This window comes from Egibacteraceae bacterium (assembly GCA_035540635.1).
Lineage (GTDB): Bacteria > Actinomycetota > Nitriliruptoria > Euzebyales > Egibacteraceae > DATLGH01.
In genome coordinates, this window is sequence record DATLGH010000073.1 from 1 (window position 1) to 57531 (window position 57531).

Annotated in this window: 54 protein-coding genes (1 of these 54 only partly in view); 25 read left to right on the forward strand and 29 right to left on the reverse strand. The window is 71.5% G+C overall.

Features of this window, described 5'->3' with window-relative positions:
• Positions 1 to 2 precede the first annotated feature (2 nt).
• A complete protein-coding gene (locus VM324_12040) occupies positions 3 to 878 on the reverse strand; it encodes a histidine phosphatase family protein (protein ID HVM00013.1) in 876 nt (291 codons plus the stop codon).
• A 92-nt stretch (positions 879 to 970) separates the two neighbouring features.
• On the opposite strand from VM324_12040, the gene VM324_12045 reads away from it, so the two are divergent.
• The 5 genes from VM324_12045 (at position 971) to VM324_12065 (ending at position 5557) form a co-directional block, all read left to right on the forward strand.
• Positions 971 to 2425, forward strand: coding sequence for a hypothetical protein (locus tag VM324_12045; protein ID HVM00014.1), 1455 nt, complete (start codon positions 971 to 973; stop codon positions 2423 to 2425).
• Entirely contained in the window at positions 2410 to 2802 is a 393-nt protein-coding gene (locus VM324_12050) for a hypothetical protein (protein HVM00015.1), read from the forward strand. Before VM324_12045 ends, VM324_12050 begins: the two co-directional genes overlap by 16 nt.
• A 45-nt stretch (positions 2803 to 2847) precedes the next feature.
• On the forward strand, positions 2848 to 3465 hold the full coding sequence (locus tag VM324_12055) for a TIGR00730 family Rossman fold protein (GenBank protein ID HVM00016.1): 618 nt from the start codon (positions 2848 to 2850) through the stop codon (positions 3463 to 3465).
• A gap of 231 nt (positions 3466 to 3696) precedes the next feature.
• The gene (locus VM324_12060) at positions 3697 to 4335 is read left to right on the forward strand and encodes a sigma-70 family RNA polymerase sigma factor (protein HVM00017.1); all 639 of its coding nucleotides are present in this window, start codon (positions 3697 to 3699) and stop codon (positions 4333 to 4335) included.
• A gap of 79 nt (positions 4336 to 4414) precedes the next feature.
• Positions 4415 to 5557, forward strand: coding sequence for a DUF5667 domain-containing protein (locus VM324_12065; protein ID HVM00018.1), 1143 nt, complete (start codon positions 4415 to 4417; stop codon positions 5555 to 5557).
• On the opposite strand, the gene VM324_12070 is transcribed toward VM324_12065, so the two are convergent.
• Genes VM324_12070 through VM324_12085 form a run of 4 tightly spaced genes read right to left on the reverse strand, consistent with a single transcriptional unit; the run spans position 5554 to position 9426 of the window.
• Complete coding sequence (locus tag VM324_12070) at positions 5554 to 6510, reverse strand: alpha/beta hydrolase (GenBank protein ID HVM00019.1); 957 nt, start codon at positions 6508 to 6510, stop codon at positions 5554 to 5556. The two genes, VM324_12065 and VM324_12070, sit on opposite strands and share 4 nt — an antisense overlap.
• Positions 6507 to 7487: a lysophospholipid acyltransferase family protein gene (locus VM324_12075; protein HVM00020.1), complete on the reverse strand. Its 981-nt coding sequence runs from the start codon at positions 7485 to 7487 to the stop codon at positions 6507 to 6509. Before VM324_12075 ends, VM324_12070 begins: the two co-directional genes overlap by 4 nt.
• 31 nt (positions 7488 to 7518) lie before the next feature.
• Positions 7519 to 8565, reverse strand: a complete 1047-nt coding sequence (locus VM324_12080) for an NAD-dependent epimerase/dehydratase family protein (GenBank protein ID HVM00021.1) — start codon at positions 8563 to 8565, stop codon at positions 7519 to 7521.
• Positions 8566 to 8613: 48 nt separating this feature from the next.
• Positions 8614 to 9426 (reverse strand): SAM-dependent chlorinase/fluorinase, encoded by an 813-nt coding sequence (locus tag VM324_12085; protein HVM00022.1) that lies wholly within the window; start codon positions 9424 to 9426, stop codon positions 8614 to 8616.
• A 43-nt stretch (positions 9427 to 9469) separates the two neighbouring features.
• Between VM324_12085 and VM324_12090 the strand changes: the two genes are divergently transcribed.
• Positions 9470 to 9691, forward strand: coding sequence for a DUF2905 domain-containing protein (locus VM324_12090; GenBank protein HVM00023.1), 222 nt, complete (start codon positions 9470 to 9472; stop codon positions 9689 to 9691).
• Between the two features lie 431 nt (positions 9692 to 10122).
• Complete coding sequence (locus VM324_12095; GenBank protein ID HVM00024.1) at positions 10123 to 10884, forward strand: polyprenol monophosphomannose synthase; 762 nt, start codon at positions 10123 to 10125, stop codon at positions 10882 to 10884.
• A gap of 17 nt (positions 10885 to 10901) precedes the next feature.
• Here the strand turns inward: VM324_12095 and VM324_12100 are convergent, their stop codons facing one another.
• From VM324_12100 to VM324_12120, 5 genes are all read right to left on the reverse strand, one after another.
• Positions 10902 to 12737, reverse strand: a complete 1836-nt coding sequence (locus VM324_12100) for an ABC transporter ATP-binding protein (protein ID HVM00025.1) — start codon at positions 12735 to 12737, stop codon at positions 10902 to 10904.
• A 45-nt stretch (positions 12738 to 12782) separates the two neighbouring features.
• Positions 12783 to 13193 (reverse strand): lasso peptide biosynthesis B2 protein, encoded by a 411-nt coding sequence (locus VM324_12105; GenBank protein HVM00026.1) that lies wholly within the window; start codon positions 13191 to 13193, stop codon positions 12783 to 12785.
• Positions 13194 to 13235: 42 nt separating this feature from the next.
• Positions 13236 to 13493 carry a lasso peptide biosynthesis PqqD family chaperone gene (locus VM324_12110; protein ID HVM00027.1) on the reverse strand — a complete coding sequence of 86 codons (258 nt, stop codon included), beginning with the start codon at positions 13491 to 13493 and terminating at the stop codon, positions 13236 to 13238.
• A complete protein-coding gene (locus tag VM324_12115) occupies positions 13474 to 15258 on the reverse strand; it encodes a lasso peptide isopeptide bond-forming cyclase (GenBank protein ID HVM00028.1) in 1785 nt (594 codons plus the stop codon). Before VM324_12115 ends, VM324_12110 begins: the two co-directional genes overlap by 20 nt.
• 754 nt (positions 15259 to 16012) lie before the next feature.
• Positions 16013 to 17395 (reverse strand): hypothetical protein, encoded by a 1383-nt coding sequence (locus tag VM324_12120; GenBank protein HVM00029.1) that lies wholly within the window; start codon positions 17393 to 17395, stop codon positions 16013 to 16015.
• 108 nt (positions 17396 to 17503) lie between these two features.
• Between VM324_12120 and VM324_12125 the strand changes: the two genes are divergently transcribed.
• The 5 genes from VM324_12125 to VM324_12145 all read left to right on the forward strand — a co-directional run bounded on the left by VM324_12125 (position 17504) and on the right by VM324_12145 (position 23006).
• Positions 17504 to 18229, forward strand: coding sequence for a protein phosphatase 2C domain-containing protein (locus tag VM324_12125; protein HVM00030.1), 726 nt, complete (start codon positions 17504 to 17506; stop codon positions 18227 to 18229).
• 134 nt (positions 18230 to 18363) lie between these two features.
• Positions 18364 to 20289, forward strand: a complete 1926-nt coding sequence (locus VM324_12130) for a MoaD/ThiS family protein (GenBank protein ID HVM00031.1) — start codon at positions 18364 to 18366, stop codon at positions 20287 to 20289.
• A gap of 46 nt (positions 20290 to 20335) precedes the next feature.
• The gene (locus VM324_12135; GenBank protein ID HVM00032.1) at positions 20336 to 21148 is read left to right on the forward strand and encodes a phosphoadenylyl-sulfate reductase; all 813 of its coding nucleotides are present in this window, start codon (positions 20336 to 20338) and stop codon (positions 21146 to 21148) included.
• Positions 21126 to 21620, forward strand: coding sequence for a hypothetical protein (locus tag VM324_12140; protein HVM00033.1), 495 nt, complete (start codon positions 21126 to 21128; stop codon positions 21618 to 21620). Before VM324_12135 ends, VM324_12140 begins: the two co-directional genes overlap by 23 nt.
• A gap of 654 nt (positions 21621 to 22274) precedes the next feature.
• Positions 22275 to 23006: a DUF3152 domain-containing protein gene (locus VM324_12145; protein ID HVM00034.1), complete on the forward strand. Its 732-nt coding sequence runs from the start codon at positions 22275 to 22277 to the stop codon at positions 23004 to 23006.
• 13 nt (positions 23007 to 23019) lie between these two features.
• Here the strand turns inward: VM324_12145 and VM324_12150 are convergent, their stop codons facing one another.
• A complete protein-coding gene (locus tag VM324_12150; GenBank protein ID HVM00035.1) occupies positions 23020 to 23430 on the reverse strand; it encodes a hypothetical protein in 411 nt (136 codons plus the stop codon).
• Complete coding sequence (locus VM324_12155) at positions 23415 to 24671, reverse strand: hypothetical protein (protein ID HVM00036.1); 1257 nt, start codon at positions 24669 to 24671, stop codon at positions 23415 to 23417. The genes VM324_12150 and VM324_12155 overlap by 16 nt, the downstream gene beginning before the upstream one ends.
• 875 nt (positions 24672 to 25546) lie before the next feature.
• Here VM324_12155 and VM324_12160 point away from each other — a divergent pair.
• Positions 25547 to 25906, forward strand: coding sequence for a hypothetical protein (locus tag VM324_12160; GenBank protein ID HVM00037.1), 360 nt, complete (start codon positions 25547 to 25549; stop codon positions 25904 to 25906).
• A 124-nt stretch (positions 25907 to 26030) separates the two neighbouring features.
• Here the strand turns inward: VM324_12160 and VM324_12165 are convergent, their stop codons facing one another.
• Both VM324_12165 and VM324_12170 read right to left on the reverse strand, forming a co-directional pair.
• Positions 26031 to 26582, reverse strand: coding sequence for an RNA polymerase sigma factor (locus tag VM324_12165; GenBank protein ID HVM00038.1), 552 nt, complete (start codon positions 26580 to 26582; stop codon positions 26031 to 26033).
• A 97-nt stretch (positions 26583 to 26679) separates the two neighbouring features.
• Positions 26680 to 27336 carry an S-layer homology domain-containing protein gene (locus VM324_12170; GenBank protein HVM00039.1) on the reverse strand — a complete coding sequence of 219 codons (657 nt, stop codon included), beginning with the start codon at positions 27334 to 27336 and terminating at the stop codon, positions 26680 to 26682.
• Between the two features lie 108 nt (positions 27337 to 27444).
• Between VM324_12170 and cysC the strand changes: the two genes are divergently transcribed.
• The 9 genes from cysC (at position 27445) to VM324_12215 (ending at position 35838) form a co-directional block, all read left to right on the forward strand.
• Positions 27445 to 28098 (forward strand): adenylyl-sulfate kinase, encoded by a 654-nt coding sequence (gene cysC / locus VM324_12175; protein ID HVM00040.1) that lies wholly within the window; start codon positions 27445 to 27447, stop codon positions 28096 to 28098.
• Positions 28099 to 28120: 22 nt separating this feature from the next.
• A complete protein-coding gene (locus VM324_12180; protein ID HVM00041.1) occupies positions 28121 to 29926 on the forward strand; it encodes an SLC13 family permease in 1806 nt (601 codons plus the stop codon).
• A gap of 41 nt (positions 29927 to 29967) precedes the next feature.
• Positions 29968 to 30873 carry a sulfate adenylyltransferase subunit CysD gene (gene cysD / locus VM324_12185; protein ID HVM00042.1) on the forward strand — a complete coding sequence of 302 codons (906 nt, stop codon included), beginning with the start codon at positions 29968 to 29970 and terminating at the stop codon, positions 30871 to 30873.
• A 2-nt stretch (positions 30874 to 30875) separates the two neighbouring features.
• On the forward strand, positions 30876 to 32183 hold the full coding sequence (locus VM324_12190; GenBank protein ID HVM00043.1) for a GTP-binding protein: 1308 nt from the start codon (positions 30876 to 30878) through the stop codon (positions 32181 to 32183).
• Positions 32184 to 32212: 29 nt separating this feature from the next.
• Positions 32213 to 32971 carry a class I SAM-dependent methyltransferase gene (locus VM324_12195; GenBank protein HVM00044.1) on the forward strand — a complete coding sequence of 253 codons (759 nt, stop codon included), beginning with the start codon at positions 32213 to 32215 and terminating at the stop codon, positions 32969 to 32971.
• A gap of 36 nt (positions 32972 to 33007) precedes the next feature.
• Positions 33008 to 33211 (forward strand): hypothetical protein, encoded by a 204-nt coding sequence (locus VM324_12200; protein ID HVM00045.1) that lies wholly within the window; start codon positions 33008 to 33010, stop codon positions 33209 to 33211.
• Positions 33208 to 33846: a nucleotidyl transferase AbiEii/AbiGii toxin family protein gene (locus VM324_12205; protein ID HVM00046.1), complete on the forward strand. Its 639-nt coding sequence runs from the start codon at positions 33208 to 33210 to the stop codon at positions 33844 to 33846. The genes VM324_12200 and VM324_12205 overlap by 4 nt, the downstream gene beginning before the upstream one ends.
• Entirely contained in the window at positions 33818 to 34018 is a 201-nt protein-coding gene (locus tag VM324_12210) for a hypothetical protein (GenBank protein ID HVM00047.1), read from the forward strand. Before VM324_12205 ends, VM324_12210 begins: the two co-directional genes overlap by 29 nt.
• Before the next feature lie 344 nt (positions 34019 to 34362).
• Positions 34363 to 35838: an exopolysaccharide biosynthesis polyprenyl glycosylphosphotransferase gene (locus tag VM324_12215; protein ID HVM00048.1), complete on the forward strand. Its 1476-nt coding sequence runs from the start codon at positions 34363 to 34365 to the stop codon at positions 35836 to 35838.
• On the opposite strand, the gene VM324_12220 is transcribed toward VM324_12215, so the two are convergent.
• The 5 genes from VM324_12220 to VM324_12240 all read right to left on the reverse strand — a co-directional run bounded on the left by VM324_12220 (position 35825) and on the right by VM324_12240 (position 40973).
• Positions 35825 to 36610 (reverse strand): WecB/TagA/CpsF family glycosyltransferase, encoded by a 786-nt coding sequence (locus VM324_12220; GenBank protein ID HVM00049.1) that lies wholly within the window; start codon positions 36608 to 36610, stop codon positions 35825 to 35827. The two genes, VM324_12215 and VM324_12220, sit on opposite strands and share 14 nt — an antisense overlap.
• Positions 36601 to 37668, reverse strand: a complete 1068-nt coding sequence (locus tag VM324_12225; protein ID HVM00050.1) for an NAD-dependent epimerase/dehydratase family protein — start codon at positions 37666 to 37668, stop codon at positions 36601 to 36603. Before VM324_12225 ends, VM324_12220 begins: the two co-directional genes overlap by 10 nt.
• A gap of 116 nt (positions 37669 to 37784) precedes the next feature.
• Positions 37785 to 38771 (reverse strand): glycosyltransferase, encoded by a 987-nt coding sequence (locus tag VM324_12230; protein ID HVM00051.1) that lies wholly within the window; start codon positions 38769 to 38771, stop codon positions 37785 to 37787.
• 4 nt (positions 38772 to 38775) lie between these two features.
• Positions 38776 to 39741 carry a glycosyltransferase family A protein gene (locus VM324_12235; GenBank protein HVM00052.1) on the reverse strand — a complete coding sequence of 322 codons (966 nt, stop codon included), beginning with the start codon at positions 39739 to 39741 and terminating at the stop codon, positions 38776 to 38778.
• Entirely contained in the window at positions 39738 to 40973 is a 1236-nt protein-coding gene (locus VM324_12240; protein HVM00053.1) for an oligosaccharide flippase family protein, read from the reverse strand. Before VM324_12240 ends, VM324_12235 begins: the two co-directional genes overlap by 4 nt.
• A gap of 488 nt (positions 40974 to 41461) precedes the next feature.
• On the opposite strand from VM324_12240, the gene VM324_12245 reads away from it, so the two are divergent.
• Entirely contained in the window at positions 41462 to 43975 is a 2514-nt protein-coding gene (locus VM324_12245) for a cell wall-binding repeat-containing protein (protein HVM00054.1), read from the forward strand.
• A gap of 253 nt (positions 43976 to 44228) precedes the next feature.
• Here the strand turns inward: VM324_12245 and VM324_12250 are convergent, their stop codons facing one another.
• Both VM324_12250 and VM324_12255 read right to left on the reverse strand, forming a co-directional pair.
• On the reverse strand, positions 44229 to 45443 hold the full coding sequence (locus tag VM324_12250; GenBank protein HVM00055.1) for a glycosyltransferase: 1215 nt from the start codon (positions 45441 to 45443) through the stop codon (positions 44229 to 44231).
• Complete coding sequence (locus VM324_12255; GenBank protein HVM00056.1) at positions 45440 to 46777, reverse strand: O-antigen ligase family protein; 1338 nt, start codon at positions 46775 to 46777, stop codon at positions 45440 to 45442. The genes VM324_12250 and VM324_12255 overlap by 4 nt, the downstream gene beginning before the upstream one ends.
• Positions 46778 to 47345: 568 nt before the next feature.
• On the opposite strand from VM324_12255, the gene VM324_12260 reads away from it, so the two are divergent.
• Positions 47346 to 47747, forward strand: coding sequence for a hypothetical protein (locus tag VM324_12260; GenBank protein HVM00057.1), 402 nt, complete (start codon positions 47346 to 47348; stop codon positions 47745 to 47747).
• Here VM324_12260 and VM324_12265 read toward each other — a convergent pair.
• From VM324_12265 to VM324_12290, 6 genes are all read right to left on the reverse strand, one after another.
• Positions 47734 to 49005, reverse strand: coding sequence for a glycosyltransferase family 1 protein (locus tag VM324_12265; protein HVM00058.1), 1272 nt, complete (start codon positions 49003 to 49005; stop codon positions 47734 to 47736). The genes VM324_12260 and VM324_12265 overlap by 14 nt on opposite strands.
• Before the next feature lie 40 nt (positions 49006 to 49045).
• Positions 49046 to 50788 (reverse strand): AAA family ATPase, encoded by a 1743-nt coding sequence (locus VM324_12270; GenBank protein ID HVM00059.1) that lies wholly within the window; start codon positions 50786 to 50788, stop codon positions 49046 to 49048.
• A gap of 67 nt (positions 50789 to 50855) precedes the next feature.
• A complete protein-coding gene (locus tag VM324_12275; GenBank protein HVM00060.1) occupies positions 50856 to 51239 on the reverse strand; it encodes an LPXTG cell wall anchor domain-containing protein in 384 nt (127 codons plus the stop codon).
• 67 nt (positions 51240 to 51306) lie between these two features.
• Positions 51307 to 53340, reverse strand: coding sequence for a DUF4012 domain-containing protein (locus VM324_12280; protein HVM00061.1), 2034 nt, complete (start codon positions 53338 to 53340; stop codon positions 51307 to 51309).
• Positions 53341 to 53532: 192 nt separating this feature from the next.
• Positions 53533 to 54327 (reverse strand): phosphatase, encoded by a 795-nt coding sequence (locus tag VM324_12285; GenBank protein HVM00062.1) that lies wholly within the window; start codon positions 54325 to 54327, stop codon positions 53533 to 53535.
• Positions 54324 to 55484, reverse strand: a complete 1161-nt coding sequence (locus VM324_12290) for an acetoin utilization protein AcuC (protein HVM00063.1) — start codon at positions 55482 to 55484, stop codon at positions 54324 to 54326. Before VM324_12290 ends, VM324_12285 begins: the two co-directional genes overlap by 4 nt.
• Before the next feature lie 134 nt (positions 55485 to 55618).
• Here VM324_12290 and VM324_12295 point away from each other — a divergent pair, with 134 nt between their 5' ends.
• Positions 55619 to 56158, forward strand: coding sequence for a hypothetical protein (locus tag VM324_12295; GenBank protein HVM00064.1), 540 nt, complete (start codon positions 55619 to 55621; stop codon positions 56156 to 56158).
• A 16-nt stretch (positions 56159 to 56174) separates the two neighbouring features.
• On the opposite strand, the gene VM324_12300 is transcribed toward VM324_12295, so the two are convergent.
• Both VM324_12300 and VM324_12305 read right to left on the reverse strand, forming a co-directional pair.
• The gene (locus tag VM324_12300; GenBank protein ID HVM00065.1) at positions 56175 to 57359 is read right to left on the reverse strand and encodes an ABC transporter permease; all 1185 of its coding nucleotides are present in this window, start codon (positions 57357 to 57359) and stop codon (positions 56175 to 56177) included.
• On the reverse strand, positions 57356 to 57531 hold the 3' end of the coding sequence (locus VM324_12305; GenBank protein ID HVM00066.1) for an ABC transporter ATP-binding protein. The gene runs 571 nt beyond the window's last position; 176 of the gene's 747 nt are visible here — the last part of the coding sequence; its start codon lies off the right edge, out of view; its stop codon occupies positions 57356 to 57358. Before VM324_12305 ends, VM324_12300 begins: the two co-directional genes overlap by 4 nt.

Consider the following 57531-nt stretch of genomic DNA (forward strand, 5'->3'; position numbering starts at 1 on the left):
GGTCAGGTGAGGGGCTCGGGCGACCGGTCGAGGTCGGTGGCGAGGTGGCCGGTGTCGTTGAACCGGCGGACGATCCAAGCACCCTGCCCGTCGCCGGCACGCGGATCGGCGCGCTCCCCCGAGCCGCGGCAGACGACGAGGTGGGTGATCGAGCCGTTGTCGGCCCCGATGAACGCGAAGGGCCGCCCGCCCGTTGCGAGGGCGACGACCATGCCGATCACCCCGCCGTGGGTGAACACCGCCACCCGCTCGTCGGGGTGGGCGGCGGCGATGCGGCCGATGCCGGCGCGGAGCCGGGCGGCCAGGGCCTCCATCGTCTCCGCGCCGGGGATGACGTCCCAGCGCTCCTCGGTGAACACCCGGCGGGCGATGGGGTGACCTTCGCGCACCCGTGCGCGGAACGTCGCGCCCTCCCACTCGCCGAGGTGCACCTCACGCAGGTCCGGCTCCACCCGTGGTTCCAACCCGAGGCGCGCCGCGAGCGGCGCCGCGGTCTGCGCCGTGCGGCGCAGCGGCGTCACGTAGATCGCTGCAAGCCGCTGGCCGGCGAGCCGCGCCGCGACCCGCTCGGCCTCGGTGTGCCCGCGCGGGTCGAGGGCCGGGTCGGCCTGACCGTCGACGAGGGGGAAGGGCGCGTCGAACGTCGCCGGCTGCGACTCGCCGTGGCGCACGAGCAGGATGTCGGCACCGCCGGGCGGCAGCGAGAACCGGTACTGGCGGTACTTCCGCGGGGCGGAGTCGGGTGGGGACTGCTGTGCCTGACGACCGTCGGCCGGCGAGGGGCGCTGCGGCCTCGGATCGGGCGAAGGCTCCCGCTCCTGGACGCGGTCGTCCGGCGACGGGCGGTGCGGGCTCGGGGCGCGGTCGGCGGCGGGCATGGGTGCACCGTACCCGCCCCCGCCCCGCCCGCCGCCGACGACAGCGCCTCCCCGGGCGGACCCCGTCGGGCTGGTAGGGTGCCCGCGCCTGCATGACCGCCCACACGCGACCGGACCCGCCCCGCCGCATCCTGGACGGGGTGTCGAGCCCGTCACCCACGAGCGTCGGCCCAGGACCGGCGCCGGCGGACGACGCCGCCCCTGAGGGGTGGCGCGCAGCGGTCGATCGGGAGCTCGCGGCGCTGTTCCCCTCGGAGGGGGTCGGGCGGTGGCGTCCCCTCGGGCTCGTCCTCGCTGCCGTGGCGACCGCCGCCGCCGCGCTCCTGCAGCTCGGCCGGCAGGCGGTCGTCGCCCCGTGGGAGGTCATGTGGGCCGAGGACGCCGCGCCCTACCTCACCGACGCGCGGGCGCTGCCCCTGCTCGAGTCGGTGCCGCGCACGTTCCACGACTACTTCCACGTCTACCCGCGGGTGGTCGCGGAGCTGTCGACGCTCTTCCATCCCGTGCGGGCCGCCGAGATCTTCGTGCTCGCCGCCGCCGCCACCGCGGGCGCCGTCGCCGTGACCGTGTACCGCGCCTCGTCCGGCCACGTCCGCGAGCCGCTGCTGCGCGCGCTGCTCGGCGCGCTCGTCGTGCTCTCGCCGGTCGCCGGCAACGAGCTCATGAACAACCTCGCCAACCTCCAGTGGTACTTCTGCCTCGCGGCGTTCTGGGTGCTGCTGTGGCGGCCGTCCACGGTGCTCGCGCGGGTGTGGCAGGTGTTCCTCCTCGCCGTGGCGGCGCTCAGCGCGCCGCTGACCGTCGTGTTCGTGCCGCTCGCGCTCCTGCGGGTGGTGGCGCGCAGGCGCCACCCCGCCGAGCTCGTCGCGCCGGTCGTGTTCCTCGCCGGCACGGCGCTGCAGCTGGTGAGCATGCTGCGGGCCACGCTCCCGGCCGGCCCGGCGTTCGACGCGGGGCTGGCCGTGCAGACCTACGCGCAGCGCGTCGCGCTCACCGCCCTCGTCGGCGACCGGCACGCCGGGCGTCTGTGGGAGGCGCACGGCTGGCTGTGGCCGGTCGTGGCCGTCCTCGTGCTCGGCGCGTTCGTGGCCTACGCCGCCGGGCGGTCCAAAGCCCGCACGCGCTGGCCCGCGCTCGCGGCCACGGTCACCTCGGTGGGGTTCCTCGTCGTCGCGGTGAGCGGGCGCGCCGGGTGGGACACCATCGTCTGGGATGCGGGGAGCCAGCACTTCCTCATGGGGCGCTACCTGCTCGTGCCGGTGGCGCTCGCGCAGGCGGTCGTCGTCCTCGCGCTCGACGACGCGCCGGAGCGTGTGGCGGACGGCACGTGGCGGCGGCTCGCGGCGGTCGTGGCGGGCCTGCTCGTCTTCGGCGCCGGGGCCGACTACACCGCGGTCAACCAGCGCAGCGACGGGCCCGAATGGCGCGCCGGGATCGCCGAGGCCGCCGAGGAGTGCCGGACGACCCCGGGGCTCGAGGCGGCGGAGGTCAAGGCCGCGCCCGTGCTCCTCGACTTCGCCGCGGCCATCCCGTGCGAGGACATCTGAGGGCAGGTGCGGGTTACGGCGCGCTGCGGCAGACACTGCGCGCCCGCTACCCCTGGCTGGCCGACACCGACCGGGGCCCGCAGGCGGTCGACGCGGGTGAGTGCGACCGCTGCGGCGCGGAGGCGCGGCTCGTGGCGACGTGCGGCCCGGTCGCGTGGGCGGCGCTCGGCCGCCGGTGCGCCCGCCGGCTCGCCGCCGGCGCCTGGTGCGACGGCCACGCCGACGAGGCCGCCGGCGCGCTCGCGTGGCTCGCGGCGCTGCCCGACGAGGCCGACGACGTCGCCCGGCTGTGGTGGGTCGCCACGGGGGAAGTCCGGCTCAGCCCCGCCCTCGCGGCCGCTGCGCGCCGCCTGTGTCTGCCCGCCGGGGACGGCTGAGGCACGCGCGGGCGGGCGAGCGGCCCGCGGCTACCATCGGGCGTCATGGTCGAGCCCATCCGGTCCGTGTGCGTCTTCTGCGCCTCGAGCGAGGCGGTGGCTCCCGGCTACCGCGCCGTGGCGGCCGAGCTCGGGCGGGCCATCGCCGCCGAGGGCTGGGAGCTCGTGTACGGCGGCGGCAGCATCGGGCTCATGGGCGAGGTGGCCCGCGCCGCGCTCACCGCCGGCGCGCACGTCACCGGCGTCATCCCTCACCGCCTCGCCGACCGGGAGATCGCCCTGCACGAGGTGAGCGAGCTCGTGCGCACCGACACCATGCGGGAGCGCAAGGCGGTGATGGACGAGCGCAGCGACGCGTTCGTGGTCCTGCCCGGGGGCATCGGCACCCTCGAGGAGCTCGTGGAGATGCTCACGTTGAAGCAGCTCGGGTACCACAACCGGGCGATCGTGGTGCTCGACACCCAGGGGTACTGGGACCCCCTCCTCGCGCAGATCGCGCGGATGGTCGCCGAGCGCTTCGTCTCACCCCACCTCGTCGACCTCTGGCAGGTACGCAGCACCGTCGCGGAGACCGTCGCCGCGCTCCGCGCCTACACGCCGCCGCCCTACCACCCGGGCGCGCCGGCCGAGCTCGAGGCCATCGAAGGTCCCCGCACCTGGTAGGGGGCCGTCCCGTGTCCCTTTCGCCGGAATGCCATTCGGGGGCCATCCGGCCGGGTAGCGTAAAGGCTTTGTGGGCTGTATCGCCAGGACAAGTACACCTGACCCTGAGGAGCGCCGACACTACCGTGAGGACTGGCACCACGATCGTCATCGCCGCGCTGCTCGTGGCGATCGTCGCGGCCCTCGTCGCCCAGCTGGCCCTGGCGACGTAGCCCGGACGAGCGAAGAGAGGTGAGGACGTCGAGCGAGCCGGCCGGCACGGTCGCGGCCTCCGCGGCGTCCCTGCCGTCCCCCGCGCCCGCCTCGGCGGCTGATCCCGACGTCGTCGAGCAGGTGCAGGCGGCCCAGGAAGGGTCCGCCCAGGCCTTCGCGCTGCTCTACGACCGCTACGTCGACCAGGTCTTCTCCTACGTCTACCACCGGGTCGGGCACCGCCAGACGGCCGAGGACCTCGTCGGGGATGTGTTCCTTCGCGCCCTGCGGCGCATCACCTCATTCAAGTGGCAGGGCGTGGACTTCGGCGCGTGGCTCATCACCATCGCCCGCAACCGCGTCCACGACCACTTCAAGAGCGCCCGGTTCCGCCTCGAGGCCACCGTCGAGGAGGTCTTCGACACGCCGGGCTCGAGCACGGCCGACGACCCGGAGGAGGCGGCGATCCACGGCGACCTCGCCCGGCAGGTTCACGAGGCGCTGTCGCAGCTCAAGGGCGAGCAGGCCGAGGTGCTCTACCTCCGCTTCATCCAGCACCTCAACGTCGCCGAAACCGGCGCAGTTATGGGCAAGTCCGACGGAGCGGTGAAGGCGCTGCAGTACCGGGCGCTGAAGTCGCTGGCGAAGCACGTCCCCCAGGAGCTCGGCAAGCTGTGACCCTGCCCGGTTTGGCAACTATGTGGAGGGGGTTGCGTAGCCTCCCCCTCCACGAGTCGTTAGATCGGGAGAGGAGACGATGACCCCGACTGACGTTGACGCCCTTGCGCGACTGCTCGACGGCGACCCCACCCTGAACGGGGAGGTCACCGAGGAGTCGCGCGCCCTCGGCCGGCTCGCCCACGTGCTCGCCACGGCCAAGCCGGTGCCGGCTCGGCCCGAGTTCAAAGCCGCCCTGCGGGCCAAGCTCGTCGACGCGGCGCGCGAGCAGGCGCGCGTCCCGGCCCTCACCCGGATGCGCACGGGCATCGGCGCGAGCACCGCACGCTGGCGCTACTCCACGCGCGCGGCGGCCGCCACCGGCGCGGCGGCGCTCGCGCTGTCGAGCGGTGGCCTGGCCGTGGCCGCCGACCGGGCGCTGCCGAGCGACGTGCTCTACCCGGCGAAGCTCGTCATCGAGGACGTCCGCATCGCCCTCGTCCGCGACGACGTCAGCCGCGGCGCGGCGCACCTCGCCCAGGCGAGCACCCGCATCAGCGAGGCGGAGGCCGCAGCAGGCGACGGCAACCAGGCGGGGGCCGCCGTCGCGCTGTTGAAGGCGGACGAGGCGCTGCGCACCGGGGCCGGCGAGCTCTTGCGCGCCTACACGCAGCGCGGGGACGCGAGCTCGGTGGAGCGGCTGGCGGACTTCACCGACCAGCAGCGGGCCCGCCTCGCCCGCCTCGACGACCTGCTCGCCGGCGAGGCCGCCGAAGCGGCCCGTATCCTCAGAGTCGCCTTCGAGCGCATCGAGGCGCGGATGATGTCGGTCGTGGGCGCCTGCGAGGGCTGCGAGGGCGCGACCCCCGAGCCGAGGCCGGGCGCCGACCTCGCCGACATCCCGCCTGCCCACGAGGCGTTCGAGGAGTGCCCCTGCGACCTCGGCCCGTCCGGCGGTGACGCCGGCACGGTGGACGCCGAGCCGCCCGGGCCGTCCCTGGACGGGGCGCCCGAGGCGCCGCCCGTCCAAGACATGCCGCCGGCCGCCACGGACACACCCTCGGTGCAACCGCCGGCCGAAGCGCCGACGGACGACCCCGGCGTGCCGCAGCCGGACCCCAACCACGAGCCTCCCCCCTTGACGGTGCCCGACCTGCCGAGCGTGGCCGAGCCGCGGCGGTCGAGCGACAGCGGCGTGGTCGACGCCATCGTGCGGGGCGTCCTCCACGTCCTCCTGCCCTAGCGGGTCGGTGAGTCCGAGCGGGCGACCCCGCCGGTGTCGGCGAGCCCGGGGATGCGGTGGGGCACCGAGTGCTCCCAGTCGGCCAGCAGCGCGCGGACCCCGGTCACGAAGGACAGCGGCTGGTCGAGGATGAGATGGTGGTGGGCCTGGGGGATCTCGACGAACGGCGCGGTACGCCCGAGCCGCTCGGACATGTAGTCGGTCACGTCGGCGTCGACGATCTCCGACAGCTCGCCGTGGAGGACCGCCATGCGGCAGCGCACCCGCGCGAGCAGGTCGCCGAAGTCCGCGGGTGAGGGGTCCTCGCGGGCGACGAACACCCGCGGGTCGAACTTCCACGTCCAGCCCTCGCGCGTGTGGCGCAGGCTGTGGCGGGCGACGTGGTCGACGACGTGGAGCGGCGGCGGCGGCTGCGGGGGCACGAGGTGGAAGTGCGCGAGCGCATCGTCGAGTGACGGGTAGACCTTCGGCTTGCGGAACATCCGCCCGCTGCGTCCCTCCTGGGACTCGGGGTCGGGCCGGCGCACCGGTGAGTCGACGATGATCCCACCGGCCAGGCGGTCCCCGTGGAGCGCCGCGGCGCCGATGACGACGAACCCGCCCATGGAGTGGCCGACGAGGACCGGCGGGTGCTCGATGCCGGCGTGCTCGGCGACCGCGAGCGCCTCCTCCGGCCAGACCTCGAGGCCGTACGTCTCGCGCCAGCCCGAGTCGCCGTGGCCCGACAGGTCGAAGGCGACGACGTGGTGGCGTCCGTCGCCGGCGAGGATCGGCGCGAGGTGGTCCCACCACCGGGCGTGGGCGGCGCCGCCGTGGATGAGCACGATGCCCGGGGCGCCCGGCCGGCCCCACGTGCGGTAGCGCACCGGGCAGCCGCGCACGGCGACCTCGGCGACGGCGACCTCGGCGGCCAGCGCCGCCGCGAACCACTCGGGCGCCCGCTCCTCCGTCACGAGAACAGCGACCGTCGGGCCGTGAGGTTGCGGTAGAGCATCTGCTGGATGGTGTCGCGCACGCGGTCGGTCAGCTCGAAGACGCACATCGGGTCGTCGGCGGCCTCGGGGCCGTAGCCGGCGGTGTCGATCGGCGGGCCGAAGTCGATCACCCACTTGCTCGGCAGCGGCACGATCCCGAGCGGCCCGAGCAGCGGGAACTGCGCGGTCACCGGGAAGTAGGGGAAGCCGAGCAGGCGCGCAAGCCAGCGGACGTTGCCGAGCATCGGGTAGATCTCCTCCGCACCGACGATGGCCACCGGGATGATCGGCACCTGGGCGCGCAGGGCCACCCCGACGAAGCCGCCACGGCCGAAGCGCTGGAGCTTGTAGCGGTCCCGGTAAAGCTTGCCGGCGCCCTTGAACCCCTCGGGCCACACGCCGACGAGCTCGCCGTCGGCGAGCAGCCGGCGCGCGTCCTCGCCGTGGGCCAGCGTGCTGCCCGTCTTGCGCGCCAGCGGTCCGGCGAACGGCAGGCGCAGGGCGAGGTCGGCTGCGAGCTCGCGCAGGTGACGGTGCGCGGGATGGTCGTCGTAGAGCGCCACCTTCGTCATGACCGCGTCGAACGGCAGCGTCCCCGAGTGGTTGGCCACCACGAGCGCCCCGCCCTCGGCGGGTACGTGCTCCATGCCGGTGGTGCGTACCCGCCAGTAGCGCTGGTAGAGCGGCCGGGCGAGCGGCAGGATCACCTGCTCGGTCAGCTCGCGGTCGAAGCCGAAGCGGTCGATCGGGTAGTCGCCCGTGATGCGCCGGCGCAGGAAGGCCAGGGCCGCCTCGACCGCACCGTCGACGTCGCCCCGCAACCCTCCCGCCGGTGGCGCCCGGTCGCCGGGGCTGTCCGGGCCGTCGGGGTCCTCGGCCGGCGAGTGGGCGTCGCGCGCGCCCCGGCGGCGCTGGGGGTCGAGGTCGATGACCTCGGCGTCGGGCCGGCCCGTCACCGGGGGCCCCCACTCGTGCGCGGCTCGACGGTCACGGCGTCGTCTCCTTCGCGGGGCGGGCGAGCAGCGCGTGCAGGCGACGCTCGACGCGGGCGACCCTGCCCGGGTCTAGGACCGGGGCGACCTCCCGGCGGGTGAGGAAGTCGACCAGCGCCTCGCGGGTGGTGTAGGCGGGCGCGTAGCCGAACCGCTCACGCAGCCGCGTGATGTCACCAACCCGGCCGTACATGAGCAGCGGCAGCTGCTCGGGGCCGAGATCGACCTGGGCGCGCCGGACGACGCTCGCGATGCCGTGGGCGAACGGCATGGTCACCGGCACCGGCACCCGTCCCGCGATGCGGACCGCCTGCGACAGGTACACGATGCCCGACCCGGCGACGTTGGTGGTCCCGTGGTGGTCGCCGTGCACCGCCCGCTCGAGCACGGCGACGGCGTCGTCCTCGTGGCAGAGCTGCAGCCGCGGGTCGTAGCCGAGCACCGTGGGGACCACCGGCAGGGCGAGGTAGCGGGTCAGCGGCGTGTCGACGCGCGGGCCGACGAGTTCCGCGAAGCGCAGGATGGTGAGGGTGACGTCCTCCCGGCGCCGCCCGAACGCGCGGGCGTAGGACTCGACCTCCACGGCATCCTTGCCGTAGCCGTCGGGATGGCCCGTATCAGGGGCAGCGCTCTCCTTGAACAGCGCCGGGTCGTTCGGGCTCGAGCCGTACACCGCGGTGGTCGACGTGACGACGACCTTGCGCAGCGCCGGCGCCCGCTGGGCGGCGCCGAGCAGCTGCATGGTCCCGATGATGTTGTGCTCCTTCATCCGGGCCCGCCCGCCGGCAGCCCGCGGTGTCGCGACGACGTGCAGGTGCACGATCGTGTCGACCTGCGTGGATTCGACGACCTTCGCGACGAGGGGGCTGCGCAGGTCGGCACGGATGAACTCGACGCCGTCAAGATCCTCGGGCGGCTCGCGCAGGTCGACGCCTGCGACGTAGCCGACGCCGTCGTCGGCGGCGAGGCGGGTGGCCAGCCGGCTGGCGAGCACGCCGGCGATGCCGGTGATGAGCACGCGGCGCCGACTGCGCTCGGCCACTGCCGCCTCCTCTAGGTGGGTGAGGGGCTCAAGCCTAGTGGGTGGCGATCACTGCCGGGCCAGGGACACGCGGGTCCCGCGCGTGGCGCCGAGCGCGGCGGCGGCGTCGCCGCCGTTCACGGCGAGCGCCACGCGGCCGAAGCTGTCGAGGAGGACGGCGAGCGCCCCCTCCGCCACGTCGGCGAAGGTGCGGGACACCGTCGCGACGGCCGACCGGCGCCCGACAGCGACCGCGACCCGGTCCCCGACCCGCAGACCCGCGGCCGCGAGATCGTCACCACTGACGTTCAGCGACGCGTTGCCGAAGCCGTCGACGAGCACGACGACGCCCTCGACCCGCCCCGCGTCGCGCCATGGAGCGGGCAGGTCGGGACGCACGAGACCGGCGGGGTCCCGGGGCGGCCCGAGCTCGTCGGGCGCCACACCGCATGCGAGGTGCGCCGCGGCGGGCGCGAACACGTCCCGGCCGTGGAACGTCGCGGACACCGGCTCCAGCCGGTAGGCGCCCCGGGTGAGCGCCCAGGCGGCGCGCGCCCCGCCGAGCCGCTCCGCCGCCGGTACGAGGAGCCCGTTGTCGGGCCCGACGAGCAGGTGATCACCGGCGGCGACCGCCACCGCCTCCCGCGTCGTGCCCACCCCGGGGTCGACGACGGCGAGGTGCACGCCGGGCGGCAGGTAGCCGGCGCAGTCGGCGAGGGTTAGCGCGCCGGCGACCACGTCGTGGCGCGGGATCCCGTGACAGAGGTCGATCAACCGGGCATGCGGGGCGATCCGCGCGACGACGGCGCGGCACACGCCGACGAAGGGGTCGCGCAGGCCGTAGTCGGACGTGAACGTGATGATGGCTCGGGCGGCAGGCATGACAGGCCACTATGCCAGGAGCGGACCCTACAATCGGGCTGGCATGGACTCCCGCTCGCTCGGACTGCTGATCGTGGCGCTCGGTGTGGGCGCGGTGATCGTCGGGCTGCTCGTGGCCTCCGGTGGCTTGTCGTGGTTCGGACGACTGCCGGGCGACATCCGCTACGAGACCGAGCGCACCCGCGTGTTCATCCCGATCACCTCGATGATCCTCGTCTCGGTCCTGCTCACGGTGGTCCTGTCGCTCATCGGCCGCTGGCGCTGATCCGCTCCCGCCTGCGGTGCCGCGGCGGAGCGGCCACAACCCTTTCACCCCCGATCGCCCTTGCGCATCCCCCGGTCGCGCCCCGGCGGCTGCGGGGACGCGTGGAGAATGCCCGCGACCCCAACGAGGACCGTGATGAAGGCGACGAGGAACCCTGTCCAACATTGTCCCCGCTCGATGCAGGTGGCGAAGGCGGTTGGGCGCCCGGTACTGGGCGCTGTGCGCGAGGATAACGGCTCGCAGTGTCGGCGGGCATCCGCAACTTGACGATCCTAAAGGCCCGGGAGCGCTCACGCGACCAGCGGCTAGCATCGCCCGATGCATGATGGAGCCCCTGGAGTGGGCACTCACCGTCTGCTCGAGGCAATCGGATACCGTGCGGGTCTGTTGCTCGACGGGGGCGGGCTGCCGGGGGACCAGGCGGCCTGTGGGTGAGCACCATTCTCGTCGTCCCTACATTCAACGAGCGAGCAACCGTCGAGCGGGTCGTATCAGGGGCGCTCGCAGCTGACCCGCGCATGCAGGTGCTCGTCGTCGACGACGGGTCACCGGACGGGACGGGGGAGCTCGTCGAGGCGCTGGCCCGGAAGGAGCGGCGCGTCGCGGTACTGCACCGGGACGGCAAGCAGGGTCTGGGCTCGGCCTACCGGACGGGGTTTGCCTGGGGTCTGGAGCGCGGGGCGGATGTGCTCTGCGAGATGGACGCTGACCTGTCGCATGACCCGGCGGACCTGCCGCGCCTGCTGGCCGCGCTCGACGAGGGTGCGGACGTCGCGATCGGGTCGCGCTACGTCCCCGGCGGCCGTGTGGAGGGCTGGCCGAGGAGGCGGCTGTGGCTGTCAACCGGGGCGAACCGGTACGTGCGGGCGGCCACCGGTCTGCCGGTGCGTGACGCCACGGCCGGCTTCCGCGCCTACCGGCGCGCGGTGGTGGAAGCCATCGATCTCGACACCGTGAAGTCGGAGGGCTACGCCTTCCAGATCGAGATGACCCTCCGTGCCTGGCGGGCGGGCTTCACCGTCGTCGAGGTGCCGATCACCTTCCGGGAGCGCACCGAGGGTGCGAGCAAGATCAGCCGGGCGATCATCCTCGAGGCGTTGTGGCGGGTGGCGGCATGGGGGTGGCAGAACCGCGTCGCGCAGCCCCTGCGCCGCCTCGGGAACCGCCGGCCCGTCGATCCCGAGCGGCGGTGACCGGACCGCCTGCTCGGTCAGGCGGTGCGGGAGGGTGCGCTCGGCAGGGGCGCGCTGCCGTCGAGCCAGCCCGCGGCCAGGCTGCGGTAGTAGGCGCTGGTGTCGAGCAGCTCGTCGTGGCTGCCGGCGGCGACGACCTCGCCGCGGTCGAGCACGATCACCCGGTCGGCGGCGCGGACCGTCGAGTAGCGGTGGGCGATGACGAGCAGGGCGCACTCGTCGGCGACCTGGTCGAGGGTGGCGGCAAGCGCCGCCTCGTTGACGGGGTCCAGCTGGGAGGTCGGCTCGTCGAGCAGCAGCAGGCCGGGGCGGCTGAGCAGCGAGCGGGCGATCGCCAGCCGCTGGCGCTCGCCGCCGGACAGCATCATGCCGTGCTCGCCGACGGGGGTGTCCAGGCCGCGTGGCAGCCGGTCGAGGACCTCGGTGAGGTTGGCGAGCGCCACGACCCGCTCGACCTTGCCCTCATCGGCGTCGGGGACCGTGTATAGGAGGTTGTCGCGCAGCGTGCCGTGCAGGATCGGGCAGTGCTGCTCGACGAAACCGATCCGCGCGCGGTGTTCGGCGCGGTCGATGTCCCGCACGTCGGTGCCGGCGAAGAGGATCTCGCCCCGGTCGGGGTCGTAGAAGCGCTCGGCGAGGGCGAAGATCGTGGACTTGCCCGCGCCGGACGGGCCGACGAGGGCGATGTGGCTGCGCTCGGGCACCGCGAAGGACACACCCCGCAGGACCGCCCGCCCCGGCTCGTAGCCGAACCACACGTCGCGGAACTCCAGTACGGGGGCGGCCCCGGGGTTCGGGCGGGCACCTGGCGGCAGGCCGGCTACCCGCACGGGACGCGACCGGGCGGCAAGGACGGCCGATGTTGCGCTGCCGGGCTCCGGCGGCAGGTCGAGGATCTCGTTGATGCGATGCAGCGCCCCGGTGCCCTGCTGGATCGCGCTCACGGCCATGAACAGCGCCCCGATCGGCACCGCGAGGTAGGTCATGTAGAGCAGAAAGGCGACGAGGTCGGCCACTGACGTGGCGCCGGTCGTCACCCGCATGCCGCCGACGAGCAGCACCGCGAGAAAGGATCCACTCACGGCGAGCTCGCTCGCCGGTCCGACGACCGCGTCGAGCTTCGCCAAGCGCACACCTTGCGCGTAGGCGGCACGCGCCCGCCCGCCGATGCGCTCCGTCTCCCGCTGCTCGGCCTGGCTGGCCCTGATGGTGCGGACGGCGCTGAGCGCGCGCTCGAGGTCGGCTGTCATCTCCCCGGTGGCCTGCTGGGTGCGCAGGGACGAGCTCCGAATTCCGCGCAGGACCGACAGCACGATCGTGCCGCCGACCACGATGAGCGTCGCGACGATGAGGAAGAGCGCCCAGTCCAGCCAGATCATGAAGGCGACGGCGCCGAGCACGCCGATGCCCCCGGCGACGACGTCGGTGAACCCCTCGGCGATGACCCGCCGGAGGGCGGCCGTGTCGGTCCCGGCCCGCGAGATGAGGTCGCCGATGCGGTAGCGGTCGTACGCGGGCATGTGCAACCGCAGGAGGTGACCGATGAGGTTGAGCCGCAGGCCGACGACGATGCCCTCGCTTGTGCGTGCGAGCAGGTAGCGCGTCGCGGCCTGGAGCAGGGCCTGGCCGGCGAACAGCACCACGAGCAGCCCGACGAGGCCCCAGAGGATCGGCCCCGTGCCGGCTGCGTCGATCAGCCGTTTTACGACGAGCGGCTGGACGAGGCTGAGCGCCGAGGCGGCCACCGTGAGCACCACGCCGGCGGCCACCCACCGTCCGTGGCCCCGGACGACGGTGAGGATGTCGCGCCAGCCGACGTCGTTCTCGACCGGCGTGACCGGCTCCGCCGTCACGGTCGCACCTTCAGCACGTTCGACGCCACGGCGAGCGTCCCTCCGCTAGGCCACGGTGAAGAAGGTGCGGAAGTAGTCGGCGGGGTAGTCCTCCCCCACCGGCGTTCCGTCGACCTCCACCCATGCGTGCGCACCGAAGGGCGGCAGACGGCGCGCACCGACGCACCAGGCGGGCCACTGGCCGCGGAGCCGGCAGAGCAGCACCGTCGCGAGCGATCGGGGCAGGCACCCCTGGGGACCCGCGCACGCGAGGCTCACCACCGTCACCGTGTCGCGCGCCGCCTTCGCCTCCTCCAACCTCGCGGGCCGGGCCCCGCGGCGGATCCACCCGAGCACCCTGCGGATCCGGTGCGGGGACTGGGTGGCGAGCAGGCGGGCCACACCCACGACCACGCGGGTGAGCAGCCGTCGCGGGAGCGGCACGGCGCGGGGATCGTAGAGGAGAGCCTCCTGCATGCTCACGGGCGTCCTCCTAGAGGGCGTCGGGTTGTCGGCGGCCTACTGCTCGATGAGCCCGGCGGAACGGAGGTTCTCCACGAGCTCCTCGACGTCGAGGCACGCGCTGTCGAGGTCGACCGCGTACTCCTCGACGAGCGCTCGGGCCGCCTGGTCGGCCGTGCCCCCCTCGAGCAGCACACGCAGGACCAGGGCACCGGTCGGGTTCAGGTTCCAGTACTGCCCGCGGCGCTCGTCGAGCAGCGCCGTGCCGTAGTCGACCTCCGCCGTCGAGATGCCGTCACGCAGCTTCAGTGGCATTGCTGTCTCCTCTTGCCGGCAGTGGCTTGTCTTCGAGGGCGCGCAGCCAAACCTCGCTGGCCACCGTCTGGTAGGGCGTGTCGAACTGCAGGCTAGGTCCGAGGGGGCGGCTCAACACCTCCCGCAGCGCCCCGGCGTCGACGAGGCCGAGCCGGGCTAGACGGGAGTCCTCCCAGAGCTCGAGCAGCCCGGCACGGTGCTCTCGTAGCCCGGCCTCCACCTCGTGCGAGCCCTCGTCCTTCGTCTGACGGGTGAGGCTCTCCGCCGGCACGATGCCGCGCATGGCCTCGATGATGAGCGGCTTGTACCGCCACGGCGTGACCCGGTCCTGTGGTCGAACCGCCAGGCCCGCCTCGACCACCCGGTCGTCGTAGTAGGGAGCAGCCAGGGAGAACCCCAGCCGGTCGGCAACCTGCGCGAGCTGGCGGACCATGCGTGACGTCGCCCGCATCGCTTCCAGCTCGACGTGCTGGCCCCGCCGGTCTGACAGCGGCTCGACGTTCTGCGCGGCCTCCCGGATGAGCTCGCGCACCGCCTCGACCGCGCCTGGTGTGGCCCACGGCGGCATGCGGGCGGGCCGGCCCCAGTCCATCGAGGGGATGTCGATGGCCGGGGCAGGCGCCGTGAGGTTGTCCGCGACGTCGCGCAGCCACGTGCGGTAGTCGCGGCGATCGGCGAGCTGGCGCAGCGCTTCCCGATACGACCACCGCCGCTGGACGGCGAACCCCCGGGCGTTGCGCAGCGCGATCCTCGGGTGGCTGCGGAACAGTCCGTGGAGGTGCGCAGGCGAGCCTGCGAGCAGCTCGTCGCCGCCGAAGCCGGTGAGATGCAGCCGAGAGCCCCGCTGCGCCGTCGGCCGTGCGATCGCCAGCCACCGGGTGAGGCAGACCGCCGCTGCGGAGGGCTCGTCGAGGACGTCGTCGGTGTGGAGCAGGCCGTCGTAGACCATCGGCAGGGCGTCCCCGGCGATGACGTGGTGCTCGACGGCTCCGAGGGCCGCAACGGTGCGTCGGGCCCAGGACACGTCCTGGCCGAGTGGGTCGCCGCCGTCGGCCGTGTACGCAACGATCGGGCCACCGCGCCGCGCGGCCAGGCAGCACAGCGCGGTCGAGTCGAGTCCGCCGAGGTCAGCGCTCACCAGGTCGCGCCCGGTGAGGCGTGCGTCGACCGCTGCCCACAGCGCCTCCCGCAGCGCGGCGGCGCCCTCCGCCAGCGGCAGCGCCGGCTCAGGAGGCGACCACCACCGCACCGGCCTGCCCGAGCCCTCGCCGTCGAGCAGGAGGTAGTCGGCGCCCATGAGCACGCTGACCCCGCGCCAGACGGGCTGACCCGCAAGCGGGTAGATCGCGGAGGAGTCCAGGAGATTGGCGGCAAGACGCCGCTCGTCGAAAGGCGCGTCGATGAGTCGGGCGAGAACGTCAGCCCGATCGGCGGCAACCGTTGTTCCCTCGACCCGCGCGTGGAACACCGGGCGCAGTCCCGTCACCGAGCCCTGCACCCGCACCCGCCCGTCGACCGACGCAAGAAGGTGGAAGCTGCCCGCGAGTGAGCTGGCGACGCGATCGAGCCCCGCAACGCTCGTGACACGCCCAGCTGTTGCGCCGAGTTGCTCGGCGGCGACCGCGTGCTGCCCGACCAACGCAATCTTCACCCGGCCGGCCTCGCCGACGACCAGGGTCTCGGGGTCCCAGCGGCCGAGCAGCCAGGGCCGACCGGATGGGTGGTTGACGACCTGCGCCGCCTGCGGACGGAGTGCCGTGGCCACCCGCGTGGCCGCTTCGCAATCAGGAAGCACAACGAACCAGGACCGAACTCCACGCAGCGAGAGGAACGTCGTCATCATGGCCTTCCCGATAACCCGCGCATCCTCGCAGAGGAGAAAACCGGGCGGCGAAAAGCAGCTACATCTATCTGCTTTTCACCACCCGGGGTGAGTCCTCTACTGACCGCGCAGGAACGTCGCCGCCCGCGGCGGTCAGGTCTGAAACGCGATCGTCAGAGGCTGAACCGAAGCGGAATGACGCGCTCGGGCCCCCGGTTCGTGCCCAGGCCCGTGATCTTGAAGGAGCCGGCAGGGGTCAGGGTAGGACGTTCGTAGGTGCGCATTTCTGCATCTCCCCTTCTGTCGGTGTCTCGGGTAACGGGGGAGGCTATCCCCCGTCCATGGGACCCTTTCTTTTCCGCAGGAGGACGGCCTAAACCCATGACAAATAGCAGGAATGGCCTCGAAAGAGGGACGTACCCGACTGCTTTTCATGGCCCAGCGGTTCGAAGGTGGGGGAAGAGGGCTGACTGATGCGTCCTCGCCCGCGGCGGACAAACCAGACGCTCACCAAGGAGCTTCACTGCCCATAGCCTCTTCAGGAGAACGGGTCGCGGACGGTGATGGGACCGGCCGCGAACAGTCGCAGCCGCTGCAGCGCCTGAAAGGCCGACAGGCCGCGGGCTTCCATCGTCCGCATGTGGGCGAGTGGGACAGCCCGAGGGACACATTGCTGCCTCCGGCGGTGCCAGGACCTTCAGTCCCGCAGGCAGGGCACGAACCAGACGTCACCGACCTGTTCGCCCACCGTGTAGTAGCCGCAGCCGCCGGCGGCGAAGGCCACCGCCTCCGCCTGCGGTTCCCGGGCGGCGGGCACCTCCCGCGACGGCCAGGACGGGAAGCTCGACAGGGGCGCGGACGGGTCCGGGGCGACGAACTCGACGACGTGGTCATAGGTGCGCAGCACGACACGCCCGTCGCGGTGATCCCCTCCGGTGACGACGACGCCGACAACCGTCGCGAGCAGCGGCACGAGCGGCTCGGGCAGGGGCACCTCACCGAGCGCGACGAGGACCCCGTCGGCGAAGCCGTCCGCGGCGAACAGGCGGGCCGCGCCGGAGCCGTCTGGGCCCGGCTCCTTCGTCACGACGTATGGCACCCCGGCCTCGTCGACGAGCAGGGCCTCGGCGTCGACGGGACCGTCGGGGTAGCGCACGCGGACGGCGTCCGGGCGAACCGGTCCCAGGGGCCCGGCGAGGTCGGGCTCGGGGAAGCGCAGGATGCCCACGTCGGCATGCGTTCCGAGGTTGTCGCCGATGTCGCCGACGTACACGCACGGGTCGGCGTTGCCGGGGCCGCACGGCCCGACGGCGAGCGCCTCGGTGTCGCGGCCGACGAAGCCGTCGAGCGGGATCGGCCGCAGGTCACTGCCGTCGGTGCGCATGGCCCAGACCTCGCGCGGGCGCTCGTCGTCGACGAGGTACAGCCAACCCGGGTTGCGGTGGCTGGCGGCGAGGCCGCTCGCCTCCGGGATCCGCTCGGCGTCGAACATCCCGGTGCGCCGCGGCGCCCCGTACCCGTGGTGCTCGGCGAACGCCGCGCGGCAGGCCGCGCTGGGGTTCGCCTGGAGCGCTGCCGCGTCGACACGACCCACGTCGAGGTGCGCGGTTGCGGTCGCGCCGTTGACCGTCGCCTGGATCTCCACCCGCTCGTCCTCGGCCACCGGCTGCGTCGGGAGGACGAACGCCGCTGCCGTCTTCCCCGGCTGGATCCGGACCTCCTCGGGGGCGTCGGCCGCGGCGGAGGTCGCCACCAGGGCGACGGGGAGGGGCCCGCGGCGTGGTGACCGGTCGACGGTGACGGTGCCCGCCGCCTCCGCGCAGCCGGCTACCGCCGTGGGGGTCAGCTCCAGGGCGACGACGCGCGGGCGCAGTGCGAGCGGTCCCACGCCGAGTGTGGCGGTGACGAGGAGCGCCCCGCAGAGCACCGCGAGGGCCAGTGTCGCGCGCAGGGCGAGGGGGGCGCCCCTCCTGCCACGTCGCCTCGCCACGTCCACCGTCGTCCCCTGCTGCTCAGCGACCCGCGCAAGGTCAGCGCGGTGACCCGCCAACGCGTCCGCCCGCGTCGTGGAGGTTTCCATGCCCGTATCCTCCGCCCAGACCGGCTGGCCCCCCGGCCCCCCGTATCGTCTCACTTGTACCACTCGCCGGGCCTCGGGTCGGGGCAAAGTTGCGGAGGAGGAGTCGTGGTGGCAATCGTCGCGCTCTGGGGCGACGACCATCCCGACCTCGGCCGGATCCGCGACGAGCGCCTCGACGAGCGGACGGCCCTCGCGCTCAGCCGCGGCCGGTTCCCGAAGCCCTACGCGCACGTCGACCCCAACGAGGATGCCGTCCTCGCCGCGTGCGGGTCAGGCGGCTGGCTGCTCGCGGTCGCCGACGGGCACTTCGGCTTCGATGCCGCGCGAGCGGCGCTGGGAGCCGTCGAGGCGCGCGGTGACGCGCTCGTCGGCGCTCCGCTGCGACGTCCCGAAATGGAGCTCCGGGAGCTCTGCGCCGCGGCGCAGGATGCGGTCGTGAAGGCCCTCGAGCACGCCGTGGAGCCTCGGACGGGCAGCCGGACGGCCCTGACGGTGGCACTGGCCACGGACGCGGACCTCCATGTCGTGACCTACGGCGACACGGTCTGCGTCCGCGCGCGGGGGGGACGGGGCAAGGTGGTCGGCCGGGGTCATGCCTTCCTCGGCCCCGGGACCGTCGTCCCGCCCGTCACGCGCGCGCGGCTGCGTCCGCGCGACCGGGTCGCCGTTGCGTCCGACGGGTTGACCGACTACCTCGGCCATGACTGGACGCATCGGATCGCCGGGGTGCTGTGCGGTTCCCACGACCCGCAGGTGGCGGCCCGCCACCTCGTCGAGCTCGCGGGGGCCGGCGGTGCCGGCGACAACGTCGCCGTCGCGGTCCGGCTCTCCTAGCCACCACCGCCCGCCGGGCGAATAGGCGCTCAGGGAGCCGCTGTGGGGAGTTCTTTCCGTATTTACCGTCCGGCGCTTCTGCTTTCCCACCGTTGTGCGTGCAGTATCGGGGCCACTCAACGAGGAGGACACGTATGGTCGCGACACCGGTGCGGCGCCGAAGGGAGGAGCCAACCTGGGAGCTCGTGCACAAGCGCAACTCGATCGAGCGGCTGAAGAAGGAGAAGTTCCCGCTCGACATCGTCGACGAGCTGCCGCAGCTCATCGCGATGGGCTACGAGGCGGTCCCCGAGGAGGACATCGTCCGCCTCAACTGGTGGGGGCTCACGCACGACAAACCGAAGATCGGCACCTTCATGGTGCGGATCAAGGTCCCCGGCGGGCTGCTCCAGCCCGCCCAGCTGCGTGGCGTCGGCGAGATCAGCCAAGGACTCGGACGTGACTACGGCGAGCTCACCACGCGGCAGGGTCTCCAGCTGCACTGGGTCCGCCTCGACCAGCTCCCCGAGCTCCTCGACGCCGTTCGGGGCACGGGACTGACGACGGTCGGCGGCGAGGGCGACACGGTGCGCAACATCACCGCCTGCCCCGTGGCGGGGATCGCCCGCGACGAGCTCTTCGACGTCCGGCCCGTCATCGAGGAGACCGCGCGCTTCTTCTACGGCAACCGGGAGTACTCGAACCTGCCCCGCAAGCACAAGTTCACGATCAGCGCGTGCCCGGGGCAGTGCAACGCCCCCGAGATCTCCGACGTCGCCCTTGTCGGTGTCGTGAAGGACGGCCGGGAGGGCTTCGCACTCCGCGTCGGCGGCGGCTTGTCGAACACCCCCCGGCTGTCGCGCGACCTGGGGGTCTTCGTGCCCGTGGCCGACACCGTCGAGGTCCTTCGCGCGGTGACCGACGCGTGGCAGTCCGACCCCCGCTACCGGGTGAGTCGCGCGAAGGCCCGGATCAAGTTCATGGTCGACCACGTGGGGCCGGAGGGCATGCGCAGTCTCGTCGAGGAGCGCCTCGGGCGTCGGCTGGAGGACCACACCGCGCCCCCGCCGGAGCCCGGCCACGACCACCTCGGCCTGCACGAACAGGGTGACGGGCGGGCCTACATCGGCCTGTCGGTCCCCATGGGCTGGATGAGCGGCCAGCAGATGATCGACGTCGCGGACGCGGTCGAGGGCGTCGGCGGGGACATCCGCCTCACCAGGCAGCAGAACTTCATCGTCGGGAACGTGCCCGCGCCCGAGGTCGGCGGTCTGCTCACGAAGCTGCACCGCATCGGCTTCCCCGCCACCCGCAACACCGTGTACGGCAACTCGATCGCGTGCACGAGCCACAAGTTCTGCAACTACTCGGTGGCGGAGACGAAGGGCAAGCTCGAGGAGGTCCTCGCGCTCCTCGACGAGCGGTTCGCGGCCGACGTCGGCGACCTGAAGATCTTCATGGACGGCTGCCCGCACTCCTGCGCGCACCACTGGGTCGGCGACATCGGGCTGCAGGGCACGACGACGACGCTGCCCGACAGCGGCCGACGGGTCGAGGCCTACGACATCACCCTGCGGGGCGGGCTCGGCGTGGGCGCCGCGATCGGCAAGCCTCTGCTGCGCCGGGTGCCGAGCGACGACCTGAACGACGTCCTCGTCCGGCTCGTCGGCGCCTGGCTGGCCGAGAAGACGAGCCGCAACGGGCACGGCGCCGGCTACACGTTCCGCGACTTCTGCGACGAGCGCACCGACGAGGAGCTCGCTGCCACGGCGTTCCCCGCGGCCGCGGCAGGCGACGCCGCCGACGATCGGCCGATCGTGCGCGTCCCCGGCACGCTCATCGAGCTGTCCGCCGGGGCCGACGAGGTGCCGGTGGCAGCCGGGAGCGTCGGCCAGGCGCTCGACGTGCTCGCGGTCGAGCATCCGAGCCTCGTCGCGTACCTGCGGCTGCCCGACGGGACCGTCAACCCCGTCGTCAACCTCTACATCGGCGAGGACGACATCCGCGCCCTCGGCGGCCTCGACGCCCCGCTGGAGCGCGGGCAGGAGCTCACGATCCTGCCCGCGCTGGCCGGCGGCTAGCGGCCGCCCGACAAAGCGACGTTTTCGATCTGCAAAGGATGGCGCTGTGCCCACTGACCTCATCGACCGCGTCGTGTTCGACGATCTGGAGGTCGGCGAGATCGCCGTCGACCTCGACGACGGCGAGCCGGAGGACGTCATCGAGTGGGCCCTGTCCACCTTCGGCGACCGCCTCGCGATCGTCACCGCGCTGCAGGTCGACGGGATGACGCTGCTCGACATGGCCTACCAGATGAAGCCCGACATCCGGGTCGTGACCGTCGACACGGGGCGTCTGCCCGCCGAGACGCTCGCGTTCGTCGACGAGGTCCGCGCGCACTACCCCAAGGCGAGCGTCGAGGTGCTCGAGCCCGACCCGGCCGAGCTCGAGGCGATGGTCGGCCGGCACGGCCCCGACCCGTTCCGCACGTCGGTGCCGCTGCGGCTCGTCTGCTGCCAGATCCGCAAGGTCCGCCCGATGCTGCGGGCCCTGGAGGGCCTCGACGCGTGGTTCACCGGCCTGCGCCGCGACCAGTGGGCGTCTCGGGCGGCGATCCGCAAGGTCGAGCTCGACCACGACCACGACGGCATCGTCAAGCTCAACCCGCTCGCCGACTGGGCCAAGGAAGAGGTGTGGGACTACGTCGCCGAGCGTGGCGTGCCGGTCCATCCCCTCTACGCGAAGGGCTACACGAGCATCGGCTGTGACCCGTGCACCCGTCCCGTCACCGACGGCGAGGATGACCGTGCCGGGCGCTGGTGGTGGGAGACGAACGCCCCGAAGGAGTGCGGGATGCACTGCCCCATCGAGACGGGCGGCTTCGAGCACGAGTTCCACGCGATCCTCGGCGAGGCCCATGGTGGCGGCGACGGGCACTGACCCCCCGGCCGGCGCGGTCACGCTCGACGACGACGAGCGCGAGCTCGTCACGCTCGAGCTGCGCACGCTCCTGCCGGCGCTGCGCGACGACCGCCAGGCCCGCTACGAGCGCCTGCGCGCCGCCGTCGACGCCGGCGTCGTGCCCGGCGAGCTGGCCGGCGAGCTGGCTTCCCTGTGCGAGCTCACCTTGCAGACCGCCCGCGCCCGCCAGCTCTACCGCGCCGAGGGCGAGAAGATCCTCACCGACCTCCTGCGCCGCACGCCGCGCGGCCGCGAGCTGGCCAAGCAGATCTCCGACGTCAACGCCGCGCTCAAGGCCCTCGAGGGCCACGCGGTGGACAGCATGAGCGTGCGGATGCGCACCATCGGGCACTTCACCGTGACCGTGGCCACCGAGGCGGTCACCCTCACCCTCGCCGTGCGCCCCGACACCATCAACGTCGAAAGCGTCGAGGTCGGCCAGGCCGAGTGAGAGCCGGCCCGCGCGCAGGATCGATGGCGGCAGGGCGCCTTCGGTGAGGACGAGCGGGTCCAGCTGCTCGAGGGGAAGCTCGTAACCGACGGCTACGCCTCGGTGGCCGTGCACGGCGCCGATGAAGCCCTCGACGCCTGTGGGGTGGCGCTCACGCTGCGCGACCTGCGCCACCGGTAGCTCGCCTCGCCGCGCTCAGGAGCGGTCCGCCGGTCAGCCGGCGGACGCGCCACCAGGCCGGACACCCGTCCGTGACCCTGTCCGCACGGACGGTGTCGCCGGTTCCTGGCCTCCTCCATCATCGGGGGAGGACGCGACCAGGGTTGTTGGCAGGCTTGCTGGCAGGGAGGGAACCGGCGGTGGGCGCAGCAGCGAAGCGGGCCAGCGGGGCCGGGCAGGAGCCGCAGCCGGAGCGCGATTCGGCCGCCCACGCTCGCCACGCGCGGCCCGGCGGCGCGGAGGAATGGCTCGTGCGCGAGGCCATCGCCGCCGACCTCCGCGCTCGGCGCATGCCGGGGCGGAGCATGCGACCGCAGCCACGTCAGGCCCCGGCCGAGGGGCACCGGGGGGCCGCGCCACCGGTGTAGCGTGACGGGCATGGGTTGCGGCGAGGCGACACGACGAGCACCCCGACGGTGCTGGGAGGCGGGTCGGATGCGCCGGCTCGCGGCCGTCGGCGTCGGAGGCCTTGCCGCCTGCGTCGCACTGCTCGCCGGCTGCGCTGCGCCTGGCGACGACCCTGACCGTGTCGTGGCCGCCGAGGACCGCCTCCCCGAGGCTGCCGGGGACCCCCTCCCCGAGGCTGCGGCGGGCGCACCCGCGCCCCCCGACGTCGAGTCCATCGGCTATCGCATCGACGCGCGCACGCCGCCGGAGGAGGCCGCGGAGTTCGCGGCGGTCGTCGGGGCGGTGCTGACCGACCCGCGTGGCTGGGCCCGGGCGGGGCTCCGGTTCGTCGAGACGCCCGACGCGCCGTACACGATCCTGCTCGCCGAGGGGCCGGAGGTCGACGCGGCCTGCCGCCCCTACGAGACCCGCGGGCGGTACTCCTGCCAGAACGGACCGGTGGTGGCCCTGAACGCCGACCGCTGGCGGTCCGCGACCCGGGAGTGGCCGGGGGACCTCGAGGGTTACCGCATCATGCTCGTCAACCACGAGGTCGGCCACCTGCTCCACCTCCACCACCCCGACCCGCAGTGCCCCGGGCCGGGTCTTCCCGCGCCGGTGATGGCGCAGCAGAGCACCACCCTCGACGGCTGTCTGCCCAACCCCTGGCCGCTGCAGTGGGAGATCGACCTCGCCACGCAGCGCCGCGAGCCGCTCGCTCCCCCCTACGACCACGATCCGTCCGACCACCGCCCGTCACCGCCGCCGGCGACCTGGTGACCTGAGCGGCCGGTCAGTCCTCAGCGAGCAGCGGCCAGCCTCCCGCGGCCTCCTCGAGCTCGGCGAGCGCCGCGTCGAGGCGGTCGATGGCGTCGTGGCGCGTGGCCGGGTAGCCGGTGTTCGTGACCTGCCCCTCCTCGCCGTCGAGGCGCCAGGCGTAGGTCACGGGGGCGGCGTCGTACGTGGCCGCGCCCTGGTCGCTCCCGCTGGCCGTCAAGCCGCTGCCGGTCACCGCCGCCCTGGCGCTCGCCACCTGCTCGCGGGTGAAGCGGCACAGCACCCAGCGGTCGTCGCCCTCGACGGCCTCCACGCGGCCGTCGTCGTAGTACACCTGCCGGCGGTCGATGCCCCGGTGGGCGTCGACGTAGCGCCAGGTGAGGAAGGCGCCGGGCGGTAGGAGCTCGTCGCTCACTCCAGGCTCCACGTCTTGCTCGTGACGCGGTTGAGGGCCTGGAGGAAGGGCACGTAATGGCCCGGCCGGACCTCGCTGCCCTGCGACATGATGCTCGGGCCGTTCTGCACGAGCAGCGCGTCGGCCGCCTCGTCCCCGAGGGTCGCGCGGATGTCGCCCGCGTGCGTCGGTTCGTCGCCGGCGAACTTCGGCACGGCGCCTGTCGGCGGGCGCTCGTCGACGTACTCGTCGCCGAGGCCGAACATGTGGCCGGCCTCGTGCGCGGCGACGTTCTGGGCGACCTCGCGTTCCTCCCCGACCGTGGCGGCCACGTCGACCCGGCGGAACTTCGGGTCGTCGCTGGCATTCGTCTCTCCGGTGCCGATCCCGATCGCCATCGACAGGCCGAGGTCGTCCATGAGGCGATCCTGGACGGCGGAGGCCCGGCGCATGCCGAGATCGCGGTTGTAGCGCTGCGAACCCGGCGACGTGGCCCGCCCGGTGACGCCGACGCTGATGTCGTCGACGGGCACGTCGAAGGGCCTGCCGGGCTGGCGCAGCTGACGGAAGCGGTCCTCGAAGTCGAGGATGTGCGCCTCGACGGCGGGGTTGATCTCCGCGCTGTCGTGGCCGAACCCCGGGATCTGTCGGATGAGCTGTGCCGGCCTCACCCGGTGCGTCTCCGGCTGGTCGACGTCGCGCGCGTCGAGTTCGGCGGCGCCTCCCGTCACCGACGAGCGTAGTCGTGGCGCACCGCGCGGCACCCACTGCGCGGTGATGATGGTGTTCGCCTCTTCAGGGGTGTCGACGTGGCGTACCTGCACGTCGCAGGTCGCCCGGTGCGGCGCGAAGCCCGCCTCGTTGAGGACGAAAGCGTGCTTCTCCTTCCACCCGTCGGAGACGGCATTGCTGAACCTCCCGACCCACTGCTGCTGCTGGTCCTCCGGCCACGCGAAGTCGTTCAGTTGCTCGCGGCTCCAGCGGTGACGCACGAACTCCTTGCGCCGCATCATGGCCCGCTCGAACGGCTTGAAGATCACGTGCACCTTCAGGATGGCGGTGACCTTGCCAACCGCGGGCGACGGCCCGACCGGCTCATACCGGAGGTCGAAGCGGGGCCCGCCGTGGAGGAAGGTCGTGTTGCCGAAGTCCGGCAGGAGCTGCGGCGCAGGACCGTGCCCGGACGGAGGCGTGACCCCCGGCGCGGGCGCCGGCGCAGGGGCGGGCGCCTGGCGTTGGACGGCCGCCTCCTCCCCGCGGACGCCCTCCAGCATCGTGGTGACCGCCCTGTTCCCGGCTTCCCGCTGGAGGGCTGGAAGAAGCCCGGCGGTGACCTGTCTGCCGCCGGCAGCCGGTCCCCGGGGCAGCGCGAGTCGGTCAGCGCGCTGGACGTCGTCGGTCCGGCCGGCGGGCGGCGACCGACGCTCGCCCCGGTCGGCGGCAATGGGTCCCCTCCCGTGCACCTCGTGAGTATCTCAGGAGCCGACGACTCGGACGGTATGCCCCGTGGAGGAACCTTCGGCCAGGGATGCGTTCCCGATCGGGCAACCCGCCCCACCAACCGGTGCTCCTGGGCGGCTGACGGTGCCCGCCCCCGGCAAGGAGTCGCCTATGGCGGCGGGGGGGCCGGTGCGTCGGCGAGCGGGCCGCCGGCCGCGCTCGCGCGACCTCCGGCGGGTGCGTGCTCCCGCGGCCCGGCGGGATCGCTCCCAGGCCGTCCGGGCGTGGCCGGAGGGGCAGTCGCCCCGGGCAGCGATCGGGCTGGCCCAGCCGACTCGGGAGCGCCGGGCGCATCCGTACCGGGGCGCGCAGGCGGGGTTGCGGGGGTCCTCTCCGGCGTGGGGCGCTGCGCTGCCGGGCTCTCCTGGGCCCCCCCGGCGGTGTCGTGGCAGGCGGCCGGCCGCGCTCCTCGGGTCGTCGGCCGGGGGCCGCGCCGCCGCCCGGCTCGGCGGGGATGCGGGCGGGGGTGCCCGCCGTCTCGTCCCGGGCCCGGTCCAGCCCGTCGCCAGCCCGGTCCTCGCGGACCTCCTCGACGGTGGGTGCCTGCGGGGCTTGCGGGTCGGTGGTGCCCTGCCCGTCTCCCTCGCCGCCACCCGCCGGCACGGCGGGGGACGGGGCCGGCAGTCCGGGGTCGTCGGATCGACCGCCGATGTCCGGGGGGCTGGCGGGGCTGTGGTCGGCGCGGCGCTCCCATGCGCTGCCGATCCGCTCGGGCAGGTCCGCGGCAACGGCCCCGGCGCTCAGGGCCGCCGCGGTCGTCAGCGCGAGCGCGGCCTTCGCGCCCAGCCCCAGCGCGGCGAGCTTCCCGACGGCCCCGGCCAGCATCGCGCCGGACAGCGCCGGGGCCCGCCGCCACGACGGTCGCCTCGCGGGCGGCGTGCGGCGCCGGGCCGCGGGTGCCGGGGCGGGCTTCTCGGCCGGGAGGTCTGCGGGCAACCCGTCGGCGAACACCCTCGCGAGGGCCGCATCCGGCCGGGGAGCGCAGTCGTGGGCGACGGTCCGCAGCTGAGCCAGCAGCGTTGCGAGGCCGTCGAGGTCCGCCCGGCCCTGCGGCACCCGGCCGGCGACGAGGTCGTCGACCGTGCGGTCGTCGAGTTGCGCGCGCATGTCGTCCGGGCAATCGCTGCGGGGACTCACGCGGATACGCCTTCGTGCGACAGCTTTCTGCGCAGCGCCTCGAGGGCCCGGTGCTGCAGCGACTTCACGGCGCCGGGCTGCTTGCCGAGGATCCCCGCGGTCTCCGCGATGCTCAGGTCGGCGACGACGCGCAGGGTCAGCACGGCCCGCTGGTCGGGGGGAAGACCGTCGAGCAGGGCCATGGCCTCCCCACCGGCGAGGCGCGCGAGGGCGTCGTCCTCCACGTCACCGCCGGCGCGGGGGTCGACGCTGCGGTCGAGCGGGGCGGTCGCCAGCGTGCGCGCACGCCGCCGGCGGTCGTCGACGAGGCGGTGGTGGGCGATGGTGAACAACCACGACCGGAAGCCGTCACCGTCGCCGGTGAACGCGCCAAGACGCCGGAACGCGCCGAGGAACACCTCGTTCGTGAGCCCCTCGGGGTCCTCCGCCCCCTGCGCGCGCAGGTAGCCGCAGACCGCCGCCGAGAAATGGCGGTAGAGGCGCGCGAACGCCCAGGGGGCGTTCGCCTGCGCGGCGGCCACGAGCTGGCCCACGGCGTCGGATTCCATCGGCTCCCTGGAGTGTCGGTCGCCCGCGACGCCGCCTTGAGCGGACGCCGCCGGGGCCCGACACCGAGGTGCCGGGCCCGTCGGGTCGGTCAGGCGCTTATAGACCGAGCGCGCGGGCGAGGAAGGTGGCCATCTGGCCCCGGGTCACCTGCTGCTGGGGGCGGTAGGTGCCGTCGGCGTAGCCCTTGGCGATGCCGGCGGCGGCGACGGCCTCGATGGCCGCCTGGTGGGTGTTGCCGGCGATGTCGCGCAGTCCGCTGGCCGGTGCGGGGGCGAGGTCGAGCGCGCGGGCGAGGAAGGTGGCCATCTGGCCACGGGTCACCTGCTGCTGGGGGCGGTAGGTGCCGTCGGCGTAGCCGTTGGCGATGCCCCTGACCACCACCGCGACGATCGACGCGGCGTGGGCGTTGCCGACGATGTCGGGCAGGCTCGCAAGGACGCAGCGGGCGACCGCGGCCTTCTGCTCGTCGCTGTCCGCCGGCGACGGCGTCCCCTCGTCCTCGGGCACGTAGGTCTCGTCCACCTCCGCCGTCACGGTGTCGGTCTCGGGCACCTCGTTCTCGTCCTCGTCGGGGACCTCGGTGTCGTCGCCGCCCCGGTCGGGCAGGCAGTGCGCGACGGGGTTGCCGGGGGTGCGATCCGGCGGCCCTTGCCGGGGAGCGCCGAACGGCGGCGCGGCGGCTGCCGGCACCGCCAGCAGAACGGCCAGGGCGAGGGCGACGAGAGTCGTCGCGGCGGTCCGGGTTGCGGTCATGGAGTCGGTCCTTCTCACGTCGGGGTAGGTCGCTTTCCGTACTCCCGTGATCGGTCGGGCCCGCCCTCAGAGGTACGCCCGGAGGAGGGCCACTTCCCGAACCCCTCAATGCGACTAGTGCAGCGCCCGGTGAGAACAGGGGGAACGCCGCGCCCGGTCCTCCTATGGTCTCGAGCAGGGGACCGTCGGACGAGAGGCGCAAGGGGTGTGAGCGAAGGCTACGTGCTGTGGTTCACCGGCCTGTCAGGGGCGGGCAAGTCCACCGTGGCCGGTCTCGTCGAGGCCGAGCTGCGCCGGCGCGGGGCCCCGGTGGAGTCGCTCGACGGCGACGAGGTGCGCACGTCGATGTCCAAGGGCCTCGGCTTCTCGCGGGAGGACCGCGACACGAACGTCCTGCGCATCGGCCTCGTCGCCCAGCTGCTGTCCCGCCACGGCGTCGGGGTGATCACTGCGGCGATCTCGCCGTACGCCGACACCCGCGCCAAGGTCCGGGCGATGACGACGAACTTCACCGAGGTGTTCGTCGACGCTCCCTTGCAGACCTGCATCGACCGTGACGTGAAGGGGCTCTACGCGAAGGCGCTCGCCGGCGAGATCGGCGACTTCACCGGCATCTCCGACCCCTACGAGCCACCGACCGATCCAGAGCTGCACCTCCACACCGACCGGGAGCGCCCCGAAGAGTCGACCGAGCGTGTCATCGCCTACCTCGAGCAGCGAGGCTGGCTCCCCGCCGGCTCCGCTCCTCCGGCCCACGGCTAAGACTTTCCGTGAGGCTCACGCGGTGACCTGGCAGGCGTGGGTGACGCTCGCGGTCGTCGCCGCCACCGTCGGGGTGCTCGCCCGCAACCTCGTGCCTCCGGCGGTCGCCGTCCTCGGCGCGACGGTGGCGCTGCTGCTCGTCGGCGTGATCGACGCCGATCAGGCGTTCACCGGCTTCGCGAACCCCGCCCCCGTCACCGTGGCGGCCCTCTACGTCCTCGCCCGCGCGGTCGAGGTCACGGGTGTCCTCGACCCGCTCATCACCCGGATCCTCGGCAACCACCGGGCGGACACGGCCGGCGTCGCGGGAAGCGGGCCTCCTCCCGGGACCTTCGGGCGCCTCGCGCGCCTCGTGGCACCGACCGCGGCCATGTCGTCGGTGCTCAACAACACCCCGATCGTGGCGATGACCGCCCCCCAGGTCGCCGACTGGGCGGCGCGACGCGGCGAGTCGGGGTCGCCGCTGCTCATGCCCCTGTCGTTCGCGGCGATCCTCGGCGGCACGGTCACCGCCATCGGCACCTCCACGAACCTCGTCGTCTCCGGGTTGCTCGAGAACGCCGGCCAGGCCCCCCTCGGCATGTTCGAGATCACCCGGGTCGGAGTGCCGCTCGTACTTGGGGGCGTGCTGCTCCTCCTCTTCCTCGCCCCGCGGGTGCTCCCCTACCGGCAGGCGGCGCTGCAGACGTTCGAGGAGAGCATCCGCGAGTTCAGCGTCGCCATGCGGGTCCTGCCGGGCGGCCCGCTGGACGGTGCGACGGTGGAGGTGGCGGGGCTGCGCCACCTCCAGGGCGTGTTCCTCGCCCGCATCGACCGCGGCAAGCAGCTCATCGCGCCGGTCGATCCCGACGAGCCGCTTGCCGGCGACGACGTCCTCACGTTCGTGGGCAAGGTGTCGCAGATCGTCGACCTGCAGACCAAGCGCGGCCTCGTGACCACCGAGGAGCACCACCTCGCCGGGCTGAAGGACGAACGCCAGGCCTTCTTCGAGGCGGTCATCGGCCAGAGCTCCTCACTCGTCGGCCGGACGCTCAAGTCGGTGGGCTTCCGCGGACGCTACGACGCCGTCGTGCTCGCGATCCACCGGGCCGGCCAGCGGGTCGACGCGAAGCTCGGCGAGGTGACGCTGCGGCCGGGCGACACGCTGCTGCTCCTCGCCGACCAGAGCTTCTACGCGCGCTGGCGGGAGTCCCAGGACTTTCTGCTCGTCGCCCGCATCGGTGGCACGCCGCCGGGGCGCATCCGCAAGGCTCCGCTCGTCGGAGGCATCGCCCTCGCGATGATCGTGCTCGCCACGACCGGCGTCATGCCGATCCTCAACGCCGCGCTCGTCGCGGCCTTCGCGCTCGTCGCCGTCGGGGCCCTCACGCTGCGGGAGGCACGCGACGCCGTCGACCTCAACGTCATCGTGCTCATCGCCGCCGCGTTCGGCCTCGGGGAGGCGGTGATGACGACCGGACTCGCCGACCGCCTCGCGAGCCTGCTCGTCGGCAGCCTCGAGGGCTACGGGACGCTCGGTGCGCTCGTCGGCGTCGTCCTCGCCACGATCATGCTCACCGAGCTGATCACGAACAACGCCGCGGCGGTGCTCATGTTCCCGATCGCCGTGTCGACCGCCGGCCAGGTGGGTGGCAGCCCGCGCGGCTTCGCGATCGCGGTCGCCGTCGCGGCGAGCGCGTCCTTCCTCACCCCGATCGGCTACCAGACGAACACGATGGTCTACGGGCTCGGCGGTTACCGCTTCGGGGACTATGTACGGCTCGGCCTGCCGCTCACGGTCCTCGTCGTCGTCATAGTGGCCGCCGTCGTGCCACTCGGCTGGCCATGAACGGTTCGCCCCGCGTGGAGGGATCGGTGACACTACAACCCATGGCATACGCGCTCAGCCACCTCGACGCGCTCGAAGCCGAGGCTGTCCACATCTTCCGGGAGGCCGTCGCCGAGCGCGAACGCCCCGCGCTGCTGTTCTCCGGCGGCAAGGACTCCGCCGTTCTGCTGCGGCTGGCCGAGAAGGCGCTCCGCCCCGGGCGGTTCCCGTTCCCCGTCGTGCACATCGACACCGGACACAACTTCCCCGAGGTGATCGCCTTCCGCGACCGGGCGGTCGAGCGGCTCGGCGAGCGGCTGATCGTCGCCAGCGTGCAGGACTCCATCGACGCGGGGCGCGTGGTCGAGGACAACGGTCCGCGCGCCAGCCGCAACCAGCTGCAGACCGTCACGCTGCTCGACGCGATCGCCGAGCACGGCTTCGACGCGCTGTTCGGGGGGGCCCGCCGCGACGAGGAGCGCGCCCGCGCCAAGGAACGGGTGTTCAGCCACCGCGACGAGTTCGGGCAGTGGGACCCGAAGAACCAGCGCCCGGAGCTCTGGAACCTCTACAACGCGCGCTGCCGCAAGGGCGAGCACTTCCGGGTCTTCCCCATCTCCAACTGGACGGAGATGGACGTCTGGCAGTACGTCGCGCGTGAGCGCATCGAGCTGCCGGAGATCTACTTCTCCCATCAGCGCGAGGTCTTCAACCGCGACGGCATGCTCTACGCCGTGAGCGAGTTCGTGCAGCGCCTTGAGGGCGAGGAGCCGTTCACCGAGACGGTGCGCTTCCGCACCGTCGGAGACATGACGTGCACCGCCGGGGTGAAGTCGACGGCGTCAACGCTCGACGAGGTGATCGCCGAGGTCGCTACCGCCGACATCACCGAACGGGGCGCCACCCGCGCCGACGACCGCGTGAGCGAGGCGGCGATGGAGGACCGCAAGCGAGAAGGCTACTTCTAGCCATGCCGGTCACCGACATGCACCCGCTGTCGCCCACCGCGCTCGACATGGACCTGCTGCGCTTCTCGACCGCCGGCAGCGTCGACGACGGCAAGTCGACGTTGATCGGCCGGCTCCTCCTCGACAGCAAGCAGATCTTCGTCGACCAGCTCGCGCACGTGGAGCAGGCCAGCCGCCGGCAGGGCTTCGACCGCACCGAGCTCGCCCTGCTCACCGACGGCCTCCGCGCCGAACGCGAGCAGGGCATCACGATCGACGTCGCCTACCGCTACTTCGCCACGCCGCGGCGCAAGTTCATCATTGCCGACACCCCCGGCCACCCGCAGTACACCCGCAACATGGTGACGGGCGCGTCGACGACGAACCTCGCCGTCGTGCTCGTCGACGCCCGCAACGGGATGACCGAGCAGTCGCGCCGCCACGCGTTTCTCGCCAGCTTGCTGCGCATCCCCCACCTCGTCGTCTGCGTGAACAAGATGGACCTCGTCGGGTGGTCCGAGGCACGTTTCGAGGAGATCCGCACGCAGTTCACCGCCTTCGCAGCCAAGCTCGCGGTCGCCGACGTCGTGTTCATCCCCATCTCGGCGCTGCACGGCGACAACGTCGTGGACCGCAGCACGCACATGCCCTGGTTCGGGGGCACGCCGCTGCTCTACCACCTCGAGCACGTGCACATCGCCAGTGACCGCAACCTCGTCGACGTCCGCTTCCCCGTCCAGTGGGTTATCCGGCCGCAGACCGACGCCCACCACGACTACCGCGGCTACGCCGGCCAAGTCGCCGGCGGGGTGCTGAAGCCCGGCGACGACGCGGTCGTGCTGCCCTCGGGGCTCGAGGCGATGATCAGCGCGGTGGAGACCTTCGACGGCCCGCTCGCCGAGGCGTTCCCCCCCATGAGCGTCGTCGTGCGCCTCGCCGACGACATCGACGTGTCCCGCGGCGACATGGTCTGCCGGCCCGGCAACCGTCCCCACGTCGGCCAGGACCTCGACGCGATGGTCTGCTGGATGGCCGAACGGCCACTCGAGCCACGGCGGATGTACGCGCTCAAGCACACCACCCGGTCCGCGCGTGCGATGGTCACGGACCTTCGCTACCGGCTCGACGTGAACACGCTGCACCGCGACGAGACGGCCACCCGCCTGTCGCTCAACGACATCGGCCGGGTCCGGCTGCGCGCCACGGCGCCGATCTGCTACGACCCCTACGCCCGCAACCGCACGACCGGCAGCTTCATCCTCGTCGACGAGCAGGCGAACACGACGGTCGGCGCCGGCATGCTCACCGACCCCGGTCTCGCCGGTGGGTAGGTCTCGTCGAGCCGGTGATCCTGCGCCGTGTGAAGGCTAGCGCGCGAGCGCTCGCCGTGCCGGTCACCCGCGGACGCGAACCCGTCTCGGGGCTGCCGCTGCCGCCGGTGCTGCTGCGCGCCGGCGGCGCGCACTTCCGTGCTGACGCCGACTTCGTGGCAGGCGGCCGGCGCGACGCGCGCAGGCTCGCCGAGCTCGGCCTCCTCGACGAGGGCACGAGCCTGCTCGACCTCGGTTGCGGCGCGGGGCGCCTCCTGATCGGGATCGCCGCCGAGCTCGGGGCGATCCGCTCCTACCGCGGCATCGACGTCGACCAGCGGGTGATCCGCTGGAGCAGCCGCCACCTCGCGCCCCGTGCGCCGTTCGCCGCCTTCGGCGCCCTCGACGTGCGCAACGCGCGCTACAACCCTTCAGGGGCGGCGCTCGACGACCGCTTCCGCCTACCCGTCGCCGACCGCGCCGTCGACACGGTCTACGCCTACTCGCTGTTCTCCCACATGACGGCCGGCGACGTCGGCGTCTACCTCGGGGAGATCCGCCGTGTCCTCGACGCGGGCGGCAGCGCCGTGTTCACCGCCTTCGTGGAGGACGGCGTCCCCGACGAGGCGGTCAACCCGCCCGGCTACGGGCCGCTGGCGTGGCGCGGGGCGCTGCACTGCGTGCGCTACGAGCGGGGCTACCTCGGGGCGCTGCTGGACGCGGCGGGCCTCACGGTCACCGGCTTCCGCCACGGCGGCGAGACCGACGGCCAGTCGCTCTACGTCGTCACGCCGGCCGTGCCGACCTGAGCGGGTCTCCTCCCGCCGCATGCCACAATCGATCCCATGTCCACCGATGCCGCTGAACGGCTGCGCACGGCGCTTGCGCTGTTCGACGACGGGGTCGAGCTCATGCGGGGCAATCTGCGCCGGCGTCATCCCGAGGCCGGCGCGGCAGAGATCGAGCGCCTGCTCGCCGAGTGGCTGGCCGAGAGGCCCGGGGCCGAGCACGGCGACGGGGTCGGCCGGCCTCGTGCCCTGCGCCGGTGAGCGACCGCCTCGCCGACGTCCTTCGCGAGGTCGCGGCCGCCCTCAACGCCCGCGGGGTGAGATTCGCCCTGGTCGGTGGCCTGGCGGTGTCTGTCCGCACGGAACCGCGGTTCACCCGCGACGTCGATCTCGCGGTCGCCGCGGCGGATGACCGCGGTGCCGAGGCGGTCGTCGGCGCGCTCGCACCGCGGTACGAGCCGGTCGCGGTCCTCGAGCACGAAGCGCTCGAGCGCCTGGCCGCCGTGCGGCTCGCTCGTGCGGGTCAGTCCCCGGCAGGCGTGGTTGTTGATCTGCTGTTCGCGTCCTCCGGGGTAGAGCAGGAGATGGTCGAGACGGCGGAGCCGCTGGAGGTCTTCACCGGCACGCGCCTCCACGTGGCTCGAACCGGGCACCTCTTGGCGCTCAAGGTGCTTGCGCGAGACGATCGCCGCCCCCAGGACGAGGTCGACTTGCAAGCCCTCCTCTCCGTGGCCGGTGCCGACGATCTCGTCCTCGCGGAGGAGATGCTCCAGCTCATCGTGCGTCGGGGAGCCAACCGGGGGCGCCAACTCGTCGCGGAGTGGAAGGACCTCGTCCGGGGGCACGGTGACGCAACGGCGCCAGGCGATGCGGCCGGCGACGCGACCGACCGGTGATGTCCTCGACGCGGACGGCAGCGCGGTTTTCACCGCCTTCGTGGAGGTTGGAGGACGCGTCCCCGACGAGGCGCTCAACCCGCCCGGCTACGGGCCGCTGCCGTGGCGCGGCGCGCTCGAACAGCGACTGGCCGTCGGTCTCGCCGCCGTGGCGGAAGCCGGTGACCCGTGAGAGAGTGCGCAGTCGACCATGACCGTTGCTCTTGGAAGGACGCCATTGTGACGGTGTGACGGTTGAGAACCCGAACGGGGGTGGCAAGGGCCCGGAAAAGTGGCTACTCTGGTCACCCAGAGGGGTCAAGGATACCCCCACTAGGGGGGGCATGCGGTGCATGTCCGAGTCTGAGGCATCTCAGCGCCAGGCGAACTCAAAGACGGACGCGCACGTCGAAGGGCGGGGGGAACGTGTCGGAGGAGAGCCGGTCGATTCCGGAGCATAGGGCAGACTCCGTCGGCGCTGCAGCCGTTGAGCCGCAAGGGGCCAGGGAGGACGGCCAGCGTTGGAGTAGCGCCTCCTTGCGCCGCCTCCTCGTTGGCCTCGATGTCGGCGCGTTACTCATGGCCTGGGCTGTCGCCCTGGTCGCTCCGCGGGCAGGCCAGGACGCGAGGACGCTGGTCGCCGCCGTTCTCGAAACGGTGGGCATCACCGGGATGGGGATGGCGCTCATCACTTCTCAGCGGCTGTATCAGACGCGGGTCTGCGCGATCAAGGTGGTGGAGCACACCCGCCTCGCCCGCGCGACCTTGGCCTGCGGGGTTGGCGCCTGGCTTCTTGGTTCGACGACGGCGGCGACGGTCACACCCCTTGCCGCCGCGGCAGGCACAGCCCTGGCATTCCTTTTGCTTGTCATGCTGAGAGGTGGCTACCGGGCGTGGTTGCGCGCACTCCGCTGCAGCGGCCAGCTCTTCCGGAACGTCGTGCTGGTCGGGACGGGTCCGGAAACCTGCCGGCTGGCCCAGTTGTTGCACGACCACCCGGAGCTTGGCTTTCGCGCCGCCGGGGTCGTCGGGGATGACGCAGCCGCCCGTGAGCTCGCGTTGGACGTGCCCTATCTCGGTGGACTGGACCGGACGGTCACGGCCTTGCGCGAGAGCAAGGCCTCAGGGGCGGTGGTCGCGACGACGTGCCTTGGTCTCGACGTGCTGAACGCCGTCGTTCGCCAGCTTCTGGCCGCCGACGTGCACGTGCACCTGTCGCCGGGCTTGCAGGGGGTGGCTCACCGGCGGCTGCGTTCCCAAGCGTTCGCCTACGAGCCGATGTTCTACCTCGAGCAGGCGACCCTGGGCCCCTGGGAGTTCGCCGCCAAGCGCGTCCTTGACGTATCTGTCGCCGGCGTCGCCCTGCTCTTGGCGTTGCCGTTGCTCGCTGTGGCAGCTCTTGCCATCAAGGTCCACGACCGTGGTCCGGTCATCTTCCGCCAGGAACGGGTGGGCCGAAACGGGCAGCTCTTCACGATCTACAAGTTGCGCACCATGGTCCCGGACGCCGAGGCGATGCTGGAGCCGCTCCGCGCGCGGAACGAGCGCCACGGCCCGCTGTTCAAGCTCGGCGACGACCCTCGAGTCACTGCCGTAGGCCGCGTGCTGAGGAAGCTGCACGTCGACGAGTTGCCGCAACTCCTCAACGTCCTCCGGGGCACGATGAGCCTTGTGGGCCCCCGTCCGGCGTTGGCTGACGAAACGGAGCTGTTCAGCGACGCGCTGCGGGCTCGAACGCGGATCCTGCCGGGGATGACCGGGCTATGGCAGGTGGAGGCGAACGACAAGCCGGAGTTCTCCGCATACGAGCGGCTGGACCTGTTCTACGTGGAAAACTGGTCGATCGGCCTGGACATCGCCATCCTCTTCTCAACGGCCGAGGTCCTTATCGTCCGCGCACTCAGCGACCTGCGCGAGGCTCGGCGACGTCCCGCAGCTCACCGGCCCCTGGGCCTGCGGTTGTCGCGTCCGGGTCGCGCCCCCCTGGAAGGCAACGCGTCTAAAGCCGCTTGACGCCTCGCCCCAGGCGCTGGCGCGCCAGCTCGCCGCCCATCCGAGCGAGGAACGCCGAGTTCGTCGCGAGGTAGCGGCGGGTCAGCCGCCGGGGCTCCTGGCACAGGCGGTAGAGCCACTCGAGGCCGAGGCGCTGCATCCACGCCGGTGCCCGCCGCAGGTTGCCGGCGAAGTAGTCGAATGCCGCTCCGACGGCGAGCATCGCTGCGCTGACCGTGCCCTGATGATCCGCCACCCAGCGCTCCTGGCGCGGACAGCCCCGCCCGACGAGGACGACACCCGCTCCCGACTCGTGGATGCGCCGAACGTCCTCCTCGTCTTCTTCCGGCGTCGCCTCGCGGAAGCGGTCGGGCTGGACCCCGGCGACTTGCAAGCCGACGTGCCGGCGCTCCAGCGCCCGCGCACAAGCCCGGGCCGTCTCCTCCGTGCTGCCGTAGAGGTAGACGCTCACCCCCTGACGTGCCGACTCCGCACAGACCCGGTCGACGAGGTCAGGTCCGCTGACGCGGTCGGCCAGTCCCGTGGCGTGCAGCAGGTTCATGGCCCACCGCACCGGCTGGCCGTCGGGTGCCACGATGGCAAGGGAGTTGACCTGCGCGGCCAGCGACGGGTCGTTGACGCACTCCATGAGCCCGTGCACGGCGAGGGCGGAAAGGCCCAGGGAGCGGTGTGCGCGGGCCGCGTCGAGAACTGCGGCGCAGGCCTGCTCGTAGTCGATGACGCTGATCCCGACGCCGAAGACGTCGACCTTGTCGGGGGAGGTTAGTCCCACCGCTGCACGCCGTGTCGGTAGATGTCCTCGAGGATGGCTCTGGTGTCGTAGCGCACTCGCCACTGCGGATAGTGGCCCTGGAAACGCCGGACGTCGCTGATCCACCACTGATGGTCGCCAATCCGGGGCTCTTGGCGATAGGTCCACGCCAGCTTGCGACCGGCCAGTTCCTCGCAGACTTCGATGGCTTCGAGCATCGAGCAGTTGCTGAACCGTCCCCCTCCGATGTTGTAGACCTCTCCCACACGGGGGGCGCGGTAGAAGGCATCGAACGCGGCAAGCAGGTCCTCGCTGTGGATGTTGTCCCGCACTTGCTTGCCCTTGTACCCGAACACCGTATAGCCGGTGCCGGTCACCGTGCACTTCATGAGATACGCGAGGAAACCGTGCAGCTGCGTACCGGCGTGCGACGGGCCGGTCAGGCAGCCGCCCCGGAAGGCAGCCGTGCGCATGCCGAAGTAGCGGCCGTACTCCTGCACGAGGACGTCGGCGGCCACCTTCGACGCGCCGAACAGGCTATGGGTGGTCGCATCGATGCTCATGGTCTCATCGATACCGTGGGTGGCGTAGCGGTGGCTTGCTTCGACCTCCCAGCGGCTGTCGAACTCGACGAGTGGCAGAGCGTTGGGGCGGTCGCCGTACACCTTGTTCGTTGATGTGAAGATGAACACGGTCTCTGCGCAGAACTCCCGCGCGGCTTCCAGCAAAACGAGCGTGCCGTTGGCGTTGACCGTGAAGTCGGTCATCGGATCGGAGGCGGCCCAGTCGTGAGACGGCTGCGCCGCGGTGTGGAGCACTAGAGCGATGTCCTGCCCGTACTCCGCGAAGATGCGCTGGATCGCCCCCACGTCGCGGATGTCCGCCTCGTGGTGCTGGTAGTTGCCGTAGGCGGCCATGAGCGCTTTGACGCTCCAGGCGGTGGAGGCCTCCTTGCCGAAGAACCGCGCTCTCATGTCGTTGTCGATGCCGACGACGACGTCGGCCCGCGGCGCGTAGAAGCGCACCGCCTCGGAACCGACCAGGCCCCCCGACCCGGTCACCACCACCACCACGCTCATCGAGTCTCCTGCCAGCCGTTACGGCACGTCGTGTACCCGTTTTCGAGCTTCCGCCTCATCTTTCCTGGGGCCCATCGATGTGGGGCGCGCAATCTTCACCACTTCGCCATGTCTGCTCACCCGCGCGTCCTGCCAGATTCGCCCCCATACGGCCCGCTCGACGGGTAGGAGCGCAGCCGCCCGCGCTGCAGGGCGAGGCGTCGTAGGGTTCGCGCCGGATCCATGATCAACGCCGGTGCTGCCCACCACACCGCGTGCAGGGGCTGGCCCTCAGCTAGGGCCACGCCCGCGGCGCGGTAGCAGTACGCTGCGGTGTCAATCCACCAGTGGCGAACCGCTTGGCCTCGTCCGCGTTCGAAATCGGCGAACGTGAGCGTGTCCCCCGCCGCCCGCGCAGCGGTTCGTGCGACGAGGTAGCGGGCGCCTTGCCGTTGCGAGCGGAAGTAGCGGGCACTGCTGCTTCCACCGTGCATGCGATAGCCGCCCAAGACCTCCTCGACGCACCCGAGGAAGCCAGCAGCCGCAATCCGTGACACGAAGTCGAGGTCCTCCACGCCTCCCGGGGCATGCCGATGCAGATCCTCGTCGAAGAGGCCGACCCGATCAATAACCGCACGGCGGACGAGGAGGGAGGAGATGGGGAACGGGTTGAGCCGCGCTTCCCGTATCGCGCGCTGCTCTGCCGGCCCCACGCGGTGGCCCGCTACGCCGAGGACGCGGCCCTCTGCACCGACGTGGTGCATGAGCGCTCCCACGCCGGTCCATTCCGGATGCTCTTCGAGCACGTCCAGCTGTCGACTAAGCTTGGTGGGATCCCAAACGTCGTCGGCGTCGAGGAATGCGACGTACTCACCGGCGGACTCGGCGATGGCGCGGTTGCGGGCGGCCGACACGCCGGCGTTCGGTTGCACGATGACGCGCAGTCGCGGATCGGCGATCTCCTGCAGGACCGCCAGGGTGCCGTCGGAGGAGCCGTCGTCGACGACGATGACCTCGACGTTGGCGTGTGTCTGATCCAGGGCGCTGCCGACGGCGGAGCAGACGAACTGCTCGGCGTTGTAGGCGGGGATGACCGCGCTCACCAGCTGACTCTGGAAGTTCACGACCTCAGCTCTCCCGGACTGGATCTTTTTGGCGGTACGCGAGTAGCCACGCTTCCGCCAGCTTTTGATACTCCGGGTCCGCCTGGGTGAGCCGGCGGACGACCGCTCGGGATAGTGGTTGGGTGAGTGCGATGGCGGTGCGTCCGAGGGAAGTTAAGTCGCCGGCCCGGACTGCCCGAAGGTACGCACGGGCGGCCAGCCACCGCTGTCCCCCCAGCAACGGGGCCCAAGCCGACCAGCGGTGAAAGAGGGCCAGGTCGCGCCCGGCCGCGTCGTTGTCAGGGTCGTAACGATCTTTGATCAGTTTGAAATCCTTTAACGCCTCGTGTGCGGCTGTCGTCCTATTCTCGCCATGAAGCCGATAAGCCACGGCGGGGTAGTCGTCCGAGGCGGCCAAGCCTGCGGTGCGGGAGAGACGGATCCACAGGTCCCAGTCCTCCAACTGGTTAAAGGTCGGGTCGAACAAACCCGCATCGTGCAGGGCGCTTGCGTGGACGATGACGCTGGAGCAGCTGCCCGGGATCACGCATGCGGACAAGAGTGCCTCATGAGCCCATTGCGGCTCTGGGGCCCTGCCCCCGCCCACGACGCGCAGCGCGGAGTCGACGATGACGGTGCCCGAGTAACACCATCGGCGGTTGGTCTCGTGCAACAGACGTAACTGGCGCGCCAGCTTCGTCGGTGCCCACAGATCGTCGTCGTCGCAGAATGCGAGCCACTCGTTTGCGGCTGCAGCGATCCCCTGGTTCCTGGCCTCCGCCGGGCCCCGCGATTCCTCGTTGCGGATGACCCGCACTCGAGGGTCGCGAACCTCCGGACAGTCGTGGGAGAGCACTCGCCGAGAGCCGTCGTCGATGACGATGATCTCGAGGTTGACGTCGCGCTGCGCGAAGATGGATCGCAGCCCTACCGAGAGAAGCTCGGGCCGGTTGCGCGTCGGCACAACGACTGTGGCAGCGTCGATGCTCACGAATGCCCTCTGTGGCCTATGACGCGATCCTCCGCTATACCGCGCTGCAACAACCACCAACAGTAGCCCGTGTCGGCCACTGCGGCGATTGCCGAAGCGGCCAGCACACCAGACACGCCGAAGAACAGCATGAGCAGGAGGCCAAGCGGTAGGACAACGACCGTTGCGAGCACTTGGCCCCGGAAGATCAAGTTCGGCCGCTCCAGTGCGCGCAGCGCAACCGCGATGCCGAGATGCGACGCAGTTGCGAAGCTGAGCACGGCCAGCCACAGCAGCAGTGGAAAGCCCAGGTCGTACTGCCCTCCGTAGAGCCCTCGGGCGAGGGCGTCACCAAACGCCAGCAGCCCGACGGCGTACACCGCTCCACCGACAATGCCTGCTGCGAGGACACCCGTCCCTAGCGGACCGTCGCGATCCTCCGCGCGTGCGCGCACCAGACCCGGCAATAAGACGGTGGCGACCGCGGCCCCGGTCTGCCACAGCGGCATGATGAGGTTGATCGCGGCCTTGAACGTGCCCGCTGCCGCCAGGCTCAGGAAGATCGGCATGAGCAGCATGAGGACGTTGGAGTTCGCCCAGTTGAGCCCGCCAGTACCGAGGGCCCATCGCCCGTACTCCCAGTGGGCAGCCAGCATCTGTGAGAAGTCAAACCGTTCACCCGCGTCCCGAAGACGTAGGCGCCAGCGGAGCCACGAGGCCGTGAAGAGGCTGGCCGCGCCCGTCAGCGCGAAGGCCGTGAACACCGACAGTGCACCGGCGCGGTACAGCAGGTAAGCCCCTGGGACGACGATGAGCATGTAGGCCGCACCCGCCGAAACCGCATGACCAAGTCTGGAGCACACGTAGCACGCCCGGCGCATGAGCCACTGGAAGAGGATGAAGGGGGCAGCAACCGCCAGACCGAGCATGGCGGAGGCGAACCCCGCATGGTCGGTCACCGCCGCGATCGCCGCGACGACGAGCAGCGCAGCGCTCACGACGCCGGTAAACGTGAAGTGGCCTCTCAGTACCGCCTCGGCGTAGGCGGAGAAGCGTTCGGTGAAGCGTCCTGCTCCGAAGACCATCATCGGCTCGATCAGCACGGCCTGATGGGTGGTGGCCACGAGGAGGAAGATCCCGAAGGCGACGGCGAAGGCGCCGTACTCGCTGGGCGTCAGCCATCTCGCGAGGAGGATATTGAGCGCGAAGTTCGAGAGGGCGAACAGCGCTTGATCTGCAACCGCCAGCGACACCCGCGGTCCCCACTGCCGGATGCCCGCGAAGGGAGCGGATGTGGTCCGTTGCGGTTGATCCGACACCTGCTACCACGCCGCCGTGGGCTGCTCAAGGTCCACAGGGCTTGACGAAGTCCCGGCGCCAGGCACCACGCCGGTGGAAGGGGCGGCCCGGTTCTGACCCCGCGGGGGGCCACTAGGACCCGGACATCTGCAACGAATCAGCCCCTTCCCCCTCCTTCACGCGGTCTCCAACCGCCTCCGCGACGGCCGCCTCGCTCCACCGTGCCAGGCTCTCCGCGGGCGACCTCCACGGTAGCGCCCGGCTGGCCTCCACGCCCGCGTTGCACGGTCGCTCAAGACCTGACCTGGCGGGGCCGAGGCAACAGGCAACGGTCGTCTCTTGCTGGGACGGCTTCCTGTCCCCCTTGTACGAACCACGGAGCCCCACAATGAAACCAGCCTGCCTGCGGGCCACCACACCAGCCTCACAGCCGGTCCGCCTGTTGACCGCTCTTCTCATTGCCCTCTTGAGCGCGGGGCTGTTTCCGGGGATGTCAGCCGCTGACGCGGCCGGCGCCGGAACCGACCTCGACCGCCTGGCGGGAAGGGATCGGATTGAGACGGCGGTGAACATCTCCCGCGGGGTCTTCCCCGACGGCGCATCCACCGCCGTGTTGGCGCGAGCCGACGCCTACCCCGACGCCCTCGCTGGTGGACCACTGGCTGCTGCACTGGAGGGTCCGATCCTCCTGACCGCCCGCGGCGGGCTGTCGGCCCAGGCCGCCGCGGAACTGCGGCGCCTCGCGCCGACGCGGGTGATCCTCCTGGGCGGCTACTCGGCGCTCGCCGCCTCCATGGAGGAGCAGGTGCGGGCCCAGGGCGTCGCGCAGGTAACCCGCGTTGCCGGGGCCGACCGTTACGAGACGGCGGCGGGCGTCGCACGAGCGGTCGCCAGTAGGGGAACCGTCTCTGCGGTCTACCTGACGGAGGGCGCACACCCTGACCCTCGGCGGGGATGGGCGGACGCGGTGTCTGTTTCGGCACTTGCTTCCCACAAGCGCCAGCCCATCTTGCTGGTCGGTCAGCGCCTTCCCGAACCGACCCGCCTGCTGCTGAGCGAGCTGCGCCCGGGCAAGGCCACCGTCGTTGGCGGCGAGGCCTCAGTTCCTGCCGACGTACTGCAGGCCGTCGCCTCTCTGGGGATTTCGGTCACGAGGATCAGCGGCCCCGACCGCTACGCCACTTCGGCGGCAGTGGCCGACCGAGCGCTGTCTGAGGGCATGGAACCCTCACGCGTATGGCTGGCGACCGGGCGGAACTATCCCGATGCCCTGACCGCAGGGCCGGCAGCCGCACGCAGCGGGTCCTTGCTGCTCCTGGTTGACGGGCGCTCCTACGACCCCACGCGCAACGGCCTAGCCTGGCTCTCGGACAAGCTGTTGACAGTCGAGCAGGTACGCCTGGTTGGCGGCCACGCGGCGATCACCGGCGACGTCCAGGTGCAGCTGGCCCAAAAGCTCAGGAAGGGGCCCAAGGCACCGCAGCCCACGCCCACAACCGAACCTAGTCCCGCACCCGCACCCGCGCCCGAGCCCAGCCCGTCACCCCAGCCGAGCCCCGGCTTGAAGGTCGGCCCCCAGACCGAGACGTGCTCGGGCGTGCGGGTCGCCCCCGGCAACGACCTGCACGCGCTCCTGGCGGGTCATCCCGAGGGCACCACGTTCTGCTTCCAGCCAGGGGAATACCGCCTCGCCGCCGCGCTTCGGCCAAAGAGCGGCCAGCGGCTGATCGGCTCGCCGGGTGCCGTGCTCAACGGCTCGAAACTCGTCACCAACGTGGTGCGTGACGGTACGCGGTGGGTCATCCCCAACCAGACCCAACAGCTGTGGGCGCCGGGAGAGTGCCATCCTGACTATCCCCTCTGCGCTCCTCCTGACCAGGTGTTCATCGACAGTGTGTCGTTACGGCCGGTGGCTACGCTCGCGGCACTGCGCCCAGGCACGTTCTTCTTTGACTACGGGGCCGACAAGATCTTCCTGGCCGACGACCCGACGATCCGCCAGCTGGAGGTCAGCGCCGGTCCGTCGGCAGCCGTCGCCGGTCACCACCGGCAGCAGTGGCCGAGCCCGGTCTCGGACTACGTCGAGGTCGCCAACTTCATCGTCGAGAAGTTCGCCAGCCCCGGGCAGTGGGGAGCCATCGACAGCTTCCATGCGGCAGGATGGCTTGTACGGAACAACGAGGTCCGGTTGAACCACGCGGTCGGTATCCGTCTCGGATCCGACGGACGCATCGCCAGCGGTGTCGCCCGGGGGAATCACGCGCACCACAATGGCCAACTCGGCGTCGGCTCCGGGACCAGCCTCGGCGCACTGATCGAAGGTAACCTCGTTGAGCACAACAACACCGCCGGTTTCCATCCCGGATGGGAGGCAGGCGGCATCAAGGTCGGCGCCACGCGCAACATGACCATCCGCAACAACGTGGTGCACAACAACTTCGGGGCGGGCATCTGGAGCGATGTCGACAACGTGAACCTGCTCGTCGAGGGCAACACTGTCACCGACAATCCCAGCGCGGGCATCTGGCACGAGATCAGCTGGGACGCAGTCATCCGCAACAACTATGTCGCTCGCAACGGTGGATACCATCCGTGGGCCTACGGAGCAGGGATCCAGGTTGCGATCTCTTCCAACGTCGAAGTCTACGGCAACACAGTCGAGGACAACTTCAACGACATCACCGTCATCCAGCAAAACCGTGGCGGCCTTGCACTGGGCAAGTGGGAATCGCGCAACGTCATCGTCCGCGACAACACCATCAAGACAAAGGGTGGCTACACGGGCGCGGCGCAGGACGTCGGCGACCCCAACTGGTACGACACCCACAACATCCGCTTCCAGGGCAACCACTACATCATCGGCACCAATCCAAAGCCGTTCCATTGGAAGGACGCCCGCCGCACACCCGCCGAGTGGCGTGCCTTCGGCAACGACTCGCTGGGCGTGTTCCAGTGACCGTCGCATTACTCCCCTCAGCTCGGCCGGGCGTAGGGCGACACCTCAATCAAGGATGGCGGCGCCACTTCCGGTGAGGACGTGTAGTTGAGACGACCGTGCCCCCGCCGTGGCGGGGGCACGGTCGTTGCCGGCCGGGGTTCGGGGCCGTCAGTCGGTGATCGCGGTGGACGGCGGCTTTGGCGGCCCACCAGCCCTGCAAGCCTGCCCGTCCCTGCTCTAACTAACCGCCACACCGGCCTACCTGCCATCCTCACCTCACGTGGCGCCCGACAGCCATGTGGTGCGTAGCTGCCTGCTCATAGGCGCGCAGTAGCGTCTCTGAGAAGGCGGTGGTGGGCCTCAGCGGACCCGGAGGTATCGGGGCTGGTTCGTTCATGAAACGATCGACGGCGGCCGCCAGGACTCTGGCAGTGGAACCGGGGCTGCTGGGGGCCACGGTGAAGGAAGGGCTCGCTGGCCAATGGCGCACCAGCTCCCTCGGTCCGCCATGAGCCAGACAAACCACCGGTGTCCCGAAGGATAGGGCTTCCGCGACGGCCAAGGTTGATTCGTCATGCAGGGCGGGATGGAGCAGCACGGCGGCCCGCGCGAGGCGCCGATGGAGCTCCTTTCGCTCAACGTGGCCCTCGAAGACCACCCGCTGCTGCAGGCCCCATGCCTTGACCGCTCGCTCCACTCGGCCACGATCTGGCCCGTTGCCGTACACGTGCAGCACCGCGTCCCGGCGGCGCATGTGTCGCAGCGTCCTGACAGCGAGCTTGCAGGCCTTCCAAGGGATGAGACGACCAACGAAGACAACCTCGTGGGTGCGTGCAGGCGGCGGTCCGACCGCCTCGACGGACGCGCAGGCGCCCTGCGGGTAGATGACGGTGCGGCCTGGACTGGCAACCACGGCCGCCGTTTCGACGTTGGCGACCCAGGCCACCGCCGCCTGCCGCTGAAGCCGGGCAATCGGTTGGTGACGAGCCAGGAGCCCCCGCCCTGTCCGGCGGAGCAGGAACTCACCCATGCCTCTGACGCCAAGTTCGGGAATTAGGGGTAACGGCGCCTCCACGCCCCCGCCCAGAGGCCCCCACACGAAAGGCTTGCCGAGCGCGCCCACCCCGGCCCGGGTCCAGTAGGCGCAAAGAGTGGCGTGATGGACCAAATCGAAGTCCACTTCTTCATCGAGCTCCCGAGCACGTTCTTTGGCACGCCGTTGCCATCGGTCCTGGTAGGCGTGGAAACGCAGTGTGCCGGTGTGGAGGAACCTGTCGATGCGCCCGCCGAGAGAGACACCCTCTATGTGGGCACGATCGGCGAGGCGGCGGGCGCGCAGCGCCTCCTGCACGGGCCGAACGCTTCCCGGATGCGTCAAGACCCAGACCTCATGCCTCCGGGTGGCCGCCAGCACGGCCTGCCACCCGACCTCCTGCTCTCCTCCGCGCCCCGGTTCGCACCAGATCGCCGACAGCAGCACCTTCACGGCCGGATCCGGGAACGCTGCGACGGGCCACTTTCCGCCGTCAACCCTGTTGAAGGGTCCTCCGGCTGGCGCATCCACGGCAAGGCACAGCCGATTCCCACGAGCGTCCACAGCCATAGCGCTGTCTGCGGGCCCTCCAGAGTTGGATCGAACACGGCATTCACGAGCATGCCGAGAACCGACAGGGAAAGCCAGGCGGCCAGTCGCCATTGCCGGGTGCCGGGCGCTGCCCGGCGCCGACCGTCGAACATGCTCTTTCCCCAAACGCTCCAAAACAGCAGCCACAGCGCCAGTCCGGGCAGACCGAGACGGGCAAGGAGCGTCATGTGCGAGTTGTGCGCGTTGCGCAGCCGCTGCTCGGTGTCGAAGGACACCTGATACCCGTAGTGATCGGCGAGGTTCGGCCCGAACCCGAGGCCCAAGGGGCCGTTGCGCCCAGCGAGCGTATCTTGCCCGATCTCTCCCCAGTAACTCAGCCGCCAGCGAACGGTTCCTTGCTGCATGCCTTCGGTGCTACCTTCCCCACCCATGAGCGTGCCGACGTTTTCGACAAACTGTGGTAGGGACACCTCTCGACCGTCCACGTCGATGCGAGCGTCCGTGACCGCCACGAGCGCTACCAGCAACAACAGCACGCCGAGCGTGGTTCCCGCAAAGGAGCGGTGTCGCGGAGCGGCCAGGGCGGTGCCGCCAAGGATGAGCGCCGCCGACACGATTGCTCCCCGGTTCGTCGTCCCTGCTATCAGCACGGAGCCCAATGCTGCTGCGGTTGCCAACAGCCGCAAGCGCTGGGCCCGCACGGTCGGTGCTTTGCAACACAGCCACACGAACGACAGGCCGATGGCGGCGTGAACACCGAGATCACCAGGCTTGAAGCCCAGTACCGCCACGTCCGTTCCGGGCATAGTCGGCCCGTACCAAGAGAACCGACGGTTGATGACCACCGCGACACCGGCCCACCCCAGAAACCAGGGAAGGATTCGGACGTACCAGGTCATAAGCAAGTCGAGGAACGGAGGATTGGTGCGTAGCACCACCGCGACGACGAGGGCGAACAGGCTGTAGTAGAGCAACGCTGCATCGCGGACCGCGAGGAGCCCGTACTCAGGCAGGTCCAGGAGGAGGCGTGCCGTTCCGAGAGCCAGGAGGAGGAGGAGTGCTTCGAGCGGCGGCGATCGCAGCAACGTGGGCAGCACCATCGAGCGTCGGCGGAACACGAGTGCAAGCCCGGCTCCAAGGAGGATCTCACCAAGGAAGATGGGGGTGCCCGGCACTCCGAGGTACGCAAACGGACGGTTGAAGAACAGGTAGCCGCACAAGGCGACCGCCAGCATGAACACATAGAGCTCCGGGGACGTCATTCCTCGCATGTGAGAGGTCAGCGGCGGCCGCAGGTCGCGGCCCCTCGATGCAGTAGCGAGCTCCACTCCACCTCCGTGAGGCACCCATGCCGTGGCCGCTTTGTCTCGCGGTGGATGCCTCACGACAAGTCTAGGGCAAGGTGGCAACATTGACGACGCTGTGAACTGCATCGGGCGCGCGCTTCCGCTGGTCCGCTGAACGGAGTGCCCGAGCACCGTTCGGCGGCATCGATGCCATCGGCTCCGGATGAAAGAGGACAGACTTGGAGCGTGACGAGTTCATCCGCTATGCGACCCACAAGCGCGGCAGGGTGTGGCGCGACGACTTCATCGTTTCGCGGTGCTCAGACAAGAGCGTGCTCGACGTCGGGTGCGTCGACCACACGCACCGGACATCCGAGGAGTTGGGGGGCGTGGCTTCATCGCCGGATACGCGAGACAGCCAAGGAGGCCATCGGGACAGATCACTTGACCGAGGACATAAAGGTCCTCAACGCTCAGGGCTACGACATCGTCCAAGCTGACGCGGAGGACTTCGACCTTGAGCGTAACGTTCGATGTGATCGTCGCCGGTGACATTATCGAACATCTGAACAACATCGGGAACTTCTTGCACTGCCTCAAGCGCCACATGACACCAGAGACCGACCTGATCCTTACCACGCCGAATCCTTTCGACGTGGAACGGTTCATCGTCTGCCTCATTCGCAACGCGGTGGGGGTGAACCCCGACCATACGGTATGGCTCGACCCAGTGGTTATGTGGCGCACCCTCGACCGAGCCGGCCTGCGGATTGTCGGGTTCACGTGGACAATGACGCGTTTTCGATCGATCAGCGGCCCGGGGGTAGCGTCACAACTGGCGCGAGTTTTGTCCGGATGGATCACTCGTGTTCGTCCTGCGATGCAGTCCGACTATGCCGTGGTTGTTAAGCTTTCCTAACATTCTCAGCTGAGCCGAGCTCCGTCGCGCAGGGCGTGGCCAGCAGGGCGTCGTCTTCTGGCGTCCGGGAGACTCCGAGGAGTGCGCGATAGTGAGCCCGGAAGATGCGAGCGGTGCGCCCCCAGCTGAACTCTCTGTGGCGAGCATGGCCTGCATCGACCAGGCGCTGGCGCACCGCGGCGTTGGTCCAGACTGTGGCCACAGCCTCGGCGATGGCGTCGACGTTGTAGGGGTTGAACGTGAGTGCGCCGCCGCGAGCGATCTCGCGCAGAGGTGAGATGTCGGAGCACACCACGGCAGTTCCCGCTTCGAAGGCTTCGAGGATGGGCAGGCCCCAGCCCTCGAACAGCGAGGGGAAGACGACGCCGCTGGCACGGAGGTAGAGCTGCCGGAGGGTACCCGCATCCACGAAGCCGAGCGGATGGACAAGGTCGTCGACGGCCAGGCGCCTTATCTCAGCTGCGACCGCCGGCCAGTGCTCGTTTTTCCTTCCGGTCAACACGAGCGCTACGTCGAGGTTCCATCGTGCACGCAGGCGGGCGATAGCCTGGATCAGCCGCAGGTGGTTCTTGTGCGGCCACGTCTGTGCAGGGAACAGCAAGAAGCGTTCCGGAAGGCCGAGCCGCGGGGACGCGGCGGCAGAAGTTCCATACGCCTCGGCGTACAGGCTCAGTATCGATGCCCATGGGACGACGATCACACGGGCTGGGTCGACACCGAGATGCCTGATGACGTCGTCGCGCCCGCCGGCAGTCATTACGGCGACAAGGCTGGCCTGGCGCGCCATGGCTCGGTACATAACACGCCGGTAGGCGCGCGTGAGCGGGTGCCAGAACTCGGGATGGTGGACGTGCTGAAGATCGTGCGGTTGGTAAATGTTCGGCAGCCGCGTGCGGAACCCACGCTGGCGCATGAAATGGACAAGATCAACATCCGCCGCCTCGACGGTACCGTCCGAGGCCGGTAGGACGTGCCCACGGCTGTCCGCCGCGTAATCGATGATCTTGCCGAGCAGGGGTGACGATCCGGCCAGCTGTCGCATCCGCGCACTCTTCGCATCGCCCGCGGAGCCCCCCACCAGCGGCTTGCAGGGACCTCGCAGCGCCGGCCGGAGCCACTCGTGGTCAGGGTACACGAGAAACAGGTACTCGTCGTCGCTGTCGACAAGCGTCGCCAGACCACTCGCGAGGCCGAGTACGGCTTGCTGAACCCCGCCTGGGTCGCCGTCAATGACCCTGGCATCGATCGCGATCCTCATAGCTCTGCCACTTTCGTCACTCGTTGCGACGTCAGTCCGGTCAACCGCCGCGCCGCGCCTCTCGCGGATAATCGACTTTCTGCTGCGCCCGCCGACGCCTGCGGTGCCGGCCCTTGATGGCGTGACCGTTGGTCTCCTTGCCGTTTGGCTCCTGGCCGTACTGGTAGGGCCCGTAGGCGCCGCGGCTGGGCTGGGCTCGGTTGAACACGTAGCCGAGCAGCGGGGCGCCGATGAAGCCGAGGCGTTCACGGGCTTCGGCGAGTAGCGCCATCGGCGTGCCGCGACTGACCACCATCACGATCCCATCGACCTGTCCGGCGATGGCAGAGGTGTCCGCCACCGCCAAAAGCGGGGGAGAGTCGAACACGACGAGGTCTGCGCGCTCCTTGATGCGCTGGACAGCCGTCCGGAACCCTGACGTGCGGAAGAAGGAACTGGCGCCCTCCACCGGTTTTCCGGCAGGCACCACGGACAGGCCCGTCCTCTCGGAGACCTGCCAGCGGTTGACGCACCAGTTCGATGGAATCGCGAAGTCGATGAGGTCCGTAAGACCGAGCTCGTCGGTCATGCCGGCTGCGCGGGACAGGCCCCGCATCCGCTCGTCGGCGTCCACGAGCAGCAAGTGGCGCCCGTCCCGGGCGGCGACGACTGCGAGGTTCACGGCCGTGGTGGTCTTGCCGTCCCCGGGAACGGCGCTCGTGACGAGGAAGCTGCGGGCGCCGTCGTCCTCGAGAGCGGACTCCAGCGACGCGAGGACGAAGGCATAGGCCTCAGCAGCGGCGGAGTGGGGCGCTGACACGGTGGGAGTCAGCCCGTCCACGCCCACGGCATGGAAGTCGGGTATCTCGCCGAGCAGGGGTGCGCCGAGCACGCGGGCCGGGTCGTGACGACTGTCTGCCTTCTGGGCGGCGTCGCCTCGCCACCACGCCACACCAGCCGCAGCGACGAAGGCGAGCAAGGCCGCCGTGGCCGCGTTGCGCACAGGGCGTGGCTGCACCGGCGACTCCGGCGCCGCCGCCGGCTCGAACAACTCCACGCCCGAGCCGTACAGCTCCGCATCCACGGCGAGCTGGGCGGCGCGCTCCTGGAACGCGGCTTGCTCCCCCGTCTCCTGGAGCTGGGCGAGGGCGGCGGCCGCGTTGGCGCGTACCTCCTTCGCAACGTGTTCCTGGTACGCCTCGGCCACCGCGTTCGCCAGCTCGGCGGCTGCGTGAGGTGTTCCATCACGGGCGCGGATCGTGATGACGTCCGACTCGGTCGCCGCCTCGGCTTCGACCGCAGCGCGGACTTCGTCCAGCGCCAGTCGGTCATCAATGCGCTCACGGGCCAGATCCAGCACTACCGTGGAGCTGATACGCTCGGCCTGGTTGCGCACGTGGCGGTTGGGGTCGCTGAAGGTGGGGCCGACCTCGGAGAAGACGCCGGCGTTGCGCGGATCGGCGAGGATCAGGCGCGCTTGCGCCTCGTAGCGGACGGGTTGGAGCAGCGAAACACCGCCGGCCATCCCCGCCAGGGCGATGACCGCGGCGAGCACCCGCCAGCGATACCGCCATACCGATTCGAGCAGACCCGGACCGGCATCCCACACCTCTTCGTGTTGTGCCTCCACCTTAACCTTGTCCATTTCGTGCGCCGCGTCGGCGAGAGGGGGCCTGGCGCGGCCTGCATCCCACCACGGGAGCTGCTGTCCACCGCGATACTGAGGGTAATCGGCGCGGCGGCGGGTCACCTTGAAGGGACGCAAATCACCGGAAGCGGCGAATGCTGGCTCGTCCGAGGGCAACCCGACGGCATGGGAGCAGCGCCTCCGAGCCGTCCTGGAAGCGGCCGCCGATCCAAACCGTCCCGGGTTATGAGGTGCGGAGGGCGCGGCGCCGACGGCGGGCGGCGAATACGGCCCCCCCGCCGGCAACCAGCAGCGCCAGTGCCAGTGCGAGCAATCCAACCGTGAACGCGCCGGTGGCGGCAAGGTTGCGGCTCGGCGCCGGGACGGCCGGTGCTCCAGCCCGCTGCGGGCCACCGGGAGCCCGGCCCTCGACAGCGCGGGCCTCGCCGGCCGGAACGGCGACTCCGGGTGCCGGAGCCACGCCCGTGGGCGGCACCGTGACGTCGCCGGGGCGGGTGATGTCGCCCGGCAGGGCGCCGCCGTAGGGATCGGTTTGCTGCGCGGCCGCGGGCAGGGCGAAAACCAGGATTGACAGCACCGCCACCAGAGCCAGAGCGAACCTTGTCACCGTGCACCCCTTCCCCTACCGAGAGTGATCCCTCGATTGCGGCCACAGTACCAGCATTGAGCGGGGATCACACCCCCCGAATGGAGGAAAGCAAGCTGCCATAGACCGGGAGATCTCGGCTCAGGAATCCCCGAACCCGGTCCCCGACCGAGGGAGCTCTGATGGGGGCGAACTCCAGGCTTGCCGTCCACGTACCTGAGACGTCACCAACCCATACGACCCGTTCGCGCTCGGCGGAAAACCCTTCCGGCGCAGAAGTGACCACCATCCCGTCGAGCGGCGTGATCTCGACCACCAACCGCGTCGGGCGGATCGTCGGCTGGTTCTGCACGGTAAGCCGGTACACTCCGCCGTCGCCCTGCGGCTCCCAGGCGTCGTCGAGCGTCCAGTCGAGCTCAACCCGCTCCGCTTCACCGCTGCGCAGAGGGACCATCGTGGTGAAGACCGGATGCCCGAGCTCCGTGTCCTCCCGCAGCACCCCCTCGGTCAGGCTGCGGCGGAATCCCTCGCGCCTGCAGCCCCGGGCGCAATAGACGCTGAGCAGCGACCGGTTTTCCCCCGGCGCGGCGTCGGCCACGTTGGGGCCGATCACGTAGGCAGGGGCTCCCTCCATTGGCGCGTGGTTTGCGAGCTCCACCGCGGCGGTCGCCGAGGCGGCGCCGTCTTCATGCAGCTCGACGCGGTAGTGGACCGTGCGGTCGGCGTAGAAGTCAGCCTTGTTCGCGGCGGCGTTGTTCACCACAGCGGCGAGGTAGTCGCCGTCGGGGTCCAGCAGGCGCCCGGCCACGCCGGCGTCCTCGAACGCCGCCTGCACCTCCGGGTCGCGTGCGTGCATGACGAGATGCCCGCCCCCGGCCGCGCCGCCGAGTGCTCTCACCGCGGCCACCGGGCTGCCGCCGGTGTCACCGGTGAGGAAGCGCTCGAGGGCGGCGGCGGCGACCGCACCGAGCAGCTCCTTGCGCGCATCCGGGTCGGTGAGCTGCCCGAAGGCCTCGTTGGCCACGTACGCCACGACCGTGTCGGCGTCGACCGTGCCGCCGCCGGGCACCTCAGCGGCCCCAGTGAGCGCAAGGAGGCCGGCCAGGGCGTGAGGGTGGACGACGATGGTGCCGTCCACCGCCGTGCCGGTTACCCGCTCGTAGAGCGCCTCGATGGCGGTGGCCGCCGACGGGAAGTCGGGCGTCATGTTGATGTTCTGCCAGAACCCGGCGCCGCCGTAGCGGTTGTAGCGGGCGGCGTAGTCGGGGTTGGGCGGCGCGATGTCGTCTGCGGGCACCACGGGCAGGTCATGAATGCTCGAGAAGCCCCCGATGTCGACGGCCCCGCGGTCGATGGTCAGGAGGGCGTACGCTCCGACCAGGCCGCCGCTGCCGCGCAGCTCCGCGGTGTTGGAGGCACCGAGGAAGTAGCGCTTCGGGCCGTCGCCACCGAGGAACGCTGGCAGGGCGTCGGTGACGCGCGCGGCCGTGGCGACGGCTGGGGCCCACTCGTTGAGCTTCGTGACCAGCTCAGCGCGGGCCTCGGCCAGCGGGCCGACAAGTCCCGTCTCCGGGGCGGTGGCCACGAGGCCGCGCGCCTCGGCGAGGAGCTCGTCGGCCCGCCGCAGGGCGGGTGCGATGCGTTCGATGGGCTCGAGGGGGATGACCCCTCCACGAGGGAGGAGCGCGCCCACGCCACCGGGTAGGTCGGCGAGCGCGCCCGCCACCTGCTGACCGCCAGCGGCGCTGCGCGCCCCCGCCGCTGCGAGCGCGGTGGCGCCGCGCACGTTCGGGCGGAGCACGGGCACGGCACGCAATGGCAGGACCGTTGGCCCCTCGAGCCGCCGCTGGGCGCTCGAGAACGCCTCCACGGCTCCAGTCAGGTCGCTGTGTGCCGTGGCCGGGTCGGCGTCGAGCAGCGCCGCCACCCCTCTCTGCGCGAGCTCGCGTGCCGCGGTCACCTCGGCGCGCACGGTGAGCAGGCTGATCGCGGCGTAGGCGCCCCAGGCGAGCAGCCCGCCGATGGCCAGGAGGACGAGAAGGGCGCGCAGCCGCCTCCGCTTCCTGCCCCGCTCGGGTTGGCTGCCGACGGGGGTGTCCACCGCCCGGGTGTCGCTCGTCACCTGCTTCGTCCCTCCTGTGAGGCGCCAGAGCGCCAGCGGAGACGATTCTCCCCTGTGTCTGGAGCAGGCGGTCTCCTCAGCGACCGCCGTGGGAGTGCTGGCGGGCGGCTACGGCCGGCTCGGGAAAGCTGGGAAGCCGGCTCGAACCCACGGTAGCGTCCGCAGTGACGCGCCGCGCGAGCGGGGCGGTGGTCAGTTGTCCCAGTCGAGCATGGCCGCGGTGACGGGCACGAACACGCGGGGTGCGAGGTTGTCGTCGATCGGCAGGACTCCGTCGGTGCGGCCCCGCGCCTGGGCGAGCGGGAGGGCCGGGTCGTTGACGTCGGCGATCGACAGGGTCGGGATGCCCGCCTCGATCGCGGCACCGGCCATGCCGTGGTCACCGACGACGAGGTCGGGTGGTTCGACGAGCTCGCCGAGCATCGCCTCCATGTAGCAGGCGACGTGGGTGTGCCGCAGCGACCCCCCGTCGCTCACGCAGGCGACCCCGTCGAGGAAGCGCACGTTGCGTCGCCCCGACTCGACGGTCTCGATCTCCTCGTCGTCGAGAGGGGCGAGCAGCTCGGAGCCCGCCCATTGCAGCGCGCGCGCGATCGCGGCGTAGTGCGGCAGCAGCCCGGTGGGATGGCCGGTGGCGAGCAGGACCCGCCCTCCGCCGCCGGCGGCGAACCTGGCGAGCCGTTCGCGGTGCACCATGATCGCCGCGAAGGTCGCGTCCGGGTCGATGTAGCCCGGTCCCGACGGGGACGAGCCGCCCGGGTCGCCACCGCACAGCTGCTGGACGGCGGACACCGCGTCGAGGAACGAGGCCGACCGCCAGTCGAACAGCCCGAACGTGTAGACCGGGTCCCCCGCGACGAGACGGGCGCAGTTCGTCAGCGTGCTCTGGGGGCTCGTGGCGACCTCGCCCGCGAGGCCGGTCGCGACGAGGTGGTCGCGGAGCTCCACCCGCCAACGGGTCCCCACCGACGTGCGCAGCGGGTTCACGTCAGCCGCTCCAAGAGGGCGAACGCGTTCGCCCTCAGCGCCTCGACGCTGCGGCGCGCCTCCTCGCGGCAGCCCTCGAGGTGATCGGCGGGCAGGCGCACCTCCTCGTCGAGGAAGTGCGACGGCGGGCGCTCCCCGACGCGCCGCTCGGCCTCGGCGAGCCAGTCCCAGGGCACCTCCCCCGGCAGGTCGGCGCCGGTGAGCTCCGCGAAGTAGATCGTCCAGGCGCGCGGGACGACCGAAGCGATCTGGTAGCCGCCTCCCCCGAGCGCGACCCAGCGCCCCCGCGCGGACCGGTGTGCGAGATCGTGCAGGCGCCGCGCGAGCTGGCTGTAGTCGTCGGTCGTGAGCATGAGATGGGCGAGCGGGTCGGTGGCGTGCGTGTCGCACCCCAGCTGCGTCACGAGCACCTCCGGGCGGAACGCGTCGAGCGCGTCGGGAACCACCGCGTCGAAGGCCTCGAGGTAGACCTCGCCCGGTGTGCTCGGGGCCAGCGGCACGTTCAGTGAGGAGCCGCGGGCGTCATCGTCCCCCACCTCCTCGGGGAACCCCGTCCCCGGGAAGAGGTAGCGCCCCGACTCGTGCAGGCTGACGGTCAGCACCCGCGGGTCGCGGTAGAAGAGGTCCTGAACCCCGTCGCCGTGGTGGGTGTCGACGTCGATGTAGGCGACCCGCTCGGCTCCTTGCCGCAGGAGCCACTCGATGGCGAAGGCGGGGTCGTTGTAGATGCAGAAGCCGGCCGCGTGATCGGCCATCGCGTGGTGCAGCCCGCCCGCGGGATTGAACGCGTGACTCACCCGACCCTCCCACACGGCCTGGGCTGCAGCGACGGAGGCGCCACACACCTGCAGCGAGGCCTCGTGCATGCCGGGGAACACCGGGTTGTCCCCGGGTCCGAGGCCGTAGCCGATGCCGCCGCCGCGCCGTGGGTCGGCGGACAGCCGCCGGACCACCTCGACGTACTCGGGGGTGTGCAGACGGACCACGTCGTCGTCGCCGAACGGAGCCCCGGGCAGGGTCAGCACGCCCTCGGCGGCGGTGAGGCCGCAGGCGCGGATGAGCGCGACGGTCAGCTCGACGCGTACGGGCTTCAGCGGGTGGGTGGGCCCGAAGTCGTAGTGCAGCTGGTCGTCGTTCCAGATGAGCGCGGTCGCCATGGGGGCAAGCCTACGCGTCCGCTCGGCGACAGAGCCGTCCGCTATCCTGCGGTGCCACCGACGACGTCGCCCGCGGTCGGATTGGGCCCTTGCGGCTGCGGGCATCCTCGAACCCGAAAAGGGAGGCACGCGCCATGGCCACGCAGACCGCCTACACCGTCCGCGCGACCTACACCGACATGGCCGGCGCACGGCGGGCCATCGCCACGCTGGAGCGCCACGGTATACCCGGCTCGGACATCAAGCTCGAGGGGCCGGGGGCGGAGGAGGCGGCGGCCGACGGGGACCAGGCCGACGCCGACGAGCGGTTCATGCACGAGGCGGAGAAGTCGGTCCTCATCGGTGCGGGCATCGGCGCACTGGCTGGCATGCTGATCGGGGTGGTCGGCGGGCTGATCTGGCTCGGCAACATGGGGATCTACCTCGCGGCGATCGCCGGACTCTTCGGCGGCGGCGGGCTCGGCTTCCTCGTCGGTGCGATCGCCCGGGTGCAGGAGAGCGACGCGGCCGAGCTCACGTTCGGCGACTCCGGCGGCAAGGAGGTCGTCGTGGCCCTCCACACCGAGAACCGGGAGGACATCGACAAGGCGCTCGAGCAGCTGCGCGACACCGACCCCCCTCCCGCCGAGCTGGAGAGCGTGGACGCCGACGGCAAGCCGCTCGACGACGCGTAGCGGTCCACCGGCTGGGCTACTCGTAGCGCAAGGCGACCACCGGGTCGAGGCGCCCCGCCCGGCGGGCCGGGAACACCCCGAACGCGACGCCCACGGCGAGGCTCACGCCGAAGGCGAGCGCGACGCTCCAGCCCGTGACCGTGGCCGGCAGGGGCGTGAAGCGCTGCGCGACCGCGGCAAGGCCCATCCCGGCGCCGATACCGAGGAACCCGCCCGCGCCGCAGAGCACGACCGCCTCGACGAGGAACTGCAGGGTGATGTCGCGGGTGCGCGCCCCGAGCGCCATGCGAAGGCCGATCTCGCGGGTGCGCTCGGAGACGCTCACGAGCATGATGTTGCTCACCCCGATGCCGCCGACGAGCAGGCTGATCCCCGCGATGGCGGCGAGCACGTACGTGAGCGTGTCGAGGATCTGCCCCGCGACGCCGAGGATCTCCTCCTGGGTGACGACGCTGAACTCCTCGTCGTCGAAGCGGACGGCGAGCTCGGCGCGGATCTCGTCGGCCACCGCGTCGAGCACGTCGGACTCGGGCGCCTTCACGAAGATCGTGTCGACCCGCCGTGTGCCGAAGAGCCGCTGGGCGGCGGTGATCGGCACGAGCACCTGCGCGTCGCGGTCCACGCCGAGGGTTGCGCCGAGCCGGTCGACGACGCCGATGACCCGGAAGCGCAGGCCCGCGATCGTCACCGTGCGGCCGAGCGCGTCGGCGTCACCGAACAGTCCCTCGGCGGCGCTCGCCCCGAGGACCGCGACCCGCCGCCCGGTGAGCACGTCGGAGGCGGTGAGGAACTCCCCGCGGGCGACCGGGCGGTTGACGACCTCGTCGAAGTCCTCGGTGACGCCGATCACGCTCGCGAACGCGGCGACGTTGTCGGCCCGCACGGTCTCACCGCTCGCGAGGTTGCCCGTGACCGCGGCCCGGCCGGCGAGACGCCGGTCGATGCGGTCGACGTCGTCGAGGGTGAACTTCGACAGCGTCGGCGCAGCCCCGAACTCGAAGGTGCCGGGAGCGACGATGAGCAGGTTCGAGCCGAGGTCCTCCACGCCGGCGGTGACCTCTTCGCGGGCGCCGCTGCCGACGGCGACGAGCAGGACGACGCTCATCACCCCGATGACGACGCCGAGCGTGGTGAGCGCAGAACGCAGCCGGTTCGCGGTGATGGCCGTGGCAGCGACCTTCGTCGCCTCGGTGAGCCTCACGGACGTGGCCCGCCCGTGTCCGAGGCGATCACCCCGTCACGCAGCGCGATGCGCCGGGGCGCCTGTGCCGCGACCTCGGGGTCGTGGGTGATGACGACGAGCGCGACCCCCGACGCCTCGTTCAGCCGACGCAGCAGCTCGAGCACTTCGCTGCCCGTGACGGTGTCGAGGT

Coding starts and splice junctions, on each gene's coding strand:
- VM324_12085 (HVM00022.1), bottom strand. CDS start 9,426: ATGCCTGCCGCCCGAGCCATCATCACGTTCACGTCCGACTACGGCCTG.
- VM324_12170 (HVM00039.1), bottom strand. CDS start 27,336: ATGACCGCAACCCGGACCGCCGCGACGACTCTCGTCGCCCTCGCCCTG.
- VM324_12255 (HVM00056.1), bottom strand. CDS start 46,777: ATGCTGGCGGTCGCCTTGTGCGGCTACCTGTTCTTCAACCGTCCGTTT.
- cysC (HVM00040.1), top strand. CDS start 27,445: ATGCGACTAGTGCAGCGCCCGGTGAGAACAGGGGGAACGCCGCGCCCG.
- VM324_12190 (HVM00043.1), top strand. CDS start 30,876: ATGCCGGTCACCGACATGCACCCGCTGTCGCCCACCGCGCTCGACATG.
- VM324_12210 (HVM00047.1), top strand. CDS start 33,818: ATGCGGCCGGCGACGCGACCGACCGGTGATGTCCTCGACGCGGACGGC.
- VM324_12065 (HVM00018.1), top strand. CDS start 4,415: ATGACCCCGACTGACGTTGACGCCCTTGCGCGACTGCTCGACGGCGAC.
- VM324_12140 (HVM00033.1), top strand. CDS start 21,126: ATGGTGGCGGCGACGGGCACTGACCCCCCGGCCGGCGCGGTCACGCTC.
- VM324_12105 (HVM00026.1), bottom strand. CDS start 13,193: ATGCAGGAGGCTCTCCTCTACGATCCCCGCGCCGTGCCGCTCCCGCGA.
- VM324_12265 (HVM00058.1), bottom strand. CDS start 49,005: ATGAGGATCGCGATCGATGCCAGGGTCATTGACGGCGACCCAGGCGGG.
- VM324_12160 (HVM00037.1), top strand. CDS start 25,547: ATGTCCGGGGGGCTGGCGGGGCTGTGGTCGGCGCGGCGCTCCCATGCG.
- VM324_12120 (HVM00029.1), bottom strand. CDS start 17,395: ATGGAAACCTCCACGACGCGGGCGGACGCGTTGGCGGGTCACCGCGCT.
- VM324_12045 (HVM00014.1), top strand. CDS start 971: ATGACCGCCCACACGCGACCGGACCCGCCCCGCCGCATCCTGGACGGG.
- cysD (HVM00042.1), top strand. CDS start 29,968: ATGGCATACGCGCTCAGCCACCTCGACGCGCTCGAAGCCGAGGCTGTC.
- VM324_12165 (HVM00038.1), bottom strand. CDS start 26,582: ATGGAATCCGACGCCGTGGGCCAGCTCGTGGCCGCCGCGCAGGCGAAC.
- VM324_12145 (HVM00034.1), top strand. CDS start 22,275: ATGCGCCGGCTCGCGGCCGTCGGCGTCGGAGGCCTTGCCGCCTGCGTC.
- VM324_12225 (HVM00050.1), bottom strand. CDS start 37,668: ATGAGCGTGGTGGTGGTGGTGACCGGGTCGGGGGGCCTGGTCGGTTCC.
- VM324_12290 (HVM00063.1), bottom strand. CDS start 55,484: ATGGCGACCGCGCTCATCTGGAACGACGACCAGCTGCACTACGACTTC.
- VM324_12110 (HVM00027.1), bottom strand. CDS start 13,493: ATGCCACTGAAGCTGCGTGACGGCATCTCGACGGCGGAGGTCGACTAC.
- VM324_12055 (HVM00016.1), top strand. CDS start 2,848: ATGGTCGAGCCCATCCGGTCCGTGTGCGTCTTCTGCGCCTCGAGCGAG.
- VM324_12200 (HVM00045.1), top strand. CDS start 33,008: ATGTCCACCGATGCCGCTGAACGGCTGCGCACGGCGCTTGCGCTGTTC.
- VM324_12040 (HVM00013.1), bottom strand. CDS start 878: ATGCCCGCCGCCGACCGCGCCCCGAGCCCGCACCGCCCGTCGCCGGAC.
- VM324_12155 (HVM00036.1), bottom strand. CDS start 24,671: ATGCTGGAGGGCGTCCGCGGGGAGGAGGCGGCCGTCCAACGCCAGGCG.
- VM324_12295 (HVM00064.1), top strand. CDS start 55,619: ATGGCCACGCAGACCGCCTACACCGTCCGCGCGACCTACACCGACATG.
- VM324_12090 (HVM00023.1), top strand. CDS start 9,470: ATGGACTCCCGCTCGCTCGGACTGCTGATCGTGGCGCTCGGTGTGGGC.
- VM324_12130 (HVM00031.1), top strand. CDS start 18,364: ATGGTCGCGACACCGGTGCGGCGCCGAAGGGAGGAGCCAACCTGGGAG.